Origin of the sequence: Methanospirillum stamsii (assembly GCF_003173335.1) — an archaeon.
GTDB classification, from domain to species: Archaea; Halobacteriota; Methanomicrobia; order Methanomicrobiales; family Methanospirillaceae; genus Methanospirillum; species Methanospirillum stamsii.
Genome location: NZ_QGMZ01000016.1, coordinates 57672 through 113693, shown reverse-complemented (window position 1 = coordinate 113693; position 56022 = coordinate 57672). Strand labels below are relative to the sequence as shown.

53 protein-coding genes (1 of these 53 cut by a window edge) are annotated in these 56022 nt (G+C 41.4%); 27 read left to right on the top strand and 26 right to left on the bottom strand.

Features of this window, described 5'->3' with window-relative positions:
• The first annotated feature begins 203 nt into the window (after nucleotides 1-203).
• Both DLD82_RS08795 and DLD82_RS08790 read left to right on the top strand, forming a co-directional pair.
• Entirely contained in the window at nucleotides 204-1649 is a 1446-nt protein-coding gene (locus DLD82_RS08795) for a methyl-accepting chemotaxis protein (protein WP_181391343.1), read from the top strand.
• Between the two features lie 90 nt (nucleotides 1650-1739).
• Nucleotides 1740-3485, top strand: coding sequence for a PAS domain S-box protein (locus tag DLD82_RS08790; protein ID WP_181391342.1), 1746 nt, complete (start codon nucleotides 1740-1742; stop codon nucleotides 3483-3485).
• Nucleotides 3486-3521: 36 nt separating this feature from the next.
• Here DLD82_RS08790 and DLD82_RS08785 read toward each other — a convergent pair whose 3' ends face one another.
• From DLD82_RS08785 to DLD82_RS08765, 5 genes are all read right to left on the bottom strand, one after another.
• A complete protein-coding gene (locus tag DLD82_RS08785; RefSeq protein WP_109940742.1) occupies nucleotides 3522-5408 on the bottom strand; it encodes a PAS domain S-box protein in 1887 nt (628 codons plus the stop codon).
• Between the two features lie 122 nt (nucleotides 5409-5530).
• On the bottom strand, nucleotides 5531-7930 hold the full coding sequence (locus tag DLD82_RS08780; protein WP_109940741.1) for a methyl-accepting chemotaxis protein: 2400 nt from the start codon (nucleotides 7928-7930) through the stop codon (nucleotides 5531-5533).
• Entirely contained in the window at nucleotides 7923-9581 is a 1659-nt protein-coding gene (locus DLD82_RS08775; protein ID WP_109940740.1) for a hybrid sensor histidine kinase/response regulator, read from the bottom strand. The genes DLD82_RS08780 and DLD82_RS08775 overlap by 8 nt, the downstream gene beginning before the upstream one ends.
• The gene (locus DLD82_RS08770) at nucleotides 9578-9811 is read right to left on the bottom strand and encodes a hypothetical protein (protein WP_109940739.1); all 234 of its coding nucleotides are present in this window, start codon (nucleotides 9809-9811) and stop codon (nucleotides 9578-9580) included. The genes DLD82_RS08775 and DLD82_RS08770 overlap by 4 nt, the downstream gene beginning before the upstream one ends.
• A 24-nt stretch (nucleotides 9812-9835) precedes the next feature.
• Nucleotides 9836-10651, bottom strand: coding sequence for a HAMP domain-containing protein (locus DLD82_RS08765; RefSeq protein WP_109940738.1), 816 nt, complete (start codon nucleotides 10649-10651; stop codon nucleotides 9836-9838).
• A 277-nt stretch (nucleotides 10652-10928) separates the two neighbouring features.
• On the opposite strand from DLD82_RS08765, the gene DLD82_RS08760 reads away from it, so the two are divergent.
• On the top strand, nucleotides 10929-11765 hold the full coding sequence (locus DLD82_RS08760) for a phosphate ABC transporter substrate-binding protein (protein ID WP_245920402.1): 837 nt from the start codon (nucleotides 10929-10931) through the stop codon (nucleotides 11763-11765).
• Between the two features lie 53 nt (nucleotides 11766-11818).
• Here the strand turns inward: DLD82_RS08760 and DLD82_RS08755 are convergent, their stop codons facing one another.
• Nucleotides 11819-12340, bottom strand: a complete 522-nt coding sequence (locus DLD82_RS08755) for an HNH endonuclease (protein ID WP_109940736.1) — start codon at nucleotides 12338-12340, stop codon at nucleotides 11819-11821.
• A gap of 144 nt (nucleotides 12341-12484) precedes the next feature.
• Between DLD82_RS08755 and DLD82_RS08750 the strand changes: the two genes are divergently transcribed.
• From DLD82_RS08750 to DLD82_RS08720, 7 genes are all read left to right on the top strand, one after another.
• Nucleotides 12485-13363, top strand: a complete 879-nt coding sequence (locus DLD82_RS08750; RefSeq protein WP_109940735.1) for an HD domain-containing protein — start codon at nucleotides 12485-12487, stop codon at nucleotides 13361-13363.
• 139 nt (nucleotides 13364-13502) lie between these two features.
• Nucleotides 13503-14297: a PP2C family protein-serine/threonine phosphatase gene (locus DLD82_RS08745; protein WP_109940734.1), complete on the top strand. Its 795-nt coding sequence runs from the start codon at nucleotides 13503-13505 to the stop codon at nucleotides 14295-14297.
• Nucleotides 14297-15907 carry a hypothetical protein gene (locus DLD82_RS08740; RefSeq protein ID WP_109940733.1) on the top strand — a complete coding sequence of 537 codons (1611 nt, stop codon included), beginning with the start codon at nucleotides 14297-14299 and terminating at the stop codon, nucleotides 15905-15907. The genes DLD82_RS08745 and DLD82_RS08740 overlap by 1 nt, the downstream gene beginning before the upstream one ends.
• Nucleotides 15908-16108: 201 nt before the next feature.
• Nucleotides 16109-18730, top strand: a complete 2622-nt coding sequence (locus DLD82_RS08735; RefSeq protein WP_109940732.1) for a serine/threonine-protein kinase — start codon at nucleotides 16109-16111, stop codon at nucleotides 18728-18730.
• A 133-nt stretch (nucleotides 18731-18863) separates the two neighbouring features.
• Nucleotides 18864-20657 (top strand): AAA family ATPase, encoded by a 1794-nt coding sequence (locus tag DLD82_RS08730; RefSeq protein WP_109940731.1) that lies wholly within the window; start codon nucleotides 18864-18866, stop codon nucleotides 20655-20657.
• Nucleotides 20627-21172: an FHA domain-containing protein gene (locus DLD82_RS08725; RefSeq protein ID WP_109940730.1), complete on the top strand. Its 546-nt coding sequence runs from the start codon at nucleotides 20627-20629 to the stop codon at nucleotides 21170-21172. Before DLD82_RS08730 ends, DLD82_RS08725 begins: the two co-directional genes overlap by 31 nt.
• Nucleotides 21173-21304: 132 nt before the next feature.
• Nucleotides 21305-21535: a HypC/HybG/HupF family hydrogenase formation chaperone gene (locus DLD82_RS08720; RefSeq protein WP_109940729.1), complete on the top strand. Its 231-nt coding sequence runs from the start codon at nucleotides 21305-21307 to the stop codon at nucleotides 21533-21535.
• A 29-nt stretch (nucleotides 21536-21564) separates the two neighbouring features.
• On the opposite strand, the gene DLD82_RS08715 is transcribed toward DLD82_RS08720, so the two are convergent.
• The 11 genes from DLD82_RS08715 to DLD82_RS08660 all read right to left on the bottom strand — a co-directional run bounded on the left by DLD82_RS08715 (nucleotide 21565) and on the right by DLD82_RS08660 (nucleotide 28785).
• Nucleotides 21565-22215: a MarC family protein gene (locus DLD82_RS08715; protein ID WP_109940728.1), complete on the bottom strand. Its 651-nt coding sequence runs from the start codon at nucleotides 22213-22215 to the stop codon at nucleotides 21565-21567.
• Between the two features lie 16 nt (nucleotides 22216-22231).
• Complete coding sequence (locus tag DLD82_RS08710; protein ID WP_109940727.1) at nucleotides 22232-22669, bottom strand: hypothetical protein; 438 nt, start codon at nucleotides 22667-22669, stop codon at nucleotides 22232-22234.
• 61 nt (nucleotides 22670-22730) lie between these two features.
• The gene (gene albA, locus DLD82_RS08705; protein WP_394339582.1) at nucleotides 22731-23015 is read right to left on the bottom strand and encodes a DNA-binding protein Alba; all 285 of its coding nucleotides are present in this window, start codon (nucleotides 23013-23015) and stop codon (nucleotides 22731-22733) included.
• Nucleotides 23016-23019: 4 nt separating this feature from the next.
• Complete coding sequence (gene asd / locus DLD82_RS08700; protein ID WP_109940726.1) at nucleotides 23020-24036, bottom strand: aspartate-semialdehyde dehydrogenase; 1017 nt, start codon at nucleotides 24034-24036, stop codon at nucleotides 23020-23022.
• A gap of 42 nt (nucleotides 24037-24078) precedes the next feature.
• Entirely contained in the window at nucleotides 24079-24252 is a 174-nt protein-coding gene (locus DLD82_RS08695; protein WP_109940725.1) for an indolepyruvate ferredoxin oxidoreductase subunit alpha, read from the bottom strand.
• A gap of 50 nt (nucleotides 24253-24302) precedes the next feature.
• Complete coding sequence (gene dapB, locus DLD82_RS08690; RefSeq protein WP_109940724.1) at nucleotides 24303-25067, bottom strand: 4-hydroxy-tetrahydrodipicolinate reductase; 765 nt, start codon at nucleotides 25065-25067, stop codon at nucleotides 24303-24305.
• A complete protein-coding gene (gene dapA / locus DLD82_RS08685) occupies nucleotides 25060-25935 on the bottom strand; it encodes a 4-hydroxy-tetrahydrodipicolinate synthase (RefSeq protein WP_109940723.1) in 876 nt (291 codons plus the stop codon). The genes dapB and dapA overlap by 8 nt, the downstream gene beginning before the upstream one ends.
• Nucleotides 25936-25940: 5 nt before the next feature.
• The gene (locus DLD82_RS08680; RefSeq protein ID WP_109940722.1) at nucleotides 25941-26135 is read right to left on the bottom strand and encodes a 30S ribosomal protein S17e; all 195 of its coding nucleotides are present in this window, start codon (nucleotides 26133-26135) and stop codon (nucleotides 25941-25943) included.
• A 12-nt stretch (nucleotides 26136-26147) separates the two neighbouring features.
• Nucleotides 26148-26702 carry a thiamine-phosphate synthase family protein gene (locus DLD82_RS08675; RefSeq protein ID WP_109940721.1) on the bottom strand — a complete coding sequence of 185 codons (555 nt, stop codon included), beginning with the start codon at nucleotides 26700-26702 and terminating at the stop codon, nucleotides 26148-26150.
• A gap of 180 nt (nucleotides 26703-26882) precedes the next feature.
• The gene (gene priL / locus DLD82_RS08665; protein WP_109940719.1) at nucleotides 26883-28037 is read right to left on the bottom strand and encodes a DNA primase regulatory subunit PriL; all 1155 of its coding nucleotides are present in this window, start codon (nucleotides 28035-28037) and stop codon (nucleotides 26883-26885) included.
• Nucleotides 28038-28041: 4 nt separating this feature from the next.
• Nucleotides 28042-28785: a DNA polymerase sliding clamp gene (locus tag DLD82_RS08660; protein ID WP_109940718.1), complete on the bottom strand. Its 744-nt coding sequence runs from the start codon at nucleotides 28783-28785 to the stop codon at nucleotides 28042-28044.
• Between the two features lie 93 nt (nucleotides 28786-28878).
• On the opposite strand from DLD82_RS08660, the gene DLD82_RS08655 reads away from it, so the two are divergent.
• The 4 genes from DLD82_RS08655 (at nucleotide 28879) to DLD82_RS08640 (ending at nucleotide 32096) form a co-directional block, all read left to right on the top strand.
• Nucleotides 28879-29502, top strand: a complete 624-nt coding sequence (locus tag DLD82_RS08655; protein WP_109940752.1) for an RlmE family RNA methyltransferase — start codon at nucleotides 28879-28881, stop codon at nucleotides 29500-29502.
• Nucleotides 29489-30367, top strand: coding sequence for a GTP 3',8-cyclase MoaA (gene moaA / locus DLD82_RS08650; protein ID WP_109940717.1), 879 nt, complete (start codon nucleotides 29489-29491; stop codon nucleotides 30365-30367). Before DLD82_RS08655 ends, moaA begins: the two co-directional genes overlap by 14 nt.
• A gap of 110 nt (nucleotides 30368-30477) precedes the next feature.
• Nucleotides 30478-30912: a hypothetical protein gene (locus DLD82_RS08645; protein WP_245920401.1), complete on the top strand. Its 435-nt coding sequence runs from the start codon at nucleotides 30478-30480 to the stop codon at nucleotides 30910-30912.
• A 14-nt stretch (nucleotides 30913-30926) separates the two neighbouring features.
• On the top strand, nucleotides 30927-32096 hold the full coding sequence (locus tag DLD82_RS08640; RefSeq protein WP_181391340.1) for a M20 family metallopeptidase: 1170 nt from the start codon (nucleotides 30927-30929) through the stop codon (nucleotides 32094-32096).
• A 4-nt stretch (nucleotides 32097-32100) separates the two neighbouring features.
• Here the strand turns inward: DLD82_RS08640 and DLD82_RS08635 are convergent, their stop codons facing one another.
• Entirely contained in the window at nucleotides 32101-32775 is a 675-nt protein-coding gene (locus DLD82_RS08635; protein ID WP_109940714.1) for a tetratricopeptide repeat protein, read from the bottom strand.
• Complete coding sequence (locus DLD82_RS08630) at nucleotides 32775-34190, bottom strand: hypothetical protein (RefSeq protein WP_109940713.1); 1416 nt, start codon at nucleotides 34188-34190, stop codon at nucleotides 32775-32777. The genes DLD82_RS08635 and DLD82_RS08630 overlap by 1 nt, the downstream gene beginning before the upstream one ends.
• 116 nt (nucleotides 34191-34306) lie before the next feature.
• On the opposite strand from DLD82_RS08630, the gene DLD82_RS08625 reads away from it, so the two are divergent.
• From DLD82_RS08625 to DLD82_RS08605, 5 genes are all read left to right on the top strand, one after another.
• Nucleotides 34307-38575 carry a PAS domain S-box protein gene (locus tag DLD82_RS08625; protein ID WP_146199739.1) on the top strand — a complete coding sequence of 1423 codons (4269 nt, stop codon included), beginning with the start codon at nucleotides 34307-34309 and terminating at the stop codon, nucleotides 38573-38575.
• Between the two features lie 110 nt (nucleotides 38576-38685).
• Nucleotides 38686-39327 carry a cobalt transporter CbiM gene (gene cbiM, locus DLD82_RS08620; RefSeq protein ID WP_109940711.1) on the top strand — a complete coding sequence of 214 codons (642 nt, stop codon included), beginning with the start codon at nucleotides 38686-38688 and terminating at the stop codon, nucleotides 39325-39327.
• Nucleotides 39324-39668, top strand: coding sequence for a PDGLE domain-containing protein (locus DLD82_RS08615; RefSeq protein WP_109940710.1), 345 nt, complete (start codon nucleotides 39324-39326; stop codon nucleotides 39666-39668). The genes cbiM and DLD82_RS08615 overlap by 4 nt, the downstream gene beginning before the upstream one ends.
• Nucleotides 39669-39822: 154 nt before the next feature.
• On the top strand, nucleotides 39823-40656 hold the full coding sequence (locus DLD82_RS08610) for an ATP-binding cassette domain-containing protein (protein ID WP_109940709.1): 834 nt from the start codon (nucleotides 39823-39825) through the stop codon (nucleotides 40654-40656).
• On the top strand, nucleotides 40653-41495 hold the full coding sequence (locus tag DLD82_RS08605; RefSeq protein ID WP_109940708.1) for an energy-coupling factor transporter transmembrane component T family protein: 843 nt from the start codon (nucleotides 40653-40655) through the stop codon (nucleotides 41493-41495). The genes DLD82_RS08610 and DLD82_RS08605 overlap by 4 nt, the downstream gene beginning before the upstream one ends.
• A 15-nt stretch (nucleotides 41496-41510) precedes the next feature.
• Here the strand turns inward: DLD82_RS08605 and DLD82_RS08600 are convergent, their stop codons facing one another.
• Together DLD82_RS08600 and DLD82_RS08595 are read right to left on the bottom strand one after the other, a co-directional pair.
• The gene (locus tag DLD82_RS08600; protein WP_109940707.1) at nucleotides 41511-42470 is read right to left on the bottom strand and encodes a DUF7544 domain-containing protein; all 960 of its coding nucleotides are present in this window, start codon (nucleotides 42468-42470) and stop codon (nucleotides 41511-41513) included.
• A gap of 3 nt (nucleotides 42471-42473) precedes the next feature.
• Entirely contained in the window at nucleotides 42474-43169 is a 696-nt protein-coding gene (locus DLD82_RS08595; RefSeq protein ID WP_109940706.1) for an endonuclease III domain-containing protein, read from the bottom strand.
• Nucleotides 43170-43278: 109 nt separating this feature from the next.
• On the opposite strand from DLD82_RS08595, the gene DLD82_RS08590 reads away from it, so the two are divergent.
• The gene (locus DLD82_RS08590) at nucleotides 43279-43929 is read left to right on the top strand and encodes a response regulator (RefSeq protein ID WP_109940705.1); all 651 of its coding nucleotides are present in this window, start codon (nucleotides 43279-43281) and stop codon (nucleotides 43927-43929) included.
• 5 nt (nucleotides 43930-43934) lie between these two features.
• On the opposite strand, the gene DLD82_RS08585 is transcribed toward DLD82_RS08590, so the two are convergent.
• Together DLD82_RS08585 and DLD82_RS08580 are read right to left on the bottom strand one after the other, a co-directional pair.
• Nucleotides 43935-45998: an acetate--CoA ligase family protein gene (locus DLD82_RS08585; RefSeq protein WP_109940704.1), complete on the bottom strand. Its 2064-nt coding sequence runs from the start codon at nucleotides 45996-45998 to the stop codon at nucleotides 43935-43937.
• Between the two features lie 52 nt (nucleotides 45999-46050).
• Complete coding sequence (locus DLD82_RS08580) at nucleotides 46051-46425, bottom strand: hypothetical protein (protein WP_109940703.1); 375 nt, start codon at nucleotides 46423-46425, stop codon at nucleotides 46051-46053.
• A 473-nt stretch (nucleotides 46426-46898) separates the two neighbouring features.
• Here DLD82_RS08580 and dinB point away from each other — a divergent pair, with 473 nt between their 5' ends.
• The 5 genes from dinB to DLD82_RS08555 all read left to right on the top strand — a co-directional run bounded on the left by dinB (nucleotide 46899) and on the right by DLD82_RS08555 (nucleotide 50700).
• Nucleotides 46899-47987 carry a DNA polymerase IV gene (gene dinB, locus DLD82_RS08575; protein WP_109940702.1) on the top strand — a complete coding sequence of 363 codons (1089 nt, stop codon included), beginning with the start codon at nucleotides 46899-46901 and terminating at the stop codon, nucleotides 47985-47987.
• A gap of 69 nt (nucleotides 47988-48056) precedes the next feature.
• Nucleotides 48057-48359, top strand: a complete 303-nt coding sequence (locus DLD82_RS08570; protein WP_109940701.1) for a hypothetical protein — start codon at nucleotides 48057-48059, stop codon at nucleotides 48357-48359.
• Nucleotides 48360-48418: 59 nt separating this feature from the next.
• On the top strand, nucleotides 48419-48661 hold the full coding sequence (locus DLD82_RS08565; RefSeq protein WP_109940700.1) for a hypothetical protein: 243 nt from the start codon (nucleotides 48419-48421) through the stop codon (nucleotides 48659-48661).
• 91 nt (nucleotides 48662-48752) lie between these two features.
• Complete coding sequence (locus tag DLD82_RS08560) at nucleotides 48753-49664, top strand: beta/alpha barrel domain-containing protein (RefSeq protein ID WP_109940751.1); 912 nt, start codon at nucleotides 48753-48755, stop codon at nucleotides 49662-49664.
• Nucleotides 49654-50700: a 6-phosphofructokinase gene (locus DLD82_RS08555; protein WP_181391339.1), complete on the top strand. Its 1047-nt coding sequence runs from the start codon at nucleotides 49654-49656 to the stop codon at nucleotides 50698-50700. The genes DLD82_RS08560 and DLD82_RS08555 overlap by 11 nt, the downstream gene beginning before the upstream one ends.
• Here the strand turns inward: DLD82_RS08555 and DLD82_RS08550 are convergent, their stop codons facing one another.
• Entirely contained in the window at nucleotides 50701-51582 is an 882-nt protein-coding gene (locus DLD82_RS08550; protein WP_109940699.1) for an ABC transporter ATP-binding protein, read from the bottom strand. It abuts the gene before it with no gap.
• A 144-nt stretch (nucleotides 51583-51726) separates the two neighbouring features.
• Here DLD82_RS08550 and DLD82_RS08545 point away from each other — a divergent pair, with 144 nt between their 5' ends.
• Nucleotides 51727-53478, top strand: coding sequence for an ABC transporter permease (locus DLD82_RS08545; protein WP_342764568.1), 1752 nt, complete (start codon nucleotides 51727-51729; stop codon nucleotides 53476-53478).
• A complete protein-coding gene (locus tag DLD82_RS08540) occupies nucleotides 53475-54542 on the top strand; it encodes an ABC transporter permease (protein ID WP_245920400.1) in 1068 nt (355 codons plus the stop codon). Before DLD82_RS08545 ends, DLD82_RS08540 begins: the two co-directional genes overlap by 4 nt.
• Before the next feature lie 11 nt (nucleotides 54543-54553).
• On the opposite strand, the gene DLD82_RS08535 is transcribed toward DLD82_RS08540, so the two are convergent.
• Nucleotides 54554-55126, bottom strand: a complete 573-nt coding sequence (locus DLD82_RS08535; protein ID WP_109940697.1) for a tetratricopeptide repeat protein — start codon at nucleotides 55124-55126, stop codon at nucleotides 54554-54556.
• A gap of 48 nt (nucleotides 55127-55174) precedes the next feature.
• A protein-coding gene (locus DLD82_RS08530; RefSeq protein ID WP_109940696.1) for an aminotransferase-like domain-containing protein crosses the window boundary here: on the bottom strand, nucleotides 55175-56022 show its 3' portion. It continues 343 nt past the right edge of the window; the window shows 848 of its 1191 coding nt (coding positions 344-1191); its start codon lies off the right edge, out of view; the stop codon is at nucleotides 55175-55177.

Below are 56022 nucleotides of genomic sequence, written 5' to 3'. Positions count from 1 at the left end.
TGAGTTGATTATTCCGTTGAGAATTTTAGGAAATCCTATTTAAAAGTAGTATTGAGGAAAAAATGGTTTTGTGGGGGATGGTGTCGTTATGTATTGGAAATTTAATCTAGCAATATGAAATGTTCTAGATTTTTACACTATTTTTTTCCAATGTGAACGCTAAAAATTTTAGATGAAAATTTTTTGAAACGATGAGAATAATTTTGATCCAGTTTTTCAATTTTCACCCGATTTTTGGACACTGTCCACAAGTTCAGCGTTTACTGGAATATCTTGACCAATCTGTTAAGGAAATTTCACAGGATATTGCATATTTATCTGAAGGTGTAACAGATTTCGAATCAAAAGCAATCTCTCCGGATGAATGGACAAAAGATGCATATGAGAATTTTAAAAAGATTCATGCATCAATCAATACTACCCGGTTTGCGATTAAAAAAATCATCGAAGATTCACAAAAATCTACACAGGCTGCACAAGATGGGAATTTATCTTACCGCTCTGATCCTCAGGCACACGAGGGAGAATTTCGCTCTATTATTAAGGGCCTTAATAATATCCTTGATCTCACACTTATTCCGATCAATGAAGCAATGCGGGTATCACATGAATATGCAAAATATAATTTTAAACCCCGGTTTAATCCTACACTACCTGTAAAAGGAGACTGGATACCTTTTAAAGATGCACTTGATGAGATCGGAGACCGGGTTTCAGATGCTATCTCTATTTTACATAAAAAAGTTCAGGATCTCTCAGTCAGTATTGAAGAAGCAAATTCCAGTGTAGAGGAGATCTCTTCAGGAACACAGGAAATTTCAACAATAATGGATCAGGTGAGTGAAAACAGTAAATCCAGTAATGTCTCGATAAGCCAGATCATCAATGCGATGGAGGACTTGATTCACACTGTTGGGGAAGTCTCGCAAAAAGCTGATTCTGTTGCCGGACTGTCTCAACAGGCTACCGCATCAGCTCAATTGGGTATGGAAAAAGTGAAAAATACAGAACATTCCATGAATGAGATTATCCTCTCCACAGAGCATGTCGATTCGATAATTAAAGGAATAAATGCCGAAATGAATGAAATAGGGAAAATTGTCCGGGCTATCTCTGATATTGCAAACCAGACCAATCTTCTCTCTTTAAATGCTGCAATTGAGGCTGCAAGAGCCGGAGAAGCCGGTAAGGGATTTGCCGTTGTAGCATCGGAAGTTAAATCACTTGCACAGGATTCCCGTAAATCTGCGGAAAACATTACTGAAATGATTAGTGTTTTACAACAGAAAACCAAATCTGCAGAAGAAGCAATGACAAGATCCATTTCGGTCGTTCGGGATGGGAATGTAACTCTTTCTGAAACGATTGCTGCATTTACTCATATTGCTGCCACAATAGATGATATCAATAAACATATCCTCGATGTTGCGTCAGCAACTGAAGAACAGGCAGCATCAGTTGAGGAAGTCACTGCCAGTATGCAGGAAGTATCTTTGTTATCGCATAAAACTTCCGAGGAATTAATTAGTACATCTGTTTCCATCAGGCAGACATCGACGGCTCTTGATCAGATTAACAAGGTCGTAAATAATGTTGTAGTGATAGGGGACGGAGTTAATCAGGAACTATCGTATTTTTCCGTTTTATGATTAATGGTCTGATTAAATTAACTTATTTTGAATGATTGATGGTCTATCTGAATCCGCATTAAACCTGAAAAAATGAGTTGTGAAAAAAATATGCAATCCCGTTATAAATTACCTGAAGTACCTTCTGCATCTTTTTATTTCTCTAAATCCAGGGAAAATGGAGTAATACGAAGCGAGGATTGCTTAAAAAAAAGAATTCTTTATATAGATGATGAAGACTCCCTGCTGGAAATAGGAAAATTATATCTTGAACGTTCAGGAAATTTTTTTGTCACTGTCTGTAATGATCCGATGGTTGCGTATGATATGATAAATACTAATTTTTTTGATGCTATTGTTTCCGATTACGAAATGCCTGGCATGAATGGCATTGAATTATTGATATTAATACGTAAATACGGACATTCAGTTCCGTTTATCATTTTTACCGGAAAGGGTCGTGAAGAAGTAGTTATTCAGGCTTTAAACGAGGGAGCCGATTTTTATATTCAAAAAGGTGGTGATAATAATTCCCAGTTTGCAGAACTGATTCATAAAATTACTGTATCTATTGAACGCAACCAGGCACTTTCAGCGAAAATGGAATCTGAACACAGATTATCTCATATCATTAGTGCTATTCCTGATGCCACTTTTGCAATTGATACAAATCATCGGGTTATTGCCTGGAATCGAAAAATGGAAGGTCTTACTGGGATATCTGAATATGATATGATTGGAAAAGGAGATTTTCTATATTCTCTCCCATTTACAAACACAGCAGAACCCGGAATTATTGATTTGATAATCCATGATTTTCCAGATGTTGAAAAGACCTGTGTAAAATTTATCAGAGAAAATTTGGTAATCACTGCTGAAAAATATGTCCTTGTTAATTCAGGAGAAAAAAAGGTAAGAATATGTGCTGCTCCTCTATATTCTTCGCAAAATTTCATCATCGGTGCAATAGCGACAATACAGGAAATTTCAGAGGGATGTGCTTGTTGCAATCAACTTGAAATGTATAAACAGATTGCACTTCTTTCTCCTGACTGGGAATATTGGGAAAACCCTTCACATGATATCTTATATTGTTCCCCGGCAAGTCTTCAACTCACCGGATATAAACCGGAACAGTTTATTTCATCTCCATCACTTGTTCAGGATATTATTCATCCTGATGATCTGGAATTGTATCTTGATCATATCAGGACAGTGGAGAATACATATTTTTTTCATCCATCATTTGAATTTCGGATTGTCATGAAATGTGGGAACATTCGCTGGATTGAACGAAATACCTCTTCAATTACCGGAATGAACAATCAGTTCATGGGAACACTGGTAAGTAACCGGGATATCACTCAAAGAAAAGAGATGGAAAAAAGGCTGAATTCCCAAAATATTGAGAATGATACTAAAATTGAAAGGATTCGAAAGATGGAAGACCGCATCCTTGAAAAAAATTCACTCCTCCTTACCACATTACGTGAACTCAGGGTTTGTGAACAAAAATTCCAGACTCTCCTTTATGAAAGTAATAAGGGCATTGTCATTTTTCAATCCGGTACCATCATCGAATGTAATAATGCATTCCTGAATATTTTTGGATACTTACCTGATGAAAAAAAGACAATAACATTAGATGCTCTGATTCCATATTTCGTCTTCAATCCGGACGTTGAAAGGACTTTTGACTATGAGAATTCTGGTAAAGGTGAAAATTCGTCCTTTGAATGCGATTATTTGAGAAAAAATGGCACATTTTTTTCAGCAAAGGTATGGATGAAGAGAATCCAATTTCCTGGAAGTAATCTTCTCATGATGCATATCGAAGAACTGAAATTTTCCCAATAAATTATCTACCTTGAGATGGAAAAAAAATCACGTTTATCAACAATTAACTATTTCCGGTGAAATGCGGAAGGCACCTGGGGGGATCTTCATCTCAAACCTGACCCCTTTCCCTGGTAATCCGGTTTCTGATATGATAATTCCGGTAAACTGAAGTATTTCCCTGATGAGAAATAATCCCAGACCTGTGTTTTTCCCGTGTCCTTTTTTAAAAATGAGTTCTTTTTCTGCTTCCACAACTCCGATTCCATCATCTTCATAAATAAGATAACATAAATCTGGGGACAATTCATATTTCAAATATATGTGGGTAACAATTTCTCCATGTCTTTTTGAATTTTCTATAAGATTATAGAGGACTTTCTCAAGTAATGGATCTGCATATAATTCAATTGGTTCTTGGGGTAGTGAAATATTGATCCCTGATATCAAAGATTGAATTATATCTTTTTTTATGATTTTATCAATCCGTTGCCATCTGGGTTGATGGATACCAAGATCCTGGTATTCTCTTGTAAATTCGATAAGGTTTGTAATATCTTCTCCGGATTTATGAATTATTGAAATTGTATCGCATATTGGATTATTTTTACATTCTTCAAGTAATAATTCACTATATCCGGTTATAGCCATCACTTTATTCATAATGTCATGTCTGGTTATACTATTAAGAAGACTTATCTGGTAATTTGCCCGGGAGAGCGATTTATATGCCCTGGTCAGACTATCAATGTCGTTCATAAGAAGGAGAATTGCCGGAGATCCATTAATTGATAATGATCTTGTCGTAAGAATCGCATACCGTTCATTGTTTCCCGGAAGGGATATTGTAGTTTCATATTTTTCACCGGGTTTTAATGATAATATCGCCTTAAATTGCGAATCTCCTATTTCAGATTGAAAAAAACCCATTTCCTGGATGGAATGTCCAATGACATTATATTTCTCTACCTTAAACCATTCCTCACATTGTCTGTTGATATCAAGAATAGTCCCTTCTGGTGTAAATATTAAAACCGGGTCTGGAACCTCCTGGAATATTGTAATAAATCTTTCTTCATTTTCTCGAATTGCACTCTCTGTTTCTTTTCTCCTGGTGATATCACGGATAATATACAGAATGGAGTCTGCTCTACCTTCTGAGTCATGTATTATCTCCGAGTGACTTTCAATATATATGGTTGAACCATCTCTTCTAATTGCCCGGTATTCATGGGTTCCGGTATTTTTTCCCTGTTTTAACTGGCGAAGGTCATGTTTGAACCTTCCGTGATCTGATGGATGGATATTATCAATAAATGGCATCCCATAGGGATAACGGTCATTATAATCATAACCAAACATTTTTGTTGCAGCCGGGGAGACCATAAATATTCTTCCAAGCATATCAACCATGGTAATATTATCAGGGGATGTCCTGATTACCGAACGGTATAATTCCTTATTTTTTTGTATAGTAATTTCCAATTCTTTCTGGTGATTAATATCGGCAAATGCAATATAAACAGCATTTTCCTCTTCCAGAGATATTAGGTTTGCAGATAATAATGCCCAAAAAAATCTTCCTTGCCTTGAAATCAATTTTGTCTCATAATCTATGACTTTTCCCTCTTTAATAATCAATTTTAATATCTCATTGAGTTCATCCGGGTTTTCAAAGAACTCGTGAAATTTTTTTGAAATTGCTTTGTTGGAGAGAATTCGCAGGATATCTGAGGCTCTGTCATTGATAGTAAAGATTAAAGCATCCGGGTAACTGATGATGACAACTGGAAATGGTGAAGAATCAAGTATCAGAGAATAGTTAGAAATCCCTTTTTTTATTTTCTGTTTTTGTGCGGAAAGAAAATCGATAATGACATGGGAACCAATGATTATACAAAAAAAGGTAATGAGGTAGAAAAACCACGGTGTGTCACCTGTCATTTTTTTGGATCACCTGTCTGGGTTTTGACATTGGTTTTTTAATACAATTCGGATTTATCAGTCCGAATAATTTTCTGAAATTTTTTTTCTGAAAATTTAAAATATGCGATTATTTTTTTCATTTATACGGTAAACCCACTGATTCCCAGGTGTATTTTTCCGGCATATTCTGCAACCCTCTCGATATGACCCGATATCTGTTCAATTGAGCGGCATGAGGAAGAACAAGCCTGTGCTGATGCATCTGCATCCCTGGCTGTTTCTGTCATCAGGGTTTCAATTGTCCTGGAACGGGTATGAAGATCAGCAATAATTTTTTCCTGTTCTTCGGTAACCATTCCGGTTTCTTTACTGATTGTTGCAATTCCTTCGATTTCACGAGCTGTCTTTTCAAAGAGGCTGACCATCTCACAAATTGCATAACTGCGTGATTCTATCTCTTTCTGGACTTCTGAAACTTTCTGTCTGACTTCAAAAAAAGCATCCTGTAATGCTTCGATTGTTTGTGAAATGCTCATTGTCGATGCTTTTGACTGGACTGCCAGAGATTTTACTTCTGATGCAACAACTGCAAAACCTTTTCCATAGGTTCCGGCATGGGCAGCTTCGATTGCTGCATTTATTGCAAGCAGATTTGTCTGGTTGGCAATATCTGTAACAACCTTGATAATTTTCTCGATGCTATTCAGTTCATCATGTATCCTGGTTATCCCTGAATCAACGGATCCGGCGGCTTCGGAAATCGCATCAATACCTTCCCTGCTTTGGGTGGCAAGCGTCACACCCTGTGATGACATTTCATGGGTCCTGGCAGAAGTATCCGCAACCTCTCTGACTTTTTTATTCATACCGGATAACGCCTGCATAGCCACATCTGCACTTTTTTCCATCTCAACAATCTCATCCTGAACAGCCTTTGCACGATCAGAAACTGATCCTGTGTATGTTGCTAACGTCTCTGACTGGCCTGAAACTGCCGCAATTTCCTGTTTTATTCCTTCTGTTTCGGTGCTTAGGATATCTGCGGCATTCCTGAGAACGGTAATACTCTCTGATATTTCTATCCCGATATTATCCAAAGAGGTCCGGATAGTGGAAAAATCACCGGTAACTTCAAGCCGTGTACTCATCTGCGCAGTAAAGTCACCAGAAGCATACCTGCTGCTCACCCGGTCAATCTCCCCTACTACTGCAGAACACCATATCCCAATAGCATCCATCGACTCTTTCATACTGGTAAAATCGCCCGGATATGCAATGGACTCATCCATCCGTGAAGAAAACCGGCAGGCTGCATATTCTGTCGCAACCCGTTTCATCTCGAGAAGAGGGGTATTCAGACGGACAAGCATCTGGTTCATCCCTGCAATAAGCGCCTGGTAATAACCTGATAATCCCGAGGTATCCCCTTTCATGGTGAGGTTACCTTCCATTACAGACATGGTGAATGATTCAACAGTTGCAATCATCAGTTGCAGGCTATCCAGAGCATGATTCAGATCCTGTATCATATTCTGAAACGGTCCTTCATTATTTGTCTGAATGGAAGAAGGAATCCATCCGGACTTCATCTGCGCAATAGCCTCCGAAAGGGCATTGAACTGCTCTCCCACCTGCTCCATCATGACATTCAGAGCATCCACTCCTGCTCTTTCAGACTCATCCACTGACTCTCTTTCGATCCTAAAGGAAAAATTCCCTTTCAGGATCTCGGATGATAAAGTTTCCAGGTGAGGAGATAATGGCGGTTTTGTCTCTGTAACTGCATTATGTGGTTGTAATGGGATTTCGATTATAGAGATATGAATAATCGCCCTTTTTAAAAGGACAACATCAGATAATCGGATGCTTATCAGCAATTGCTTACAATCAGTTGTATACTCAATGGTATGATATTCAGATCCATGAAGTTGTAATGTAAAAAAATCCTGTTCTAATCCGGTAAAGGGTTCCCAATTGACAATGTTTCCGGATTTTACAATCTCATCCGGAATAACTCCGAGTGCTCCTTTAGATAGTGATAGGATGTTACCGTTTTTTTCTGTAATTATCTCACAGGCCTGTGATAATGAATTCCTGATTTCATCATATGAGGGAAACATCTGATTATTATCCGGCTGGATAAAAAAAATGAGAAGAACTGGATGATTTTTATCTTCAGGAATCGTTGGGATAGCATTTAATTCATAAAAACCCTGACCTGAAGGAAATGATATTTCATTAATGCCCTTGGTTATCTTTCCGGTCAGTGCAGCGTCCCAGACTGATTCACCAGAGATAAGTGACATCGGGATATTTTTAATATGGATTCCTTTCAGTGCTTCAGGTTTAAAACCGGAAATTTTACTGAATTCCCCGTTCGTATGGGTGATAGCAAGAGTGTGGTCGCAAAGGATGACCGGGACGGGGAATGATTCCAGATAAGGATCCCAGGAATGGAATATGTACGAACCGGAAGAAATATTCTGGATCATAACTTCTGCATCCTGACCTTGGCAACAACCTGTTCCCGGTTTACTCATCTGATCTCACCTGTTTGGCAATTGTTGAATAACACTTTGCCATTAACTCTTCTCCTTTGTAAAACCGGTAACAATTTTTCGGTATCCTTATCTCAAACCTGGCTCCATTTCCATATGTGCCAGTCTCGCTGATACTCATCCGGGTAATTCCCAGAATCTCCCTCGTATAAAAAAGACCAAGGCCGGAATTCCTTCCAACACCACGCTCAAATATTACATCTTTTTTATTCTCCGGAATTCCCATTCCATCATCTTCAATAATTAATAGTCCTGAATCTATCTGTTCAGTAAACCTGACCTGTATTGTAGTGACACGGCACCCATGCATAAGGGCATTCTGGACAAGGTTAATGATAATCTTACCAAACATCGGATCGGTATAAACTTCAAGTGTTCCGGTGGAGTGAATAATGGATATATTTCCAAATCCATGGGTATAGGTAATATTTTCAATAATTTTGTGAATTGAAAGCCATTGGGGTTTTTGAATGCCAATTTTCTGATATACGTCGGAGAACATGAGATGGTCCTGGATATTATTGAGAGAGATCCCAAGTTCTTTCACATCCGAATAAATTTCTGGATATTTTTTGGCGAGTTCCAGGAGGTTTTCATAATGAAAAAACTCAACTGTAAGTTCGTTTCTGATATCATGCCTGGTGATAGTGTTTAATATATCAAGTTTTTTATTTGTCCCGATAAGAGATTCCATTGCGAGATGTTCTTCTTTGAGTAAAAAATGATGAAGAGTATACGCAATCTCATGGCCAACGTCAGAAAACATTGCCTGTTCATCAATGTCACCGGCGAGTTCTGGTTCTATGGTTACCGATACGATACCAAATAGGTTCCCATCATGCTCAAGTCGCATGGTAAGGGTATGAAATTCCAGATGTCCGGAATATAGCGGGCAGGTGATACAATTACTATCCGGAGCACAGATAACCGGTCCGGTTCTGGTCAGAAGGGCTTTTTTATAGCAGGATGTGCGGTTTCCTGCATGGAGAAATGAAAGGAAGCGGTTCATTTCTTCTTCCAGACCTGATTGAAATACACCTTTTACTTCACCATTTTGATCAAAGAGAACTATCCGCATATTCTGGTATCCGGGTTCTTTTGTTATCCGGGTGCAAATGGTGCTGCATGCGTTTTCAATGCTCTCAGTTCCATGTAAAGTATCAGATATTTCACGAAGAATCTGAAAAATTCTTGAAAGATGGCGAATTTTTTTCTGGTCACGGTACTGCCGGTGAGCCCTGATTACTTTATCAGTTAGTTCAGCAAACTGCGATTTGGGATCCCCTCCCTTCTGCAGATAGAAAGTGGCTCCGGAGTTACATGCAGATACGGCTACGCTCTCTCTCCCCCTTCCGGTAAAAAGGATAAAGGGGATGTCACTCCCGTGTTCTCTGATTGTTTTAAGAAATTCAACTCCGTTAATATCAGTCATTTCGTAATCTGATATTATAACATCAACTTGATGAATGGTGAGCAGTTCATAGGCCTCCTTCACTCCGGTGCATGAAATAATTGATATTTCACCCGATTTTTCAAGAAATTCCTTTGTTATTTCCAGAACGATGGGTTCATCATCAACATGCAGAACCCGAACCGGATATGATAGAGGAGATCTCTGCAAGTTTGCTGTCATGGCGAGAGCCTCCTGATTTTTTCTGCCAGTTCTTCAGCCAGATCCTGCTCAATAAACATTGCTGATGCCAGACCTACCCATCTGGAAAGTTCGTTACAGTGCTCGGGACCGATATCGGTAAATGAAAGTCCTCCAAGATGAAATTTGGTCTGCCGTTCAAGGAGGGTAATTGCTGCAGGCCCGAGATATTCCGTTGCTATCCCGAGCACTGCATCTGATGTATTACTCATAAAAAAGCCTCCATTTTAGGCTCATCACTCGGTCTGGTAGTCTTTATGCATCAGGATTTTCAGGCTGGTTATCATTCGTTTGAATGAGGAGGCAAGTTCTCCTATTTCGTCATTTCTGTGAATGGATATTGCAACATCAGTATCTCCTCTGCTTATACGATTTGCAGATTCGATAAGCATGTGAATGTCCCGGATCATGGTCCGTGAAAAGATAGCAATAATGAGACCTGCACAAAATATACCCAGGAACAGGATGATATACAGTGTCTGACCGACAAAGTTCATACGGCCCTGTACAACTCCTGCATCCATGTCAACTCCGACAATTCCGATAACTTCACCCTTCGCATTCTTTATTGGTGCATATCCGGAAAGAACAGATCCCCAGGGGCGGTTTACAAAATCATCCTCTGCCTGAGGGCCGGTATATGCTTCTCCCATCGCTTTTGTTGGGTTGGTTACCGGATTTCCGATCTTCACATCCCGTTTTCCGATGTTATACCCACTATCAATGACGTACTCCATTCCGTCACCGGTTTTCCTGACTGTGAAGATCTTCACGATTTCATGGTCTGCCTGGGCCATTACAGCGAGTTGCTCAGCATTCATCAGATATAGTATTTCTGCTTCCATTCCAGGCTTTAATTTTGCAATTTCATCTCCGTTCAGATCTGCTGCTGTTATGGATGCAAGTGCTAAAAGTTCCTGCTTTGTTGATTCCTGAATTTTTTCGGTAGAGGCACTAACGGTAAACAGGAATGTGAGTGCAGTTATTAAAAGAACCAGGATTACAAATCCTGCGGTGAGTTTTGTCATTATTGAATGCAACATATCTGCCATGATTCATCTCCATTGCCCAATACACAATACTACAAAGCATAAGCCTGGTAGATGCGGACAAATGTAAAGACTATTCAATTCTGGATTTCGATAATAATTCGGTCTATATTTTCAAGAGTTCAATGGGCAGAATATAGTTCTCAATAGGCTCTGTAAATGATACAAAATCTCCGATAACTCTGATATCTCTATATCTCTCATGAGTCATCATTGCTATCAATATTCTCTGACGAAAACCGGGATATTACAGAGACAGAAATAGATGTCGGGATTCATTATGTCTCAAATGAGTATTGCCCCGGCTCTCCGGGTTTTAGGAGTAATTCTCCTGATCTCTATGGTCTGTGCCAGCACAGTTCCAGTAATTGCAGAAGAGACCTTAAGTATCTCCGGTTCGACTACGGTCCTTCCGATTGCTTCAGCAGCAGCAGAAGCTTTCATGGATACACATCCTGATGTTGATGTTCAGGTTAGTGGTGGTGGATCCGGAGCAGGAATCAAGGCTATCGGAGAAGGTGTTGTAAGTCTTGCCATGGCTTCCCGTGGACTCAAAGATGAAGAGACTGCAGCATATCCGGAGCTTCAGACAATTGCCGTAGCAAAGGACGGCATTGCAGTTATTGTAAACCCGGAAAATCCGGTTAGTGCATTAACACTTTCTGAACTTAAGGACATCTACACAGGAACTTTTACCGGCTGGTCTGATGTTGGTGGAGATACCGGAAAGATTGAAATTGTCGGTCGTGACAGTGCATCAGGAACCAGAGAGTTTTTCTTTGAAAAAGTTCTTGAAAAAGAAGATTTTACCAAGTTTATGCTTGAGAAAAACTCAAATGGTGCAGTTCAGCAATATGTATCCCAGACCCCGGCAGCAATTGGATATGTCGGAATGGGTTTTGAAGATGGTGTAAAGGTTATCGAACTGAAAGGCACCGATGGAAAAACCCAGAAGCCATCTATTGAATCTGTAAAATCAGGTGCTTACCCGCTTTCACGTGAGTTATATTTCGTAACTGCAGGTGAACCGGAAGGTCTTGCTAAAGAATTCATTGACTTTGTCATGAGTTCTGAAGGTCAAAAAATAGTTGAAGAACAGGGTTTTGTAAGTTTATAATCCGTTTCTTGCATCCGATCCAAGGGGAGACTAACTCCCCTCTTTTGTTCTTGTCAGGTTTTACATTGTGGTGAATTTTCTATCCGAAAATTTTGTATGTCCCTTACAGGGACTATGTCTGTTTGTTCATTCCAGAGCCAGCCGGATGCCAGCAGGGCAGGTACGTACATGGGCTGGTATCGGATCCTGATACGATATCGCTTTTTAGTCTGTGTCTTTACAACTCTTTTTCCATGGGCACGCTGATGACAACCCTGGCATAATACGCGGAGATTTGTTGCAGTTGAATCTCCCCCTTCTGACAGGGGAATGATGTGATGTACTGATAGTTTCTCTGTAGAGCCACAGACCTGACATTGGTATTTATCCCGTTCAAGTATGAACCGGCGGATAACATTCCAGTACTGGGGTCTTTTTCCCCGGATGCCGGCATGCTCTTTTTCCACCCAGTGTTGGAAATTTTTTTTGCACTCTTCAGAACAAAATGAATCGAATTTACATTCAGAATCAAGTAAGGATTCACACCAGCGACATACACCGGTGATTTTCTTTATATTTTCTCCTGATTGATTCATCCAAACATAAAATCTTCTTTAGCATATATATTATTTTTGTTTTAAGTATCTTTTTAAAAATACTATATTGATATATTGTTTTAATGATTCAACTATATTCTATGTGATGAATTCCTATCATGAAACAGTGATGAGTAGTGATTAATGACTGAAGCAATTTTTTCCTCTGGAAAACAGGAAGAAGGACAATATAGAGTATATAATGAGACGAATCAGTTGCACCTGGAAAATTCCGGGCTAAAAAGATCTGACATACGGCTTTCTGCGTTTGATGAACTGAAAACTCTCATTACCCCATATCCCCGGACAGCAAGGGTTTTTAAAAATCTGATTAATACGACGCAGATCTCTGTTTTATGGGATATGGCCTCTTTTATCACAACAACCAGGCTCCATATGAATGACCATGGTAAAGTTCATGCCATGGTAACTGCTTCCTCATCATTAAAAATACTGGAATTGTTATATGCCTCTGATGTAATGCCGGATGTAATCCGGAACAATGCCGGTGACCGTGATGATGCAGCTCTTGTTGTGATGATGAGTGCTCTTTGTCATGATATTGGCAATGCAATACATCGTACTTCTCATCTCTCACATAGTATGTTACTTGCAGAGCCGGTTCTTGACATGATTCTTCCGACAATTTATCATGATCCTGTTCAGTCAATGCAGATTCGAACCTTTATCCTGTCAGCAATTCATTCTCACCATGGGGAACCAAATCCCCTGACGATTGAAGGGAGTATTGTAAGTATTGGTGATGCATCTGATATGACAAAAGGCCGGGCAAAACATTCAACAGATATCACTACTGCATCAATGCATGCAATATCAACACTTTCAATTGATGATGTTATCATTACGAGGGGAACCGCCCGTCCAGTGGAGATCCAGATTGTCATGTCCCAGCTCGCAGGAATGTTTCAGGTACATGAAACACTTATTCCAAAAATCAATGCCGGACTAATCGGAAAATATATTAGTGTCTACATTCCGCTCCAGGATCAATATATCTACTGATCCAACGGGTTTCTGAATCTTTCAGATACAACAGGAGATGAGGAGTTATTCTTTTTTGATAGCTGAATAATTTCTTTTTCTCATCGTTGTTTTGATAAGAGTGAGATATATCTCTTTCAAATGCGATGCTCATATAGGTATGATAAAAATCAAACAGAAGATTGAAGCATTTTATTTTTCGAACAAAGGGGGTATCAGAACAAATAATGAAGACGGGTTGATTATTCCCGGTACCCTGATATCAGATCTGTCCATGAAAATTCCCGAGTCATACCGGGGTGAAGTTACAAATGCCATATTTTGTGTTGCTGATGGCATAGGTGGAGAGCAAAAAGGGGAAGTTGCATCAGAGATTGTTCTGACATATTTTCGAGATCATTTCTCGGAGATTACTGACGAAGAGAGTTTTGCTAAGGTTGCATATGATGCAAAAGAACAACTGGAAGAGTATGCAAAAAAAAATCCTGAGTCTTCCAACCTTGGATGCACGATGGCTGGAATCGTGATAAAAAATGATCAGGCATTAATTTTTAACATTGGTGATTGCAGGGTGTACCGGATAAATGGGAGGTTTTTTGAGCGCATCACCAAGGACCATTCCGTTGTTCAGCACCTTTTAGAGGAGGGAGTAATCACCGAAGATGAAATGCGATCTCATCCCCGGAAAAACATCGTGACTTCCTCAGTATCTGGCGACGGGATTCCAAATTCAATAAAAGTATGGTTTAAATCATTCACGATCCGTGATCAGGATATGTTTTTTCTCTGTTCTGATGGGGTTTGGGAATGTTTTTCACAGGATGAACTGGAAATGATCTTTCAGAAATATACAGGTTATGCATTTTGTGAAAAAATCCTCGTTGCTGCTCTCGCAAGACAATCTTCTGATAATGTTACTGCAATACTGGTATCAACATCTGCTGTTTCATCATAATGAGTTCACTAATTGTCACTGACATTTCACTGGAAAACCGCGATACGGAAAGCCGGGAACAGGTTTCAGCATGGATCGTGAACCGGATAACTGAAGTGTTCATTGGTATAAAACGTAAGTTTGATACTCTCTCTCTAAAAACAGACAAAATATCCCGCCTCTATGCTGAACTGGAGGACATATACAATACAATCTCTTCAGGTCAGAATCCTGGTCTTACAAACAAAGAGTCCGGGAAAAAAATGATGGAATCATTTTTCAGGAAGACCGACCGGTTCAGAATTGCGCTTATTCAGCTCCTTCTTGAACAAAATGAATCAAGACTTTTTGAAGAGAATATTATGAATGAAGCCTTTCGGGTTTTGTCTGATTGTCTCTCAAAAGAGTTTTTAAAATCTGACAATCCCCGATACATCCATCTGAATTCTATGCTGCAGAACATGGGTGAGCAATTTCCCCTGGATCGTCTCAACCAAATGAGGTCTTTATTATCTGAAATTCTATCGCTTTTTTTTACCTGCGAGCATGATAAAAAAATCCTTCTAAAAAGAGTTCAAAATCTAACCCGCCTCATCTCATCCCTTCAAATGCAACCCATCTCTATTCAGGATCTTGAAACAATTCGTAGTTTTTCTGATAAATTATGCTCAATTCAGACAATTCCTGATCTCAATGAGCAGATGACTCAACTAGATCACATCAGGGATAAATTGTCTGCTCTGGCCCACAAAGTCTCCGGATTCGAACATTGTGACATGAGTGATCTAAAGAGAGAAAGTAATAATTTGTCAGAAGAAGAAGCGACCATAATAAAAAGGCAGGTTGAAAAAGTAATCAGTTCTACTGAAGCGGGATTTTACCATGATCGCATCCGTTTTTTTGATTATGATAATACTGAAAGCCAGGACTATGAACCAGTGAGAACTGACGTTACCATGGACCAACTGGCCCTTCAGAGAGAAAATCTGTTGCTTGAATATGGTCTTCTCAAAGAAAAAATTCCTGAAAAAACAGTAATTCGGGAACAACTTGAAGAGATGATACAGAACCTCTCATTAGAGCCGGATGCCGGTTCACTTCTGGACGCAGCTCTTCTTTTATATCATGAACCATTCCCTGAGCTTCGGGAAATGGTCATCATCAGAAAACAATATGATGCATATTTTATTGAAAAAGCGGAAAATTCGTTGTCTGACACCACCTGGGAAAATATCATCCGCATGTTACTTGAAAAGTTACAGGAAAAGGGATATTTTGTGCCAACCCGGAGATTGGTCTCCCTTCGTGATTTTTTTCGTCGCAGTGTCCTGGAAATAATGACTCCTGTTCATAATTATTCAATCCTGATATCCCTGAATCCTCTGGACGAGTTGGTATTCAGGCTGGTCAGAATTATTGATGATATGGACATTCAGGATCTTGATCGTGATGAGATAGTTAAAAAAGATGTTAATGCAGCAAAAATGTGGAGTGTGGACTATGATGAAATATCCCGGAATATGCAGGAAAACCATATTTCTTTCATCGAAAGACTTCGAAAAAGCCCGGATGAGGTACATGTGCAACAATTAACCCGTTTTGACCTGCTGACTGATGAACACATATCTTAATTGGTAATACTTCTAATATGGGTGTGTAATCTGGTCATTGTAATCTCTTTCACACTGGTAAAATCGTGGTGTAGCGTCATATCAATTTAAGAATTTCTGATGGTTTAACAAAAAAAGGGTTTTACCTGGAAGTTCAAAGATCAGTCTTTCGCTTACTGATGAATAATGAAACATGTATGTGTTTCATAAGAGGAATCGCCGATGGGCCCTCCTAAAGATTCGGATAGTCCTGGAAGAAGAGGAACAACATTACGGGACGGTGTAGTGCCTCACTCAATTCCTCGTGAAAAACCATTACAAAAAGCTCCCGATTCAAAACCCGCTGAATCTTTACGGTATTTCAGGTCTTATAGGATAATGAAACAATTCCCCGCAACCGGCGGGGAAGCAGATATCTGGCTAATTCAAAAAGAACGGCAATATTTTATTCTAAAACAGTATCGTCTGGGAATTGAACCCAAAATTGACGTGCTTGATCAGGTCAGTCACATCTCTCTCCGGAATCCAAAAAACCTGATTAAGATTATTGATTATGGTTTTGATGATGACTCGGAGCGATGGTTTGAAATTCTGGAATATGCAAGATATGGTTCTCTTCGTGAATTAGTTGATAAACAGTCAATTAATAATGCAACATTTAAAATTATAATCGAGGAGATAGCATTTGGTCTTGATGCTCTCCATAAAAATAATGTTCTGCATCTGGATCTAAAACCCTCCAACATACTGATTCGAGAAATACGTCCTCTTAATTTGATACTCACCGATTTTGGTATTTCCACCCTCCTTGACAGTGAATTATCCCGGCATATCACTTCTACCAAAGGGACGCCGATGTACTGGGCACCTGAACAGCTGGGTAATGTTGTTGGCAGGGAATCTGATTACTGGGCTCTCGGGGTAATTGCTCTTGAGATTACACAAAAAAAGCATCCTTTCGAAGGACTAAACCATAACCTCATTCTGTCTACCCTGGCATCCCGGGGGATAATTTTATCCGAACAAATAAATCCTGACCGCCTCATCCTTTTAAAAGGGCTGCTTACAAGAAATCCAAAGAAACGGTGGGGAAAACGCGAAGTATCATTGTGGCTCTCAGGTAAAAGAAATATTCCGGTATTTTATGAAGAAGAGCACATTAATCGGATGGGAATTACTAAACCCTATGAATTTCATGAGGAAAATTATGTCAGTCTGAATGATCTCATGTATGCATTTATTGGAGATCCGGTCTCCTGGGAAGATGCGAAACGTCATATTGGAAGGGGTTATCTACTGAGGTGGCTTGAATCTACAGAACAATATAATAAAGCAGTAACCATCTCGAAATATATCGAAGAATATCCTGACGAAGATGAACGATTACTATTCATCGCGGCAGAACTGAACCGGGATATTCCCTTTACACTTTTTGGAAAAGTTGTAGACATAACAAATATTGTCTGGTTTTTGGGACGTGCATTAAACCGGGAACAGGATGACCAGGAAGAAAAAATTCTCTCAATGCTGTTTTCCGGAGATCTTGAGGAAATATATGCCAAATTCATTGATATAACAAAACAGGAGATAAAAAGTGTTTTCTTCACGCGACTCTTTACCTGGATAAAGGAAAACCCCCGGGGAACGAATGAACGAAAAAGATTATTTCAGTACGCAAAAATTCTTCATGAACGGGAAATAGCAGGGATCCCCACCGAATGGAGTGCAAAGTCAGTAATCTCTGTTTTATCAATATATAATTATTTTATCCGGTTATCTGCCATGTCTGATGCAGAAGAATGCAAACGTGACATGGTTATTGCTGCAAAACATGCCCTTTCTGCACAGGTTGTTGAACCTGACCTTCTAGTCGCTCTTGCAAGTGGATTTGAAGAGTTGCAACAGCCTGCATCAGGTAAAACTCTTCTGAAAAAAGCATATGATCTGGATATCCGGGTTTTGACTCTTTTTTTTAATAAAAGAAAAGGAGTTTCAAGATTCAGATTTTATTCTGCGTTAACCCGGGAATATGAAAAAAATGTATTTTCCATCTCTTCTGATCCATGGAATGAAACAATCGGGTTCTGGAAGGAAAAATTTGTCCATTATTTTGGGAATGAGCAATATTTTCTCTGTCTTTCAATTTCTGAACGGATTATTGAGATGGATAAGGCAAGTCCACAAGGCTGGGCGATGCGGGGAGTAAGTCTTTTAAAACTGAAGCGTTCCCATGAAGGAGGTTTTTGTTTATCGCAGAAACTTGTGCAGAAAAGTCAGGACCCCCTGCTCTCCTGGCTCTTAGGCGAATATCTGGAAGAAACTGGAAATCTCCAGGAAGCAGAACAAAAATATAATGATGTGCCTTTTGTTCATATGGCGCAGCCACTAGTCCAGATCTCTCTTGCGCGGATTTATTACAAGCAAAAACGGTTTTGGGAAGCAATTGACATCTGTGATAAAGTGTTACTAGCTCATCCCGGATATGCAGTTTCTCTCTATTATAAAGGAGAGTCACTATATGCATTGGGGAAAATTTCAGAAGCACATGTATGTTATGATGAGGCTTGCAGGAAAAACCCCGACTATCTCCCCGGATGTATAAAATCTGCAAAAACACTTATGAAAATGGGAGATTACGATAAAGCAGACAGAGGTGTAGATTCTATTCTGGCAAAAGACGAAATGAATTATGATGCACTCCGGATGAGGGCATTTATTCTTTTGAAAAAGGGAAGAAAAACTGAAGCAATTTCATATATTAAAAAAATTTTGCAAATCAGGTCTGATGATGAGTGGGGACAGAAAATGTTCTCCCTTTATGGTTCGGCAGAAAAGCAGATTTGAGTAATCATCCTCTTAGTCGCATAATAACAAGTTACAAATCCATGGGAGGTAACATATCTCATTATAGTTCAAAGCCGATGTTAGTCCTGGTACCCGTTTCAATGGGCCCAGGTTTACAGCCCAGGAGAGTTATATGTACAATCTTCCCAGGTGGAGTTCAGAATTTATCCGGTTTCTTTCAGTAACGCCGCAATTTAATTTTACGGGTAATATTTTTGATGTATATCCCGTTGAAATAGATGGGGATATTACTACATTACGATTAAGGGACTATATCCGGACAATACTCGTGAAAGAAGGGTATAGTGTCATCCTGGGTCTTGATCCATTTGTTGGGTTTTCTCATCTCCATGGTGATCCGGATACAATTCATGCAATATTGGGTGATGTTCTCACGGTTGAAAGGACCGGACCTCCCTCACTTGAACGGACATTGGAGATATTAGAGAAAAGCGTTCATAACAGGACTGCGTATTCTGCAATAATTCTGAATCAGATTGTTGGGCATGATATCCGTTATAACAGCCCTGATGAATTTTTTTATTATCTCTTTTCCACCAGTCAGAATGCTGAACCCCGCCTTCTTGCAGGAAGTTCCTATCCCCGGTTTAATCTCCTCATTTGGATTCATGAATGTAGCGTTGCACTGCCATCATGGTATACTCGTGATAATTCCCGGATTAGGCAGATAGTTGTGCCAAAACCTGACCCTGAAACACGAAGAGCACTTCTGGAAACATTAACCCGAAATGTGACCCAGTTCGAAGATATGGATACGGCGAGCAGGAATAATTCACTCTCTCTTATTGTTAAACAGACACATAACATGCAGGCCAATGAAATCATTTCCCTGATTTCACTGGTACGAAGAGAGATTGTTCCGGTATCAGATCTCGCTGAGGCAGTAATTCAGTATTCCTCGGGAATTTCTGATAATTTCTGGAGATCCGTTGATCAAAAAACGATTGCCCGGGCAGAGGAATTCCTGTCAAATCAGGTCTATGGTCAGAAACTTGCAATTCGGAAGGTATGTGATATTATTAACCAGTCCTATCTTGGTCTTTCAAGGGTGCAATATTCACAAAATCTGAATCAGCCTAAAGGTTTTTTATTACTTGCCGGACATGAAGGAGTTGGAAAAACAACACTGGCAGTCGCGATAAAAACCCTTTTGGTAGGCTCTGATCATGACATGGTAACAATTAACATGAATGATTACCAGGATGACAATGCCCTTTTAAGACTTGATACCTTCACGGAAATAGATCATGGTAATTTTTTGGCAAAAATTTATAAAAATCCTTATTCGGTAATTTTGTTTGAAAATATTGAGTCTGCACACCCGAACGTTTTACAGTTTATAACTACTATTCTTCGCGATGGTGAGGTACATTCAAAGGAAGGAAAATGTGTCTCCTTTACTGGTTGCCTGATCATTTGTACCATTCGACTTCAGGGTTGTTGTCCGACCAATCTATATAATCAAAAAAGTGAAGAAACGGTCAAAGAATATCAGAATCGCGAGCGGGCGGCAGGAGAGATCATAGCGCAGTTTTTTGAAGAACAGAAAAACCTGGATTTCTCACAATTGATTCGTAGTAATCTCATAATTTTAAGAAGTATCCATCACGAAGCGGCAGTTTCTATCCTTAAATCAATGATTGACAGGATTATTGAAAATATTGCTGCAAGATATCATATTACCATTACTTTTAGTCCTGATGTGTCAGAACAGATCGAGTTATTTTGTTGTCAGGATGTAAAGAGAGGTGGAATTGGTATTGGAGAGCGTTTAGATAACATTCTTGTCAATCCTCTCTCGAAAATTATCATAGATGGTTCTTTTTCCCCAGGCGAAAAAGTAATATTAACTAAAATTTCAGATACTGAATCAGGATGGGAGGTTACCCTCTCGAGGGTGCAATAACCAGGATTACTATCATGGTGCTCCAAAAAATATGCGATACATGTGGGATGGCCAACCCTGCTACTGAAATGATCTGTATGAGGTGTTTTTCTGATATATCAGGAAAAAAACCTGTTGAACGGAAGACTATCAGACAGATTGAAATAAAAGGAATTGTAAAAAAACCCCCGGATAAACGGTTTGCGAAGATAGGTTTTGATGAAGGAAGGACTATCCGTGAGGTAACTCCGCTGACTCTTACCATGTCACCAGGTGTATCAATTACGGTTCATCATGGTGATACTGTTGGAAGAGATGCAGTAGGACGTACTATTCTTCAGCAACAGAATGGAGTTTCTAGACAGCATGCCACTTTTAAATATTTTAATGGTAAGTGGTTAGTCAGGGATGAGAATTCTACTAATGGAACCTATATACTCGGGAAAAAAATATCTCCGGATAAATGGTATGAAATTAAAGATGGAGATTCTATCTCATTTTCTTCAAATTGTACATTTACAATCCAGACTATGTAATATCCGGGTTATTGACGGTTCTCCTTTTTTGGTCTCACTCCAAAGGCATTGTCACACAGGTATTTAGGACTTCGAGATCAACTATCTGGTTATAACCGGATTATTTGATCCGGAATTTGAGGATGAACAGATATGTGCATTGCAATCCCCGCAGAAATTCTTGAAATACGCGATGATAATATTGCTCTGGTTGATTTTGGAAGTCTGAAACAGGAGATACGGGTGGATTTAGTTGATGTCAGCGTTGGTGACTTTGTTTTGGTCCATGTCGGTTTTGCGATACAGAAAGTAAACCGTGATGAAGCACTGGAAACCCGTGAATTGTTCAGGCAGTGCTATGCAGCAATGGAAGAAACTGCATAATTTTTTTTTATTGTAATTATTATATTGAGTTATGATGTCAGCATTGGAAAGGCCTGTGAGATACCATTAATGATAAACTGAACGGCAATTGCCATAAGCATAATACCCATCAGACGGTTTATCACGCGGTAAGCACGTTGATTGATCCTTTTTGATATCCGCTCTGATGAAATTAATACAAAATACGTGATAATAAGCGTTAGCAGAACGGAGCCCAGGATAATTCCCAGTTCAACCGGCTGATTGAAAACTGAGGTATTCTGTGAGAGGACAATGACTGTTGTAATAGTCCCTGGTCCGGAAATCATTGGAAATGCCAGTGGCATTGAGGAGATATCCTCTGCATCAATACTTTCATATTTTTCAGTCGCCGTCATTTTTGCGCGAGAAGTCCGGGCATACACCATTTCCATACCTATTCCAAAGAGGAGAACCCCTCCGGCAACGGTAAACGCACTAATGGTGATACCAAACAGCGCCAGAAGAGATGATCCAAAAAGAGTAAAGAAAAGGAGGACTGCACCAGCAATTCGGCAACCGTATGCAGCAACTTTTCTTTTATCCGCTGAATCCATGAATTCAGTGATAGAATTATAGACTAGGAGCGCTCCAAGGGGATTTACCACGATCAGAATAGATGACAAGGCAAAAAGGGAATAACTTATCAGATCTTCTGTCATTGGTATCCTTTAAAGACTAATAATACACAATTCCATTTTCCAGTTTACCGATATTTTCATGCCTCTCGCTTGAAAGGTTTGTATTAATAATAACCTCGGGGATTTCACATCCAAAGGTATGTGCAGGGAACCAGTACAATCCGTCGCCATATACCTGCTCAACATCATAGACTATCAGGTCTGCTGCAGAATAATTCATGGATGTAATTGTTGCATTGGAAAACGCTAACTTATTAAGCAATCTTGTCCGGATATCATTCTCACCAAACATAAATGCCAATAATCTGAATGCTTCTTCCAGGGAATACTCTGCATGAACATCAGCATAACCAGGCTTTAATGATATCGTGACTGAATTTATCGAAAGGTAACCCTCTTCTTCAGTCTCTGCAGCAAATGACTGGGACACAAGTATCAGGAGAAACCCGAAAAGTATCGCCAGACAAAGTTTCATTCTTAATGGGTTTATCAGGCCCGGTTTAAATTCTTTTGTCCTGACTGAAAAAAAGGGGAAATTATTTCCTTGATACCAGAGTTATCTCGATGGATGAAACATGAGTTTTACCACTTTCAGTATCTACCACTTCAGTGGAGGTCTGGACATTTTTTTTCTCAACACCTTGTAAAAAGCGGTTCAGTGCAATTTCTGTAGTATCAACAGCACGGGAGATAGCTCTACCTCTTGCTTTTACGGTGACTTCATGAGCACCGTTGGAAAACTGAGTCACCACGGCAAGAACATAGTTCATTACCGGTTTATTCCCTACAAATACTGTATTATCATCCTGAATTTCGCCCATAATTTCAGATGTAACCACGGTCACAGATCAACTCAGCATTAAGGATAGATGCTCCGGCAGCTCCTCTGATGGTATTATGGCCCATGGCAATGTACCTGATTCCAGGTCTCAACCTACCTACTGAAACTGTCATCCCTTTTCCTTTCATCCGGTCAAGTCTGGGTTGCGGACGATCCTGTTGTACCATGAAATCAACTGATTTCTCCGGGAGAGTTGGTAAATCCCCGATTGGGCATCGCCAGGACTGGAAAGCTTTTGCGACATTCTCTACGGGTTCCTTGATGTCAAGCCAGACTGCCATCGTGTGTCCGTCAATTACCGGAACCCTGTTACAACTGGCGCTGACTGAGAATGGAGCATTTACGATTTCACTCCCGTCAAAGGTTCCCATGATTTTGAGTGTCTCCCGTTCCATCTTTTCTTCTTCATTTCCGATGTAGGGAACAACATTATCAAAGATAGACATGGCTGGAATACCCTCAAATCCTGCTCCGGATATTGCCTGCATTGTCGCAACCCTGAGATCGGTAAAATGAAAATTACGAATTGGTGCGAGTGAAACAGTCAGCATGATGGTTGAGCAGTTCGGATTGGTGACAATGAATCCGTCATTTCCTGCATCCCGCTGAAGTTCTATCATGCGCAGATGATCTGCATTCACTTCAGGAACAACAAGAGGAACATCCTGGTCCATCCGGTGTGAACTTGCATTACTACAGACACCAATACCTGCTTTAGCGCAATCAGTTTCAATAGTTGTAGCGAGATCTGCCGGAAGAGCAGAAAATACGATGTCTGCATTTTTCAGACATTCAGTTTTGGTTTCTGCAACAATGATGTCGCCTGCTGATTCAGGTAATGGAACATCCAATCGCCAGTTTACTGCATCACGATACTTTTTCCCTGCACTCCGCCCGGATGCGGTCAGCACCGTTAGGTCAAAATACGGATGATCAGCAAGGAGCTGGACAAAACGCTGGCCTACAGCTCCGGTAGCGCCGAGGACTCCAACACTAACCATACCACGTATGTATATCTTAACCAGTAATTAAAAAGGAGGATTTTATTCCATGGTTATAGCTTCTGCCGGACAGACGTCCACACAGGAGCCACAATCTACACAGAGATCATTGTTTACTACTGCCTTGTCATTTTCCATGGTTATTGCAGCGGCAGGACACTCATCAACACAAGTTTCGCAACCTGTACATTTATTCTTATCAATAATTGCAGTCATTGATATCTACCCAGATTTTTGGTGAAAGGATAAAAATAGATTTCGAAAAATTATGCCAGGTTTAAAACATCTTTCATTCCATAGATGCCTGGTTTCTTATCCACAACCCACCTGGTTGATCTGATTGCACCTTCTGCAAAAACTGCACGATCGTAGGCACGATGAGAAAGCGTGACTGTTTCATAGTTACTTGCAAACATCACCGCATGGTCTCCTACGATATCCCCGCCCCGGATAACATGCACCCCGATTTCAGAACTTCTCTCCTTCATTCCCTCTCGTCCGTATATCTCTTCCCTGGGGCCAATTTCTTCCTGAAGGATCTGTAGGATAGTCTTTGCAGTTCCACTTGGCGCATCCTTTTTGTACCGGTGATGTGCCTCGGTAAGCTCTACATCATAGTCGCCAAGTTTTCGTGCAGCATCTCTGATAAGGGTCCAGAGGATGTTCATTCCAATTGAATAGTTTGAGGAGATAACAGCCGGAACCTGTGCTTTGATGATTGCATCATCAATTCCTTTTCGTTCAGCCGGATTAAGGCCTGTTGTCCCCAGAATTATTGCACATCCGGCTTTTGTTGCAATTGGAACATTTACTACTGTAGCTGCTGCTACCGTGAAATCAATCAGGACATCGGGTTTTACTGATGCAAGAAATCCTGCCAGATTATCAGAGGATACTACCGGGACTCCGAAGAATGTCCCCTCTTTAATGTCAACTCCTCCAACCAGTTGCATGTCCTGTTCTTTTGTTACGATGCCACCGATAGTGGTACCCATTCTGCCAAACGCACCACAAATTACGACTTTAATCATATTTTGATAAAACCTCTTTGAGTTTTGCTGTTGTTTGTTCTGATGCCTCATCCAATGGCAGGCGGAGTGGTCCGGCAGCCATACCTAAAAGTTCAGCAGCTTTTTTCACCGGGATAGGATTTGACTCGATAAACATGGCTCGGAACAGGGGAGAAATATTAAAGTGAATATCCCGTGCAGTTTCAAAATCTCCTTTATTGACTGCATCATAGAGCTGGATAAGTGGTTTTGGGAAAAGGTTCGCAACAACAGATATCACTCCTCCTCCGCCAAGGGCTAATATTGGAAGTGTCAGGTTGTCATCCCCGGAAATTACGGTAAAATCCTCGTCCCTCGTAAGTTCAATGATGGTGGAAATCTGGTTGACATCACCACTTGCCTCCTTAACACCGACAATATTTGGGTGGGTAGCAAGTTCTGCAATAATGTCAGGTGTCAGGTTTTGCCCCGTTCTGCCTGGAACGTTATATACCACAACCGGAATATCACAATCAGCAAGTGCAGTATAATGTTTAATAAGACCTGACCGGTTGGGTTTATTATAATACGGGCTGATTACCAGAACTCCGTCCGCGCCAACATCTTTTGCAGCTTTAGTAAATCGTAATGCTTCGGAGGTGTTGTTTGATCCTGTTCCGGCAAGAATAGGAACTTTTCCGTCGACTTCATCAATGGTGACTTCAATGACCTGTTCGTGCTCGGCAAAAGAAAGAGTTGCAGATTCACCTGTTGATCCACAGGGAACAACGCCATGAACCCCTGCGGCAACGAGGTGCGCTATGTTTGAACGAAGGCCGTCCAAGTCCAGATTCTTTCCAGAATTTCTTTGAAAAGGAGTGATCAGTGCGGGGAAAACACCCTCAAACATAAGGATTATTTTTTGAATTTCCCTGTATTTATCTTTCTTGTGATGAATCCTGCGACCCTGTTTCTAACCCGCTTGCTGGGGACATTGGTTGCACCTGCAACCGCTTTTTTATTCTCGTCAAAATCGTTCGAAAACTTCTCTTCATGGAACTCAAGGAGTTCTGTCCCGATTTTCTTGATATAAGTCGGTTTAATTCCCATGGTATATCTCTCTCAGTGAGTTGCATCAATAATGCGCTGTGATATCTTAAGAAGATTTGTTGTAATCCTTACTGGATTTTCTCCAAAATGATATGCTGCTGATGGGATATTCTCCCTGTTTTTAATGCATATAATGTCCGGAATGCCTGATTCCTCATCATTACAAAAAGCTACAGTCCAATCCATGGTGGAGACTCCCGGTGGGATTTTTTTACCATCGCACATACATGTTTCAAGAAGCATCTCTTCACAGATATCCACAAGTTTTTCAGAGAAGCAGATTTCACAAGCGCACCGTATATCCTGAGAAAAGCGCATTGCAGTAAGTATCATGGTTACAATCTGCCAGTCGCTACTAAAACTGACACTTAATTCATCCACTGCCCATTTTTTCGTATCCTTTGGAAGGAGACAACACATTACCTGAGAAGGGATGCGTGCTCCCGGAAGAGCATAGGCAATTTTCAAACCACAATCCGGAATAAGCAGAGGGCTAATTCTATCGTTTATATTATTTATTGCATGAATCAGTTCTTTTTGTGCCTTTTCTTTCGGATCTTCACTCATCTGCGCCCTCCCGGATAAATAGATGGAAAAATCCCGGAATCATTAACCTTTGTACCGACGGAATGTACTTGAATTATGAAACGATGGATGCTTGATGTTATTGTCGGAGTGGGAAGCCTTTTGATATTTCTTGCTCTTGTTCTTCTGCTACCGGCAGTTCTTCCCGGTGAAATCGGATATCTAGGTGCTCTTCTCATCTTTGTATTTGTTATCAGTGCTGGAGGGTATGCAATCCGGAGTGTTAGTGTCTGATTGGTCTCCCTCACTCTCCACCCTTTTTTTCATACTCTCATCCGGGTCTTTTACTTGTTTTTGGTATTTTTGTTTATTCAAATCCCGTTTTTTCAATTTGTAATATGAAAGCGGGTGGGTGACCCTGCTACAAATGCTATCCGGATGAACACAAATGCCGTGAGTCCGCATCGTTGCGCAGAGAGGTGATATGTATTCATTACTAGTTCCCCCTCTCCCGGAGATATGTTCAACCTGGTACAATGTTTTCCGAAGATCAAAGTTTGGAACACTCCCGTATAATTCAATAATCCGGGTATTGTCCATACCTATGTTATGCAGAAAGGCTGTTACTGCGAACCGTGCCATGTGGGTAAGGTGCCCATGACCTGTAAGCGCACCGAGTATTGCCTGCATGCAAGGAGGAAATGCTGACTCTTCAACCTGCCCGAATTCTTCGAGTACCTTCTTTTGCCATTCCGCTTTTATTCGTTCAATGGCAGGTTTGACCTGGTCACAAATCCTTGATGGAACCTTCAGCGGGAGGTTTCTACTCATTATGTATCTGAGCCGTTCCCTGACGATTTCATCATACTCTTCAGGTCTTATCCGGACCTTTCCTTTTTCAACAACCCGGTTAACTAGTCTCCACCGTTCTTCAGCCATCCTTGATGCAACCGGGATATAATCAATTACAGAAATATCCATGCCGGTCTCGGGAAGGCCTATTGATCGTCTGATAAATCGTTTTATCTCTGGTTCTTCATCCTGAAGAAAAGCAAAAACCACCCATGCCTGATACCTGACCAGCCTTTCAATCAGCATCCGGTCCTGGGCGCAGGAGACCATGATACGACTTACCGGATACGTTGCTATGATGGTCATGACTGCTTCCTTCTCTGGTGGTATTTCCGGAATGGATGGTGTTTCTTTTCCAGAGAAAGAAAGCGCATGCTCCAGCATAAGCATAGCTTCCCTGATAGCAACTCTGCCACCAGTTGATTCAAGGTAGTGTTCCAGTGAACTACTGATTGCCCCAATATATGTCTGGGATTCTTTTAAAAAAGGGTATTTAGCCAGATCTTTCAGGTCAAGTGTGACCATGCATTTAGTCGGCCTCAATCCTGGGCGCCAGCAGATATTCCACCTGCCCGTTTCCGCCGGCAATTTCAAATGAGAATTTTATCGGATGGTCTGCTCCTAAATCTATCGTGACTTTCTCGGCATGGCTCATCACTTTACCCATGTCCTTGAGATAATCAATAGAGAAGAGGGACTTGGCCTGCTGCCAGTTACATGCAATTACCTCTCCGGCAGAAAAAGATCGCTTAATATTGTCTGAGTCACCTTCGGCGTACAGGACAAATTCTTTATTATCGGGATCTATCGCAAACCATATCTTGTCTGATACAATGGCTGCTGATTTGATGACATTATTGAGTTCAGATCCGGAAATGGTTACTTGCCCGGGAAGTTGAATGCCTGGTGCATTCGGATCCTTTTTGATTGTGTTTGAATCAAGGAGCGTGATTGAATAGTGATATCCTTCAAAGGTTACCTCAATTTTATTAGCTCCATCCGGATGCTCAAGGCGAATATCACTTGCCTTGCCCATCATTGAATAGGTATTTTTTAGTTTGGCGATATCTAATCCAATTTCTCCGGTTGTGGCTTCATACTGGCTGAATGCCTCTTTTTTCAGAGACAAAATAATCATTGCCACATTCGCAGTATCCACTGCTCTGGCCCAGACTTCGGTTTCAGAAAAATGAAGTCTGCATTCGGTGACCAGAGCAGAGAGTGCATCAACCGTGTCCCTGAATATATCTGCAGTGATCGTTGCTTTCAGCATCTGCGCTCCCTATGCATTCAGGTTGTGATTTGACACAGATATATGTGCCGGGTTACCATATTACTGAGGGAAGGTATCAAGTCGATAATTTTTATGGGTTCACAATGGAGTAATGATAAAGCATATCGTCAGGCAAAAAAGTCTGGATATCGTTCGCGTGCAGCGTTAAAATTACAGGAAATTCTTCGGAAAAATCCGGTTATCCGTCAGGATGATAACATTCTGGACCTGGGAGCCGCTCCGGGCAGCTGGCTCCAGGTTCTTCGTGAGATGACAGATGGTGTACTGGTTGGGGTGGACATCAACCCTATTAATCCGATACCGGGAGTTACTACCCTTACCGGAGATTTTTCTGACCCGGTTGTTATTGCACGCATCAGAGAGCTCATGCCGGAGGTAAATGGCATTGTGTGTGATGCCTCTCCAAAGCTCTCGGGGACCCGGTCATATGACCAGGCAAGAGCGATAGACCTTAACCAGCAGGCGCTCAGGGTTGCACGGACGCTTCTTAAGCGTGGTGGAAACCTCATTATGAAATCCTTCCAGGGTGAGGATTTCAGCTGGTTGTACAACCAGGTAAAAAAGGATTTTTACTCGGTAAGAACGTACAAAGCGCAAACCACCCGGAAGGGAAGCACTGAAATGTACATCATCGCGAAAAATTTTATCGGTTATGAACCGGACCCTGAGGAGAATCTTTCAGATGGATCTGCATGATAACTATGGCAGACCGGTATCAAATATCCGGATTGCAGTAAACTCGGGATGCAATCTAAGGTGTGTCTATTGTCACCGTGAAGGTGAAACAAAACCTGACACCCCTTTACCTATTGAAGACATCAGGGCCATTCTTGATATCACGCAGGAACTTGGCATTAGATCAGTAAAGTTCACGGGTGGAGAACCACTTCTCCGGGAAGATATTGTGGATATAATCCGGGCAGTTCCACCTGGCATTGAATCATCATTGACTACAAACGGAACCCTGCTTGCAGGCTATGCGAATGAACTCCGGGAAGCAGGACTATCGCGGGTAAATATCAGTCTTGATTCACTAAATCCAGAAACCTATCGCTCAATCACGGGTGTTGGGGTGTTATCTGATGTCCTTGAGGGAATTGCTGCTGCCAGAGAAGCAGGACTTACTCCTATCAAGATCAATATGGTCCTTCTAAAGGGAGTGAATGAAGGAGAGGTGGATGACTTTATCCGGTTGGTTTCCGGGGATCGTCAGATGATTTTGCAGATCATTGAACTGATGGATCTTGGTGGTTGCCCTCTGCATGCTGATCTTTCAGATCTGGAAGATATGATTGCAGCAGAATCGCGAAAGGTTATCACCCGGAGGATGCATCATCGGAAAAAATACTGTTATGATGGTGCAGAGATTGAATTTGTCCGCCCGTTTCATAATTCTGAATTTTGTCGTTATTGTAATCGTCTGCGGGTAACATCTGATGGAAAATTAAAACCCTGTCTTCTCCGAGATGATAATCTTGTGGATATTCGGGGAAAACGAGGGGAAGAACTTCTTGAACTCTTTAGAATTGCAGCAAAAAAGAGACAACCCTACAATCAGTAATAATGCGGAAATGGTTTTGCCCGGAAAACCAATCACTGATCATGCTGGAAAATAATGAATACGTAAAAGTACTCGAGTACTTTTATGATAAATCATTAATTCTCGAAAACATGTCTGATTTTCATCCAGATCTCAGTTTCTGGTATTTCGATGCCATGGCGCACCTTGATTATACCATTTCACTTTTTGCATTTAATGCAGATTCCCCACGAAATATGCTTTCCCGGGAACACCTGAAATACCGTAAAGATCAGTCAATGGAAGAAAAGTATGCCTGTTTTAGCGGTTTTATGGACTGGCTCAGGGAAAATCATCCTGAACAGTATGAAATTTTTCCACTTTTCATTCAAAAGATTTACGATCCTTCTGACGAAGCTCAGTACCGCTCGTTCAGAATAGTTCTTGATCCGAATGAAAAAAAGGCCACTCCTAGCGCGGTTTTGCAAGTAATGGTGGATGAGATATTTGATAAAAAATACCTCGCATCCATCTATAATGGTTCAGAAATGGTCTGCCTGTATAAACAGTACCTGAATCTGCGATAATCAGGGTGAGTTTAGTGGATGTTGTTCGCCTTTGTTCAGAACTGGTAAAAATCAGATCTGAAAACCCTCCCGGATATACCGATGAGGTGATCTCCTATCTACAGGAAGTATGTACATCAATCGGGATAGATACGCAAATTCTTAAAAAGGGACGAAAATGGAATCTGCTCTCAAAAAAAGTGAACAACCGGTTTCTTCTCTGTGGGCATGTTGACGTTGTGCCAGCTCTTGATACATCCTGGACTCATCCGCCATTTTCAGGTATGATCTCTGAATCATCTGTTTTTGGTCGTGGTTCCACTGATATGAAGGGTGGATGTGCAGCTCTCTTATCTGCCCTTTCCCAGGTAAAAGATGGTGGACATGAACCACCTGTTGATGTTGCTTTTGTTTGTGATGAAGAAGGTAACGGTGATTTTGGAATGGAGTACCTGATTGCGAATGGGCATCTCCATCCCAAATATTGCCTGATAGCTGAACCTACTCCTCCCCTTTCTCCGGTTATCGGAGAGAAAGGGGTGGTCAGGCTCCACTTAACGTTTTCTGGTGATCCCGGTCATTCCTCTCTTCATCCGGTTATGGGTAGATCCGCAATTAGTGAAGCCCTGAAATCTCTCACTCTCTTTGAAGAAATCCATTCACTGACCTGGCCTGAGAACCCATTGGTTCATGAGGTTATTCAGAATACAACTGATTCTCTATCAACCCTTTTGTCAATTTCAAAAAATCAGGCTGCAACAATGCTAAGCAGGGTAAGTTACAATCCCGGAATTATTTCCGGGGGTGAACGTATCAATATCATCGCCCAGAATTGTGAGATGGACATTGATATGCGGATTCCCTGGGGTTGTGACCTTGATACACTTCTTCAAAAAGTACATTCGTCTCTGCAGAATTGTGTAGTGGATGTGATTGATAAGGTCGGCCCAACCCTGAGTAGTCCAGGTAAGCTTTGCAGACTGGTTTGTGATGGCATTGAATCAGTACATGGAAAAAAGGCACTTCCCGGAGTGACACAGGCAGCAAGTGATGCACGACATCTCCGGGAGATTGGAGCTGAAGTGGTGAATTATGGTCCTGGAGATCTGTCACTTCTTCATGCGGTAAATGAATCTGTTCCGGTCAGAATGCTTCATGACTGCAGGGATGTTTATGTGCATCTCTTGACACACATGGAACCATAATTTTTTAATTTCTTACCTTTTTCAGGGCTTTTAGTTGTTCCATTGCATGATGGTAATTCGGATCAATCTCAAGTGTTTTATTATACCATTCAATTGCTTTATCACGTTCTCCCTGTTCCTCATAGGTGTGCGCAATATTATATGATGCATCAGGGTATTCTGTGGTTATTTCAAGTATTTTTTCATAGTCTGCAATTGCTTCATCGTATCGTTTCAATGAAGCCAGGGCATTACCTCTGTTAAGTAGGGTTAGGAGATGATCCGGACAGTCATCCAGTATCAGATTATACTGGATTAATGCTTCTTCATACCGCTCCTGCGACTGCAAGGTATTTCCCAGGTTATATCTGGCTTCGAGAGATTCAGGTTCACGATGCAGAGCTTCCTGATACATCTCTTCAGCTTGTGCATATCTCCCCAGATTCTGAAGGGCAAGACCTTTATTATTCCAATATACTGCAGGAGCCGGGTCAGCAGCAAGAACACGTTCATAACATTCCAGTGACTGTTCATGTTCTCCCATCATTCCCAGAGCAACACCTTTCAGATTCCACAGGACTGGATTATCCGGGGCACTTTTAAATAATTTATCAAGATATTTTATGGCTTTTTCAGGTCTTCCACGCTGGATTTCCCGAATGACCATGGCAGCCGTATACGTTTGATTCCTGCTTATCATTATTTATTTTCCCTTATAAGCCACCACCGGGTATATATCAGGTATGCAATGGCGTTTATCAGAATCATCAGAACAACCAGAGCAATGACAATACTCACTGGTCCGGTAAGGTTCTTTTTAACCGATGAAAACAGATCTGGCATCTTTTGTGAGGAAGATTGTACCACTTCCATTGGTTCAGGTGTTTGTTCTGATGATTGTTCCAGAGCTGTGTAATTATCATTAATCATTGGATCTGAAACAATTTCCCAGGTCTGAAGCGGCTCTGGAGTTGAAACCTGTGTATTAATTGTTTGAACGACCTGTGGTTGTGCCGGAGGCATTGGGTTTGAAAAATCCAGCGGTATACTTTCCAGGGGTGGTTGCACATAAGCAGGAGCTGGGGCTTGTCCAGCAATTGGAGCCAATGATGGCGTGTGATTTCCTTGTCCGGGTGCAGGGGTTGCAATGCTCGATGCATTCTCAACAAACAAAGCGTATACTCCCGCTTCATATATTGTACCGGAAATTTCACCGGTAAACTGATTAGATCCTGTCTTCAGATCTTTCCAGGATGCTACCTGTGGGTTATATGCGAATATTTGTGGATTTTTAGATATGATGTCAGATATTCTTTCAAAGGGAATATGGAATGACAAAACTCCTTCCGGATTAAAATACGTTCGCTCCGGAGATATTTCATAAGCATATCCAGTGAATACCAACGAGGGATTTTGTTCAACCGGTGGCAAAGTGTCAATACTCCGTGATGTCAGGAATATCTCATCAAGGAACTGACCGGAAGGAGCAAACAGAAGTGTATCCTGATTGAACTTTACCGAAGCCATTCCATCATCAGAAACAAATGATTCCTCTGTTTCAAGTCCGTATCTGATGGAGGGAGTATTGCCTGCAGAGTTATCCTGAATCTGATTGGAACTCTCTCCTGGTTGTGAGGCAGGTGAAGAACTGGAAAAATTATCTGTTGGTTCGTTGTCTAAAAACTGAATAGTCTGTACCGGGACCGGAGTAAAGCCCGGACCTGTAACCTGAACTGACCCGGAGCCGGTTGAAATATCAAACTGTTCGGATGTTCCCTGTTCAAATAGAATGGATTCTGATGCTGGGCTTCCATCAATTTGAAATGTAATAAGCAGATCTCCTGTCTGGAGTTCTTCTTCGGAGACATTGACCTTAAGTCTTGGATCAAAAAGACCCGGCCCTCCATAAAAGCCAACAACTTCGGTTGTTATCTGTCCTCGCATGGTGTTCTGCAGAAATGCTGTGATTGTTGTTCCAACCGGTGCTGGTGTTCCATCAATCAGAACATTCCCATAATATTCTGCAGGAAGTGGAGGTACCGCATGTACTGGCAGAATACAGCAGATTATTATGATGGTTAAGGGCAGGAGCAGTCCTGCTGAAAAAGATCGCATACAGGTACTATGATTTGCACTATTAAAACATGAAGGAACAATTTTTTCATTAAAAAATTATTGTGCATGAGTTCACATTGAATAAGTTTTTATGCGTCCTCGTGGATTTCGTAGCAATGAACTTGTCAGCGGAGAGAATTACTGTTCTGGCAGTAGATGATGAAGAGGAAATCCTTGGATTATTCAGTCATTATTTCTCCGACGATGAATTATTTTCAATAGTAAAAGCAGATTCTGTTGGAGCGGCTCTTGAAATACTTGCAAGACAGGAGATCTCTGCAATCGTTTCTGATTACCTGATGCCTGGAACAAACGGGCTGGAATTTCTCTCGCTTCTCCGTGAACAGGGTAATAAAATACCGTTCATTCTTTTTACCGGAAAAGGATGTGAAGATGTTGTTATACAGGCACTCAATCTTGGGGCTGATTTTTATATTGTTAAAGGAGAACAGCCAGATCTTCAGTTTCAAATACTGAAAAAACAGATTAATGTATTAATTGAGAAAAACCGGGCAGATGAAGCATTAATTGCCAGTGAAAAATTAAACCGAAGGATGTTATCTCAGCTTAGGGCTACTCTTGAGGCCACTGAAGAAGGCATTCTGGTAGTGAGCAGAGACGGAAAAATTGCTGATTTTAATGAACATTTTTTAAAACTCTGGAATATTACACCTGCTGATATTCTTGATGCTCCGCTTAAAGAGTTCTATTCCCGAATTCCTGCAGAAATACCCAATACCCTTTTCCACTCCGAAAAAATTCTGCTTGAAGATTCTTATCTCGGACGTCGCTTTACCATTGACTGTAATGATGAAAGAGTAGTGGAAGTTTTTGTAAGATCCCAGAAATGTGATGATAAGGTAATCGGTGTCGTCTATAGTTTTCGGGATATAACTCCCCGTATTCGTGCTGAATTATTACTTGCAGAAAGTCGCGAAAGGTTTCGCATTTTATTTGAACACTCTCCCGTCAGTAATATGGCCATTAGTCCGGATGGCAGAATTACTGAAGTTAATCGTGCCTGGCTCTCAATGATGAAGCTATCACGTGAAGTAGTTATCGGGACTCCTTTTTTTGATATTGTGGATCCGGCAGCGAAAAGCGATTATCTTACCTATATTCAGGAAATTCTGAAAGTAAACGTAAAACACGATACTGAGCTGGTGTTGCGTGATGGGGAAGGTGCACAGGTTATTGTGCTGGCAGATGGTAGTGTTGTTAGGGATAAAGATGGAATTATAGTCCAGATTCACTGTGTTTTACGTGATATCACATTCCAGAGGAAGACCGAAAAACAGCTAAAATGGACTGAATCGTTACTTTTTGAGGTCATGAACCTGCTTCCATTTGGTATCTGTGTAACCGGTGGGAAAAATCTTGCATTAATTTTTCAGAATAAATTTTTTATGTCCTTCTGGGGCCCGGAAATTTCTACAGCGTTACATCTCAAAGATGGTACACCGACATTGAAAGATTATTTTGATGCAGTATGTGTCAACAACAGTTCATCAGATCCCGGATTTTATGATTTTTATACTAATCCGAATGTCTCATGCAATGAATTGGAGTTACCGGGAAAACGGGTTGTCAGGGTGCTTAACCGGTCATTATCCTTGAAAGATGGTGATGAACGAATCGTGTGGGCATTTGAGGATATCACGCGACTAAAAGATCAGGAAAATGAAATTCGCCGGTATGCAAGAAAAATCGAAGTGCTGAGTCGGATTATCTCGCTATCAGGAAGAGCAGAATCAATTCCTTCACTTGCCGATTTGACTTTGTCAGCACTTACTTCCATTTTGCAGTACACTGGTGGTGCATTTTATCTGCGTTCTGAGAAATCCGGAGCTTTCCGTATGATAGCCAATACCGGACTATCTGAATCGTTTATCAGCGAGACTATTGAATTTTCTATCCATGATTATATCTCAGATCATGATGAAAAAAAACCTCTCTTCATCCATACGTTGTCGTTCTTTTGTCCGGATTTCGCAAAAAGATGGGGAATTACCGGATTTGCGTATCTTCCTGTTATGTGTGATGATGTACTCATTGGTTCAATTCACTTAACCTGCAGTAAACCCCAGGTAATTCCCCTCGAAGATCAGGAAGTACTCCTTGGAATTGGAAGAGAAATAGGAAGTTCACTCAGAAGACTTGAGGATAAGAAAAAGCTGATTGAAGAAAGAAGAAACCAGAATAATCTGATAAATACCTTAAATGCAGCTGTAATGGTAATTGATGCGAATGATCATACCATTCTGACGGTAAATGAATATCTCGTTAAAAAAACCGGAAAGTTCAGGGATGACCTCATAGGAAAAGTGTTCTCTGATGATATTTCTCCTTTAATATCTTCAATTCCATATGATACGGTTGGAATTGATCCCGTCTCGATAAAGCATTCCTATTCAACAGATGGGGAAGACAAGGTTCTATTGGAGACACTGATTACTCCGGGAATTTGGAATGGTAAGAAGGCATTATTATGCATTTCTCATGATATAACATCAACGGTTGCCGCACTGGAACAGGCCAGGCTGACAGAAGAGCAGTTAAATGCGATTTTTGTCACGTCACCATTCGGGATTATTTTATTTGGGCCTGATGATCGGCTGAAAGAGATTAATCCGGTAGCTATCAGATTATTGGGTCTTTCTGCCCCATTAGTTCTTAACAGATACCGATATCTGGATGATCCAAATATTCCGGATGTCATTAAAGAAAAGATCAAGAACCGCGAACCTGTTTCTGCAGAATTAACCTATGATTTCTCTCGTATCCGGAAAGAAAATCTGTACCATACCTCCAATTTTGGTACAATTCGTATCCGGATTATTGTCACTCCGGTATCATTTTCAAATTCAGAAATGTATGATGGCTTTTACCTGCTCATCGAGGATATATCTGAAAGACATCAGATCGAACATGAAATTCACTCTGTAAGAAGGAAACTTGAACAGATTCTCGATGCAAGCAATGACGGGTTCTGGTTTTACCAGTGTAATGAAGAGGTAGTTTCTCTTTCCTCTCATCTCCGTGAAATTCTTGGACTATCTCCGGAGAAGGAGAGAATTCCAATATCTGATTGTATTTTGAATATTCACCCTGATGATCGCGAAATTGCGCTTTTATCCTTTCAGAAGTTAAAAGATAAAGAAATTTCACAGATGTCCATTGAGATTCGGATTCGAGATCCTGAGTATGGATGGAGATGGGTGTATGCCAGAGGGAATGTTTCCGAATGGGATAAAGAGGGTCATCCTCTTACTAATGTTGGTGCAATAACTGATATTTCCAGAAGAAAAGAGAGTGAACAAAGATTACTGGAGAGTGAACTTTTTAACCGGAGCCTCATTGCAAACCTTCCTGATTATCTGTTTATTTGTGATCCAAACGGAAAGATTCTCTATCGGAATGAGAGTGCGGGTCGTGCATTCAGGTCTTTTAGTAGTGACAGTATAGGCAAGAGTTTAACCGATTTTATAAATCCGGAAAACCGATTATCTTTTACTACTCAAATTGAAAAAAGGATAAATCAGGAAGAACTTTCCCCCTTTGAGATGTATTTTGAACAGGATGAGGAGCATCGCATATGTACGGTTGTTCAGGCTTTTGCAATCACTTTTGATAGTAAACCAGCTACCCTTGTGGTGCTTACTGATATTACTGAAAGAAAACAGAATGAAATTGAACTGGCCGGGTATGCCGATACCTTAAAGGGCACTATTGAGGCTCTTGCATCAGCGAACAGAAAACTTAACCTCCTTTCTAATGTAACAAGGCATGATATCCTTAATCAGATCCACATTGTAAGGAGTTACCTCTCTCTTCTCATGGAATCGTCATTGTCTGATGAAGATGAACGCCTCCTGGAAAAAATTGCGTATGCGATTGGTTTTATCCAGAGTCATATTGAATTTACGCGAAACTACCAGGAAATCGGGGTGCATACTCCTGCATGGCAGAGCCCGCAGGAAATCATTGCATCATTAAATAGTGCTGGGAAAAAAATTCATTCAGATCTGAATTCTCTGGAGATATATGCGGATCCGTTACTCTCGAAGGTTTTTGAGAACCTGTACGATAATGCAATCCGGCATGGGGGAAATGTTACAGAAATTTCTGTACATTGTGAGGAACAAAGTGATGAGAGTCTTCTCGTTGTTTGGGAGGATAATGGGTCCGGTATCACTGAAGATAAAAAGGAAAAAATATTTGACAGGGGTTTTGGGAATAATACTGGTCTGGGTCTATTTTTAATCCGGGAAATTCTTGCCCTGACTGGAATCTCAATTTATGAATTTGGAAAACCGGGAGTGGGAGCAAAGTTCTTAATTGTGGTTCCTTATGGAAAGTTTAGATTCTGTGATAATATTAATTGAAGTTCACAAAATTTTATATGAAGCATAAATTTTTTGATCATCTATTAAACAAAAACGGTAAAATAGTAACATCTTAATAATATTCGTACTAATCTTAGGCTGGTGTTATTATGCATATACCAGATGCTTTTATCCCTCTTCCACAAGCTGCAATATATTGGATTATTGCAATCATTTTCCTTGGTTTGGCAATAAAATGGGCACGTTCAGAGCTTAATGAAGACAAAATCCCCTTGATTGCAGTTCTTGCTGCCGGAATATTTGCCCTTCAGAGTTTCAATCTGCCAGTATCCATGGGTACCAGTGGTCATCTGGTTGGAGGTGCACTTGCAGCAATTGTTCTTGGCTCGCCTTTTGCTGCAGTTTTCATCCTGACTCTTGTACTGATTATTCAGGGTTTTATTTTTGGAGATGGCGGTATTACAACGATGGGGGCTAATATCCTAAATATGGGTGTAATAGGTGGTTTCGTTGGCTATTATTCATTCCAGGCCATTATTAGGATAATTAAAAACACCTATCTTTCAGCTGCCGTAGCTGCATGGCTTGCATGTTTTATTCCTGCCCTTGCATGTGCGGTAGAAATGGCAATAGCAGGCACTTTCCCCCTTGTCCCGGGACTTGTCGCAATGGGGCTTTATCATGCAATTATTGGTGTTATTGAAGGAATTGTTACTGCAGTGGTCATATACCTCCTTGCAATGGCGCGACCTGACCTGATAGATTCAGATACCGGAGTTGTTACTACATGATGAATAATAATGCCTTAATAGCAGTAGGAGTTATTATTGCGATTGCTATTGGGATAATTGCGGTATTCATGGCATCCGGCGATCCGGACGGGCTTGAAAGTTCAGCTCTCGTCGTTTCAGGACAAAAAGATCTCACCGGACTTTCACCGGAAGACGGTGATGCTGAAACAGTTGGAACCGGTTCATATGAATATACCTCTCCCATGCCTGATTATTCTCTCGGAGAAGAAATGGGTTCAACAGGGGGGATCATTGCAATCATCATTGGAATTATTATCACCCTGCTGGTTGTAATGGGAGCTTTATACGCTATCAGGTTTAGTAAAGGTTCCAGATCATAATCCGGATTTTTCAAATCATTTTTCATTAATCTCTAATATTTTTCATAAATGGGAGTTATTTCAGTATCATTTTATTGCAGATCATGTATCTCTAATACTGCAGAAATTTCTGGAATTTTTCATGTTATTTCAAAATCTGGATTGGAGCGGATAAATGCACATCCTTGAAACGCAACATCTTTGTCATACTTATAAAGGAAATATCGATGCTCTTCGTAACATTTCTTTTGTAGCACCTCGAAATATCAGAATTGCAATAATCGGTCCGAATGGGGCAGGAAAAAGTACACTCTTTAAGCATTTTAACGGAGTTCTGAAACCCACCAGCGGAAAAATCCTTGTCAGAGGAGAACAGATAACAAAGGAAAATATCCGGGAAGTAAGAAAAACCATAGGTCTTGTATTTCAGAATCCGGATGATCAGATCTTCTCACCGACGGTTGAACAGGACGTGGCTTTTGGTCCCATGAACATCGGGCTTGATGAAGAATCAGTACGACACCGGGTGAATGAAGCCTTGAAAATTGTAGGTCTTGAGGAATACCGGACCCGGGTTCCACACCATCTTTCCGGAGGAGAAAAGAAAAGGGTCGCCATTGCTGGAATAATTGCAATGGAACCGCAGGTTCTGGTACTGGATGAGCCAACTGCAGGCCTTGATCCCCAGGGTATTCGGGAAATTACCCGGTTTATCCGTAACTTTTCTGATACATACGGGATGACTGTAATTTTCTCAACTCATAGTCTTTCACTTGCTGCTGAACTCGCAGACTACATCTATGTAATGAATCGGGGTGAGTTTGTTGCTGAAGGAACCGTCTCTGAAATATTCTCGAAGCCTGATCTTCTTACCAGTGTCAGACTCGATGTTCCTGTACTTCCAAAACTCATCTCATCGCTTCAAAATCAGGGTGTAAATATCGAAATGGGATATACGTATGATCAGGCAGAAAAATCCTTCCTGAAAGCCTTTGGAAAAATGGCATGATTGAAGAACTGTTTGACCTCGAAGAAGTCTCTTCTCAAAAGAGTTTTATTCATTCCCTTGATGCAAGAGTAAAACTGATCTTTTGTTGTGCAGCCATCATTTCAATGGTATCGGTACCATATTCTCCTGCTGTGTATGATGTAGGGCTTGTTTTTTTTCTATTGTTTCTAATTCTCTGGTTTTTTTCCCGCATATCTCCGGTAATATATTTCCGCCGTCTTCTCATCGCCCTGCCTTTCGGATTTATGTTGTGTGGGTTTCAGATATTTTTTAAAAATCGTTATTATTCTGAATATCATACCCTTGTTGAGTTCCCTTTCGGGATACAGATTTTTTATGAATCTGTTCAGTTTGCCTCAATCCTTCTAATAAAATTCCTTGTCTGTTACTCTTTTATCGTCCTTCTTTCATCCACAACTACTCTTCAGGATCTTCTTGAAGCCGCCGGGAGGTTAAAAGTTCCACCTGAACTTATTCTTGCCCTTGCAATGATGATCCGCTATCTCTATGTATTCGGAATTATTTACCGGAAAGTCACCGATTCTTTAAGTACAAGATTGTTTGATCCCTTCAATCGTGCTCTGCCTTATAAATATCGTATTGTAAATATGGGGTATATGATGGGTTCTTTGTTTATCCGGTCACTTGAACAGGGTGAGCGGACATACGCCAGTATGCTGTGCCGGGGGTATGGGAGGGATAGTTATATTTTCATCCGGAAAAAACCCTTGGTGATTACAGATATTCTCTTTCTGGTAATAGGTCTGTCTTTTTTAATTATTATTCCGTTTTTCTGCTGGTATGATCCTTTTCAGGTCACCATAGTTTTTCCCTGGTAATGCAGGTAGGATGTTTTAATTTCTATCTGAAAAAACCTCTGGGAGCAGGGAATAGGTCTCCGAAAGGTTTTGGAGAAATATAAGGGCATAATATCGAAGGAACGTCACAACCGGAGTCATCACTATCAGAGTGATTCCTCCCATTACGACAACCGGGAAAATAAATTCTGTTGATGTTAAAGATCCGGCAGGCTGCAGTCCGGGAATTAGTACAAGTGAAGAAAACCCAAAAATTTCCAGGATACCCGCGATGAGGAATCCTATCACAACTCCGGTTACTATATTAATAAAGATCTTTATCAGGAGGTATACTCCGGTCTCATCCCATCTGCCTGAAAATTCCCTGATAATAATCTTCCAGCCTCCTATTATTCCACATTTGTGGACAATCATGACCGGAACGACAAAATCAGTTGTGATTATTGTCAGTATCCAGGCAGGTATTATCATGATGAGCAGTCCTGTAAGAGTATACACAAGGGCAACCAGGAATTGTACCGGATTATCCGGATTAGCAATTAAGACTGGTATTGCTATGAATAATATTGCAATTGCCCCACAAAAACCTATAATGAGGATTATCGCCAGATAAAATCCCAGGAGCCTGATCCCCATTCCAATTCTTTTCCGAAATGATGACAGCAATTTTTCTGTTCCGGTTGAGAGGTAGTCAACAAAAATAAACTGGAATATTGAACTGAATAGTGAATAGATTAGTAAGATAAGAAGAATCGCTGTGATGACCATGGATATATGGCTGGTTTCATCAGTCATTCCACCCTCTGTTGTTAAAGAGGAAAGATAGGGGATATCTGTGAATGAGATATCTGATGGAAAGGGGCCTGTCATCCATGCACCGATGAAAAAAGCAATTATAAAAAGACGAAAAATTCTGCCCGGATGCGGGGGCCAGAACCTGCTTTTTGTGTAGTTAAGAGCCGGTCCTATTGCCAGTATTGCCTGATACTCACCCATAAATTAAACTCTTGTGTTTTCCATTTTTGCATATTCGCATTCATGAAGGCCTGGATAGTTTTTGACCGGACAGATTGCGCACACGGGATTTTTCTTACATATGTGGTTTCCGAGAAAAACTATCTGAGCATGATAATCATTGTAAAGATAGACATCTGGTGATATTCGTCTCATAAAAAAATCCTGCATCTGTTCATAGGTAGATGTTTCTGGAAACCAACCCTGCCTGGCCCCGATTCGGCGAGTGTAAGCATCAACAACAAAAACTGGTTTTTCAAGAGCATAGAGAAGGATAGAGTCCACCGTTTCTGGTCCGAATCCTGAAAGAGCAAGGAGTTCTGATCGTACCTCTCCTGTAGGCATTTCTGCCATCCTGTTTATCGATCCATCATATTTTTTTAGAAAAAAATTAACAAACAAAAGGATTTTCTGAGTTTTCTGGTTATAATATCGGGAGGAGCGGATAAGAGGAGTTATTATATCAGATCCGGCACGGTACAATTTAGCTGGTTCCATCAGGTTTGCTTTTGTTAACGCACGAACTGCGTCATGTGCACCTTTCCAGGATACATTCTGGGCAAGTATTGTCCCGATAATTGTTTCAAACGGAGTATCAGATGGCCACCAGTTTTGTGAGCCATGAGCTTCGTTTAATGCTTTGTAAAATAGGAGAAGGTCTGTTCCGGTCCACTCTGACATTCTGAAAATCCCATCATTATTGGAATTTATCTAGAAAGGTTCTTTTGATCCAATCCGGTATTATTTAATGCAGTAGAATGCATATCAGTTTCATTAGACAGGTACATCCATGCCACCAAATGTCTTAATTGTAGATGATGAACCCGCCCTCAACGAATTATTTGTGATAGGGCTCAATAGATACGGGTTCAGAACTGAAGGCGTCCTGGGCGGGCAGGAGTGTCTGGAGCTTCTTGACACCCCTTATCGTCCTGACCTGATTCTTCTTGACATGATGATGGAACCCATGGATGGGTGGGAAACACTTAACCGGCTTAAAAGAATTGATGAGTTAAAAAATATTCCCGTCATCATGCAGACTGGGAAAAATCTGACCTATAAAGAAGCCGAGCAGTTTTCCTATTGTATAGAAGATTACATCATGAAGCCGATAACCCCAAAACGGTGTATTGATCACATCGTAAATGCATTGGATAAGGTTCGCTCAATTAATGATATTATCAATCAGGGACTTCGCGCTGGTTATCCTGAAGAGAAAATCCGGAGGCTGGCTCATTTATATCGCACAATAAATGTTGCAAAAAAACTTTTAATAATACTTGAAGAGCGATATGGGAGTCAGCATGTGACAAGTGACAGCGAAACCTATGGGCCTGATGATTACAACAAATTCCTTGAAAAAATTAATACTGAATATGAAAGGGTAGCAAAAGAAATTGACTTCAGGATTACCGGAATGGTTCCGGTCATTCCTGAGTGATTACGTTATTTTTTTATATCACATCCATCTACTACACATGAACTGATGATGGCTCCCACAGCCCTGAATGCATCCTGTAGATCCTGATAATTAGGAATATGTGCTTCTCCCAGCATGTCAATAGCCGATTTCATTGAGTCACCACCCAAAAGGCAGCCAACCACCATTGATCTGGTAAATCTGGAAAGTCGTATCATTTCATGGGCCAGGTTTTTGGGATCCATCGTCGCAACAGGGGAGGTAATTACAATTGCAATGTCCCAGAAGTTCTGATATTTTATCAGAACATCAAAAACCCGTGCAAAACGTGATGCATTGGAATCTCCCAGCAGATCTACCGGATTACTATGAGACCAGAGGTCTGGAAGAATCTTATTTAGTTCATCCAATACTATTTCAGGAAGGTTTATCATTTCAAGATTACATTTTTCTGCATAATCTGATGCCAAAACTCCAAAACCTCCTGCATTTGTCAGAATAATGGTTCGTTTTCCTCTTGGGTATCCTTCAGATACGACCAGCCGTGCGATATCAAACGCTTCATTGAGAGAAAGTGTGGGAATAATACCAACTTGTCTGAATGCAGCAACATATGTTTCAAAGCTACCTGCAAGTGAACCGGTATGTGAGGATGCTGCTTCCTGTCCACGAAGAGACGAACCTGATTTCAGAGCAATAATTGGTTTTCTTCCACGCATTGTCGCAGCGTATTCTAAGAACTCTCTCCCGTCGCGGATTTCTTCTACATATAATATGATTGCATAAGTCATCGGATCCTGGTCAAGTACCTGCAGATACTCCATAAAACCCATATCACTCTGGTTTCCAACACTTATCACTGAAGAAAATCCGATTCTTCGTGTTATTGACCAGTCCAGAACTGTAGTGATAATTGCACCACTTTGGGAAATAAATCCGATTTGACCAGATAAGGGTGACTGCACATCAAAAGTTGCATTCAGTTCGAGCGGGGGGATAATAATTCCAAGACAATTCGGGCCCACAATTCTGATGCCTGTCTCCCTTGCAACTCTGACAAGTTCATCCTCAATCAGTCTCCCCTTTTCACCATTTTCCCTGAATCCGGCAGTCAGAATAACTGCAACTTTCACTCCCTTTTTCCCTGCTTCCAGGATAATTTCTGGCACCTTCGGAGCCGGAATGGCAACTACTACCATTTCAACGGGTTCTGGTATGTCTGAAAGAGTTTTAAATACCGGAATCCCGAGAATGTCTTCAGCATGAGGATTTATGGGGTAGAGTTTCCCTTTAAAATTGAGCAGGTTACGAAAGACGGCATATCCTACTTTTCCAGGATTTGTAGATGCACCAACAACAGCAATTGAAGCAGGGTGCAAAATATCCGGAACCTTTGAGAGGATTAGTTCAGGTTTTTGTATGATCTGTTCTTCCGATTGTACATAAATGCGCGCATCCACCGCAAAAGCACCCTTTTCATAGAGGATAACCGGATTGATGTCAAATTCAATGATTCGATCATCATTAAAAAACATTTTTCCCGCAAATGAAAGGAGTGAGAACAGGGCCTCCTCATCCAGTGGTTTCCTCCCTCTAAATCCGGTAATAAGTTTGTATCCACTCATTTCCCGAATCATTTCCCGGTATTCTCCGTCAGATACCGGAAGAACCCGCATGGAGAAGTCATGGAGTAACTCTACGAGAATACCTCCCATCCCGACGGTGATTATCTTTCCAAAGGACGGGTCAATCTTTCCTCCAATCAGGAACTCTGTCCCCTGAGGGACTTCCTGCACTACCATATATCCGGAAATTTCAGCATCAGGAACTGCAGTTTTTACCCGGATGTCCATTTGCTCAAGCGCGGTTTTCAATGCATCCGAACAAGAGAGATTCAGGGCAACTCCCCCGGCATCTGATTTATGGATTACCTGGGGTGATACCACCTTCAGGACCACCGGATAACCCATGCGTTCCGCGGCGTTAATTGCTTCGTCATGAGAATTCGCAAAAATATAATTTGGAACTGATATCCCGTTTTTATTCAGGATCTGGTATCCTTCATATTCAGGAAGGAGTTTTTTCTCCATGATTCCTCCTGAAGGTGAATTTAGAATAAGTATAAGATAAGGATGATCCTGGTTAGAGATTTTTTAGCAGTGCCTGGAAAATTCCTTTCCTCAATTGTTCCTGGGAAACGGGTCCGGATGTCGGAATCTCTGCAAGTCCTGATAATGCATGGCCATTAATAAAAAACGCCGATGTATTGTTCGGAATATCTTCACCAAATGAATTATTAATATATACCAGTTCCACACCGGAAACCATGAGTTCACCGGATAGTTCGGTCATAATCTCATTAATCCCGTCTGCATCCTCCGGAGTCTGTCCCTTGTGTTTCCATTCAACTTTAATGGTTATCTTTTCAATTGCTTCACCACCACAACCCGGACAACCTCCGCATTTGTCTGGTGAACAGTTGGAATTATTATAACAATCCATAAATTTCTCTTCCATTCCGTGTTCCGATAATTATCAGTAGAGTCAATAATTGTGGGCGCTACAAGGACATGAGTATTTGTCTTTGCATTTCAGTCATAAAAAACCGAATAAAATTGATAAAAGGGTGGGGGGTTTATTCAGTTTATTGTTGTGCAGCTGTGTCCCCGGAGCATATGTCACGTGTGAGTCTGGCATGTGGGGGTTTGGGGGACAATGATTTTTTCAGGTTGGTATTGCTCCGGTTAGTTCCTGCACACTTACAAGGTCATGAGAGAAGTATATGAGGTTTCGGTAAACCGGGTGAAAGTAAAAAATCATAAAATGATCCTCTCCTAATAATTTTAATTTGGCGTTTGTTTTTATTTTTAATCATTAATGGGGCGAATTATCGATCATCTTCACTTTCGGAAAAGACTCATTTTCTGCATACGTTCATAAGATAGAAGATGTAAGATGGGTGACCATTATATTGCGGAAACTATCTGGCAATGACAGAGAAAATAATTCTTCATCTGGATATGGATTCATTTTATGCTTCTGTTGAAGTACGAGACAATCCTGACCTTAAGGGACTTCCAGTGGTCATCGGTGCTGATCCCCTGGAGGGAAAAGGGCGGGGAGTTGTCAGTACCTGTTCATATGAAGCAAGAACCTTTGGTATACATTCAGGTATGCCGATATCCCGTGCATTTGAGCTGTGTCCCCAGGCTGTCTTTTTAAAGCCCGACATGCGAAAGTATGCCCGGGCATCAGAATCGATAATGAGTCTGCTCCGGGAAATAGGCGGTGAAATAGAACAGGTCTCAATCGATGAAGCATACATGGACCTGTCTTCTTACCTGACATATGAAAATGCCTCTGGTCATGCCGCAGACATCAAGCAGGAGATCCTCTTGCAAGAAAAACTGACCTGTTCGGTTGGCATCGCTCCTTCGCGAACATATGCAAAGATCGCATCAGAATATCAAAAACCGAACGGGCTTACCGTCATCTCTCCATTTGATCTTCCTGGATTTTTATCTCCACTTCCTGTCCTGACCATACCCGGAGTCGGAAAAAAATCAGCCGGTGTCCTTGCCCGAGCTGGTATCTCTACCATAGGTGATATTGTAAGAACTGATATTCAGGTGTTACAGGAAATATTTGGAAGTCATGCCGTCCGTCTTCATGAAATTGCATCCGGAACTGATCGGGAAGGTCTTCGTGAGTCTGGTCCAAGAAAATCCATCAGCCGGGATCGCACATTCCTCGAAGATGCTATAGATACGACAGTGATCATGGAACATCTTAATCTGATGGTGCTCTCTCTTTCCCATGAACTTACAGAAAGGAGAATGTATTCGCGCACCATTGGTATCCGGATTCGGAACAGAAATTTTATTACCCGGACAAAATCGGTAAGTTTTATGCAACCTGTGCGTGATGCCCGTATTTTACAAAAAACTATTAATTCCCTGTTTGCAGAAATCTGGACTGGTGAACCAGTGCGTCTTATAGGTGTCAGATGCTCGGGACTTGTCCTGCTTGACCCGGTGCAAAAGACCCTTCTGGATTACCTTCCTGATAATGAGGCCTGACTTCTTTATTTATATATTACTAGCATTAAAAAACAAGGATTGATAAATTCACTAAATACACATACTACTATGGGAGCGTCAGGGGGTCATTTTGATAAAGGGAGATGGGTTGATGATAGGGAACCGGAATCTCCTTCTGAAGATGTGAATGATACTATTGAAACACGTCTTCGGTTCGCAGCAGGTCAGATAGGAAAAGGGATAGATGAATTATTTTCCGCAGGAAGCGATCTTTTCTCTACTCAGGAAGGCAGACTGGCACTAGGCCGGAAACTTGACGGCATATGCAGTGATATTGTGCAATCCTGTGAGGAAATTCGTCAGGAAAGTATAGAGTTTATTAATCAGGCACGAGATCGTATTATTAAATGAGGGAACGTTCCTGATGAGAATAAAGGCGCATCCTGCTCTTCGTACATTCGGTTGCAAATATGCCCAAATGGCTTGATGTCGGTACACAGATAATTAACCTGGACTACATTCAGAAGTTCCTCGTTGTAGAGGTAACGAAGGATAGAAAAGGGCAGGTTATTGTGGAAAAGGCTATACTCAGGGCACATCTGAAAGATGGCGAACAGGTGAATATTGCGGCATTTAAAAATAAACTGGATGCTGTAACCTGGATACGGACACGTCTCCGAAATAATGAAGAAAAGGTAATTCAGGTCCGTTAATCCCTATTTTCCGATCTTTCTTTTTTCCTGATATCTTTTTTTCTCAGCATTCAAAGTAATGTTTATCTGTCCAAAAAGTAAGAGAAATGGCATGAGCAAAACCTATGCAGTTCCCCTTGATGTCCCAAAAAGTGAGCAGGATACGTATATTCGCAATATAAAAACAATTACTCATGATTCTGGTCGTCTGATGCTTTTTGCCGGAGACCAGAAGGTTGAACATCTTAATGATGATTTTTATGGTGACGGGATACACGCGGACGACCATGACCCTGAGCACCTTTTCCGGATTGCATCAAAAGCAAAAATCGGATGTTTAGCTGTACAACTCGGCCTTGTTGCAAGATACGGTGCTGATTATCCCAAGGTTCCATATCTCATAAAAATTAATTCCAAAACCCATCTTGTACCTAAATCCCAGGCAGAACCATTTTCCAATCTGCTCCATACCATTGACCAGGTTGTTGCATTCAGAAAAAGCAGTAAGCTGAACATCCTGGGTATTGGTTACACCATCTACCTTGGATCCGAATATGAATCAGAGATGCTTCGTACTGCCGCACAGGTAATCTTTGAAGCCCACCGCAATGGTCTTGTTGCAGTTCTCTGGATTTACCCACGTGGAAAAGCGGTTGGAAATGAAAAAGATGCTCACCTCATTGCAGGTGCGGCAGGGGTAGCAGCCTGTCTTGGAGCAGATTTTGTGAAAGTGAATCCACCCAAAGGTGAAGGTGCCTCATCTGCAGAACTTATCAGGGAGGCTACCCTTGCAGCAGGAAGAACAAAAGTGGTTTGTGCAGGTGGTTCCAGTGTGGATGCGACAACATTCCTTACCCAGCTCTGGGAACAGATACACATTGGGGGATGCAGCGGGAATGCAACCGGAAGAAATATCCATCAGAAATCGCTGGATGAAGCGGTTCGGATGTGTAATGCCATCTACGCAATAACCGTGGATGGGGCTTCAGTAGAAGACGCACTTAAGGTTTACCATGGTGACTAAAGAGTGTTCCATTAAAACTATTGGCATTTTAACCGGAGGAGGAGACTGTCCCGGTCTGAATGCTGTGATCCGTGCAGTAGTGAAAACTGCTCACCTGTACGGATACTCAGTTGTCGGGATCAGAAATGGATGGAAAGGGATTGTTGAAGGGGATGTCGAACCGTTAACAGAATTTTCTGTCACCGGTATTCTTCCAAAAGGTGGGACCATTCTTGGAACCTCACGAACAAACCCGTTAAAGAGTGAAGAACAGACCCAGCAGATGCTGACGAACATTAAAAAGTTCGGTCTTGATGCAATTGTAGCAGTGGGTGGAGACGACACGCTCAGTGTTGCAACCCGTCTGCACCAGATGAAGATTCCGGTTGTGGGTATTCCAAAAACAATTGACAATGACTTATCCGGTACAGATTACACCTTCGGTTTTGATACGGCAGTATCCATCGTAACCGATGCCATTGACCGGCTTCACACAACTGCAGAATCTCATCACCGGATCATGGTTCTGGAAGTAATGGGGAGGCATGCTGGGTGGATTGCAACCATCGCCGGAATAGCCGGGGGTGCTGACCAGATCCTGATTCCGGAAGTGCCATTCGATATTGAGGATGTCTGCGAGGGACTTCGGACTCGTCGTGAGAGGGGCAAGAAGTTCTCTATCGTTGTCATTGCCGAAGGGGCAAAGCCAAAAGATATGATGGGTTTTGCTACCGCTTCTTCAAAAGTGGATGAGTTCGGACACGAACAACTTGGAGGAATCGGTCATCTCCTGGGCAGGGCAATAGAGGAGCGTATTGGATCAGAAACCAGGGTCACTGTTCTAGGACATGTTCAGCGTGGAGGAACTCCGACTGCTCATGACCGTGTACTGGCTACACGGTATGGAGTAAAAGCAGTGGAACAAATTCACGAAGGCAAGTATGGTGTCATGGTTGCACTTCATGGCGACAAAATTATCTCTATTCCACTCAGCGATGCAATCACTCAGAAAAAAGTTGATCCGGATCTCTACGAGATGGCAAAAATATTTTATTAATTATTTACCTATTTTTACCAGAATTTCCTCAAGGGAGGGGTATCTCGATTCAATTCTTTCGACAGTTCCTCCATTTGTTGTAATGGTGCCTGTCATTATATTGAGTTCTTCGATGGAATGCGCAACAGACATCCAGAGATTACCATTAAGCTCAGCGGCAATTTCAGGGGTCTGGTTTTCAGGATAAATATACCAGATCTCGTACCTGATGGATCCAAACTGTTCACGAAGCTCGGGCATGGTGCCATATACTATCACTTTTCCCCGCTTGAGGATCATCACATGGTCACAGATCTCCTCAACCTGTGCAAGGTTGTGCGCAGAAAGAATGATGGTTTTACCCTGCATTCTGAGTTGCTTCAGGTACTCAATAATAAACCGGGTGGTCATGGGATCAAGACCAGACCCTGGTTCATCATAGATAAGAATTGAAGGATCGTGAATGAGTGATCTTGCGATTGCAACCTTTCTTTTCATACCCTTAGACAGATTACCTATTCTTTTTTCTTCTGGTTGGAGGGATAACTGGGCAAGAAGGAGGTCTGCCCGTGCCCGGATGGTGGTTTTATCAAGGCCATATATCTCACCGAAAAAACTGAGATAATCGGGTACCAGCATGGTCTCATACAATCGTGATTCTTCCGGAAGATAGCCGATCTGGGATCGTACCTGCATCGGATCGCTGATGAGGTCAAGATTGCCAATCACTAATGAGCCTGAAGAAGGCAGGATAAGACCTGAGAGGATCTTCAGAAGTGTGGTTTTTCCTGCTCCGTTATGCCCGATAATCCCGAATATTTCTCCTTCCCTACAGGTAAATGAAACATCGGAGAGGGCATACATATCTCCATATTGTTTGGAAAGGGAGGATGCTTCTATCATACTGATGTATGCTCCTTGTTTCTGCTACATTAAAGATTTACGGTAAGGATTGATATACCATCCCGGCGAACTATCACGCTAATGGAGGCACTTTCTCAACTTCTAACCATAGCAAGATGGGAAATAAAACGTTTTTCGGGAACGATGACTCGTGATCTTCTTCCCGTTGCGATAGTACTTCTGATCCTCCTGGTAGCGGTAAGTGGATTTATCACGGAAAAAGGAATTCATCTCCAGGATGGTATGTACCGGATTGGTGTCGATAGTCCGGTTTATCTTGATATTATTGGTAATGATCCACGATATCTTGTCTATTCTCTCCCTTCTGATATTCAAAATATCAGGTCAATGGGTCTTGACCTTGCAATCAGGGACGGCTCTCTCCTCCGAACCAATGGTGATAAAGGAGCTGCAGCACAGAAAAGTTTTGAACGTGATTACCAGTCATATGTTGACCATCTCTACCGGCAGCAGGAAGATCTTTTTGCAGCGTATCCGGTCTGGATTGATAGTGAATATATCGTAAGCGAACTAGATTTTCTGGCAACCCAGGGAGGACAGCAGGTTGCGGCACCAAGACGGGCAACCGAGCTCCCTCCAGAACCTGATGAACCTGAAACAGATATTGCGCCTCCTTCAGGAATCCTGCCGGCAGATATGGACGAACTCCGGATCCAACTTGAACAGGAAGCGGCACGGGGAACCGATCAACTGGGACGTTATACTGATATTCTCAAGCAACAGGAAGCTCTCGGAGAACTGCGGATCCCGTCGATGCTCTCTCCACCTCTCCCATTTGATACAATCATCTTCATATTTGTCTTTATCTTTCCACTTTATTTTTCATCCCAGTTTTTCATGATGAGCATCATGAATGAGAGAACCCTTCGTCAGGGTGAGGCATTGATAGCATCGCCGGTCCATCCGGTTATCATCGTATTTGGCAAGATGATCCCCTATGCCGGGGGAATGCTTCTTATCGTTATTGCCATTCTTTTTACTGTTAAAGCAGACATAACTGCAATTCTTCCCCTGATCCCGGTGATTCTTTTCTTTTTATCATTTGCACTCTTTATCGGGATGGTATCCCGGAGCTACAAGGAACTCTCCTTCATCTCCATATTTTTCTCGACGATTGCAACATCATACCTGTTCTTTCCTAGTATTTTTGCAAATGTACATATTGTGAGCCTTCTCTCGCCGGTTACCCTGGTCGTTCACGTTATTGACGGTACCGGGTATACCCTCACCGATTATTTCTATTCTACAGCGCTATTTTACCTGACCAGTATCATTCTCTTTGCTATCTGCATCAAAAATTTCCATGAGGAACAGCTTTTTACTGAAAAAAGTCTGTTGGATACTCTTGCTATGTATCTGGGTGCTCTTGTATCAACCAGGTACTGGTTCCTGTCTTTGATTCTTATCACCATCATGACCATCCCGTTCGTTTTCATGGCACAGATGATGTATTTAGTGCTCTTTTTTAACCTTCCTATGCCGTTTTCATTAATTCTTATTATGGTCCTTGCAGCATTCACCGAGGAGATGGTAAAAGCAGCCGGGTTTGTGGCCCTGATATCTCATCGTCTTCCTGTTCTTACCTGGAAGGTTGTGGTATTCTCCTCTGTACTGATTGGGTTTGGGTTTTTACTTGGAGAGAAACTTCTGTTATTTGCTACCATTTCACAGATTGCAGATTCAATCTTCGGGGCTGCCCTGTTTCTCTCAATTGGTCTGCTCTGGATCCCGTTTCTTCTCCACACCGTGACGGTTTTATGCACTGGAACGGTTTTGAAGATATGGGGTAAGAATGCACTGCCTGTCGGAATTGCTATCGCTACAATTGTTCATACGGTATACAATCTGTATATGCTGAAGGGGTGGCTCTGGTGAATCTTTCTCTGGTATGGATTATTGCAAAAAAAGAACTCCGGAGCCTTGGTTCTGAAAAAACTATCATCCTGGCAATACTGCTTCAACTTTTTATTGCAATGTTTTCGTCATTTCTGATGGTGGGTCTTTCTGCAATGTATGATCCATCCATGTACGGAAGGATTACTGGTATTCAGTATGGGGTGGGATTTGTCGGGAACAACTCAGTCCTTTTTGACCTCTTCGAAAGAGACTCTTCGTTCAAGCCTTATAAGATGGATCCGGGATTAGCTCTTGGCGCTCTGAAAGAGAGAAAACTTGCTGCAGTTATATGGCCATCTGAAACTTCTCCTGATGCTGATGATCCGGTTACGGTAACCCTGTACACTATTAGTAACGATATTCAGTCAACTGTCATCGAGGTAAAAATTAAAGATATTCTCCTGGAATATGAAGACATCCTTCGTGATGTCAGAAAAGAGCGGCTTGATTATCATCCGATAAAAGTGACTCCTTCAAGGCCCGTGGCACAAAATTCATTTTATGAGTTTATTTATGGCCTTCTTATACCAATGCTCCTCTTTATGCCTGCTATCATATCGGCAGGTCTTGTTATTGATCTTATCACAGAAGAGCATCAGCAACAGACCCTTGATACTCTGCGGTCCACGCCTGCAACTCTTGAAGAGATTGTATGTGGAAAAATTCTTGCATGTATTGCCATTATCCCGGTTCAGGCAGGGTTATGGCTCATCTTACTTACGGTTAACGGGATTAGAATTGTATCACTGGTTGAGGTGCTTCTTCATGTTGTTTTCACCAGCGCTGCGCTGATATTCATTGCAGCAACAATCGCTGTTTACTACCGGGACAGGACCAAGGCACAATTTATATTTTCAACTTCAGTCATTATTGTCCTGCTGCTTCTCCTGGCATTCCCTTCAAACCCGGTAAATCTCATTGTGCTTCTTGCATCCGGAGGAGCACCGGCCTATCACTGGGCAGTTATGGGGGCCATGATAGCAGGTTGTCTCATCCTTTCGGTTATTGTCCGGAATATGGTAAAAAAAGTAGAGTATTCCTGATTTTTATTCTTTTACTCCAGAATTTCTTGTTTTGCAGATCCTAGTTTTGGTTCTAATTTTGCTGCGGTCTGAAGGGCAAGGTCTGCCCTGTCAGAAAGGCCCCCTGCCTTCATGATGATCCCTGCATTGAACCATACTTTGGGCATGGTTGGAAACATTGAGAGTGCCTTTTCAATGGCAATGAGAGCATCATCGTAATTGCCGGTTTTATAATAGAGCACGGAGAGATAATGCCAACGGATTGAAAAATCGTTATATTCCATGGGAATTTGAGTGAAATCATTAATCGCTCCGGTAACATCCCCGGTTTTATACCTGATAAAGCCTCTCCTGAATAGAAATTCCGGATTGTCCGGATATTGCCTGACAAGTACTTCAAAGTCAGTCATTGCATCTTCATATCTGCCTGCATCAAGGTGGCACATTCCCCGGTAATACAGGATATCAAAATCGCTTATGCCTCCCGTAATTGCACTCGTAAAAAAGACACAGGCTTCAGTCAGTTCACCATCCCGGTATTTTTTCAGACCTTCTATATATGCCTTTTTGGCTGGATCTTCTGCCTGGCTTTCCATGGTATACATGTTGCAGATTCCTCTATTTCAAATCATCAGAACATTGACATCAGAGCATCATTCGAAAACCTTTGACAGTCTCTCCATGCCAGTTTTAATTTGTTCTTCTGATGAAGCAGAAAAATTTAGTCTTATTGTGCGGCATCCTCCGTCGTCAGTATAAAACGGGATACCTGGCATTACTGCAACGCCTCTCTTTATCCCTTTATGAAACACTTCCATCGAATGCATGGAATCGGGCAGGGTGAGCATCATAAACATACCTCCCACTGGCCTTGTATGGTCTATTGTATCCGGAAGCAGATCTTTGACAAGGTCTGTCATGATTTTACATCTTTTTTCATATTCGGTTGCCATTTGCCTGCTGTTTTTATCAATATCATGAGTTTGTATATATTCGGTAAGTATCATCTGTGAGAAGAGATTTGAATGCAGATCTGCAGCTTGTTTTGCCCGGTTAAATGCGGTTAATACTTCTGGTGGCGCCCTTATCCAGCCGGTTCGAAGACCGGGAGCAATAATCTTGGAAAATGATCCACTCAGCATGGTCTTTTCCGGATTATATCTCATCACCGGTTGCCTGGGTTTTCCATCAAAAAAGAGTTCTCCAAATGCATCATCTTCGTAAAAAAGACATGAGGTATCTGACAATATTTCAGCAACTTCACGTCTGCGTTTATCTGACCAGGTCAGGCCTGACGGGTTTTGTGAATTAGGAATTCCATAAAAAAATACGGGATTATCCTCAAAAAGCCTCGTTTTAAGAATCTCAATGTCCGGACCCTCTTTATCAGGATTTATTCCGGAAAATCTTGGGCGGTAAAATGAAAATGCTTCAATTGCCCCCAGGTACCCTGGTCGTTCAATCAGGATTGTATCACCAGGATTCGTTAAAATTTTTGCAA

Bases quoted from the DNA above. Each gene is read 5' to 3' on its own strand.
- DLD82_RS08790 (WP_181391342.1), top strand. From the start codon at position 1,740: ATGCAATCCCGTTATAAATTACCTGAAGTACCTTCTGCATCTTTTTAT.
- DLD82_RS08785 (WP_109940742.1), bottom strand. From the start codon at position 5,408: ATGACAGGTGACACACCGTGGTTTTTCTACCTCATTACCTTTTTTTGT.
- DLD82_RS08780 (WP_109940741.1), bottom strand. From the start codon at position 7,930: ATGAGTAAACCGGGAACAGGTTGTTGCCAAGGTCAGGATGCAGAAGTT.
- DLD82_RS08775 (WP_109940740.1), bottom strand. From the start codon at position 9,581: ATGACAGCAAACTTGCAGAGATCTCCTCTATCATATCCGGTTCGGGTT.
- DLD82_RS08770 (WP_109940739.1), bottom strand. From the start codon at position 9,811: ATGAGTAATACATCAGATGCAGTGCTCGGGATAGCAACGGAATATCTC.
- DLD82_RS08765 (WP_109940738.1), bottom strand. From the start codon at position 10,651: ATGGCAGATATGTTGCATTCAATAATGACAAAACTCACCGCAGGATTT.
- DLD82_RS08760 (WP_245920402.1), top strand. From the start codon at position 10,929: ATGTCTCAAATGAGTATTGCCCCGGCTCTCCGGGTTTTAGGAGTAATT.
- DLD82_RS08755 (WP_109940736.1), bottom strand. From the start codon at position 12,340: ATGAATCAATCAGGAGAAAATATAAAGAAAATCACCGGTGTATGTCGC.
- DLD82_RS08750 (WP_109940735.1), top strand. From the start codon at position 12,485: ATGACTGAAGCAATTTTTTCCTCTGGAAAACAGGAAGAAGGACAATAT.
- DLD82_RS08745 (WP_109940734.1), top strand. From the start codon at position 13,503: ATGATAAAAATCAAACAGAAGATTGAAGCATTTTATTTTTCGAACAAA.
- DLD82_RS08740 (WP_109940733.1), top strand. From the start codon at position 14,297: ATGAGTTCACTAATTGTCACTGACATTTCACTGGAAAACCGCGATACG.
- DLD82_RS08735 (WP_109940732.1), top strand. From the start codon at position 16,109: ATGGGCCCTCCTAAAGATTCGGATAGTCCTGGAAGAAGAGGAACAACA.
- DLD82_RS08730 (WP_109940731.1), top strand. From the start codon at position 18,864: ATGTACAATCTTCCCAGGTGGAGTTCAGAATTTATCCGGTTTCTTTCA.
- DLD82_RS08725 (WP_109940730.1), top strand. From the start codon at position 20,627: ATGGGAGGTTACCCTCTCGAGGGTGCAATAACCAGGATTACTATCATG.
- DLD82_RS08720 (WP_109940729.1), top strand. From the start codon at position 21,305: ATGTGCATTGCAATCCCCGCAGAAATTCTTGAAATACGCGATGATAAT.
- DLD82_RS08715 (WP_109940728.1), bottom strand. From the start codon at position 22,215: ATGACAGAAGATCTGATAAGTTATTCCCTTTTTGCCTTGTCATCTATT.
- DLD82_RS08710 (WP_109940727.1), bottom strand. From the start codon at position 22,669: ATGAAACTTTGTCTGGCGATACTTTTCGGGTTTCTCCTGATACTTGTG.
- albA (WP_394339582.1), bottom strand. From the start codon at position 23,015: ATGGGCGAAATTCAGGATGATAATACAGTATTTGTAGGGAATAAACCG.
- asd (WP_109940726.1), bottom strand. From the start codon at position 24,036: ATGGTTAGTGTTGGAGTCCTCGGCGCTACCGGAGCTGTAGGCCAGCGT.
- DLD82_RS08695 (WP_109940725.1), bottom strand. From the start codon at position 24,252: ATGACTGCAATTATTGATAAGAATAAATGTACAGGTTGCGAAACTTGT.
- dapB (WP_109940724.1), bottom strand. From the start codon at position 25,067: ATGATTAAAGTCGTAATTTGTGGTGCGTTTGGCAGAATGGGTACCACT.
- dapA (WP_109940723.1), bottom strand. From the start codon at position 25,935: ATGTTTGAGGGTGTTTTCCCCGCACTGATCACTCCTTTTCAAAGAAAT.
- DLD82_RS08680 (WP_109940722.1), bottom strand. From the start codon at position 26,135: ATGGGAATTAAACCGACTTATATCAAGAAAATCGGGACAGAACTCCTT.
- DLD82_RS08675 (WP_109940721.1), bottom strand. From the start codon at position 26,702: ATGAGTGAAGATCCGAAAGAAAAGGCACAAAAAGAACTGATTCATGCA.
- priL (WP_109940719.1), bottom strand. From the start codon at position 28,037: ATGGTCACACTTGACCTGAAAGATCTGGCTAAATACCCTTTTTTAAAA.
- DLD82_RS08660 (WP_109940718.1), bottom strand. From the start codon at position 28,785: ATGCTGAAAGCAACGATCACTGCAGATATATTCAGGGACACGGTTGAT.
- DLD82_RS08655 (WP_109940752.1), top strand. From the start codon at position 28,879: ATGGGTTCACAATGGAGTAATGATAAAGCATATCGTCAGGCAAAAAAG.
- moaA (WP_109940717.1), top strand. From the start codon at position 29,489: ATGGATCTGCATGATAACTATGGCAGACCGGTATCAAATATCCGGATT.
- DLD82_RS08645 (WP_245920401.1), top strand. From the start codon at position 30,478: ATGTCTGATTTTCATCCAGATCTCAGTTTCTGGTATTTCGATGCCATG.
- DLD82_RS08635 (WP_109940714.1), bottom strand. From the start codon at position 32,775: ATGATAAGCAGGAATCAAACGTATACGGCTGCCATGGTCATTCGGGAA.
- DLD82_RS08630 (WP_109940713.1), bottom strand. From the start codon at position 34,190: ATGCGATCTTTTTCAGCAGGACTGCTCCTGCCCTTAACCATCATAATA.
- DLD82_RS08625 (WP_146199739.1), top strand. From the start codon at position 34,307: ATGAACTTGTCAGCGGAGAGAATTACTGTTCTGGCAGTAGATGATGAA.
- cbiM (WP_109940711.1), top strand. From the start codon at position 38,686: ATGCATATACCAGATGCTTTTATCCCTCTTCCACAAGCTGCAATATAT.
- DLD82_RS08615 (WP_109940710.1), top strand. From the start codon at position 39,324: ATGATGAATAATAATGCCTTAATAGCAGTAGGAGTTATTATTGCGATT.
- DLD82_RS08610 (WP_109940709.1), top strand. From the start codon at position 39,823: ATGCACATCCTTGAAACGCAACATCTTTGTCATACTTATAAAGGAAAT.
- DLD82_RS08605 (WP_109940708.1), top strand. From the start codon at position 40,653: ATGATTGAAGAACTGTTTGACCTCGAAGAAGTCTCTTCTCAAAAGAGT.
- DLD82_RS08600 (WP_109940707.1), bottom strand. From the start codon at position 42,470: ATGGGTGAGTATCAGGCAATACTGGCAATAGGACCGGCTCTTAACTAC.
- DLD82_RS08595 (WP_109940706.1), bottom strand. From the start codon at position 43,169: ATGTCAGAGTGGACCGGAACAGACCTTCTCCTATTTTACAAAGCATTA.
- DLD82_RS08590 (WP_109940705.1), top strand. From the start codon at position 43,279: ATGCCACCAAATGTCTTAATTGTAGATGATGAACCCGCCCTCAACGAA.
- DLD82_RS08585 (WP_109940704.1), bottom strand. From the start codon at position 45,998: ATGGAGAAAAAACTCCTTCCTGAATATGAAGGATACCAGATCCTGAAT.
- DLD82_RS08580 (WP_109940703.1), bottom strand. From the start codon at position 46,425: ATGGAAGAGAAATTTATGGATTGTTATAATAATTCCAACTGTTCACCA.
- dinB (WP_109940702.1), top strand. From the start codon at position 46,899: ATGACAGAGAAAATAATTCTTCATCTGGATATGGATTCATTTTATGCT.
- DLD82_RS08570 (WP_109940701.1), top strand. From the start codon at position 48,057: ATGGGAGCGTCAGGGGGTCATTTTGATAAAGGGAGATGGGTTGATGAT.
- DLD82_RS08565 (WP_109940700.1), top strand. From the start codon at position 48,419: ATGCCCAAATGGCTTGATGTCGGTACACAGATAATTAACCTGGACTAC.
- DLD82_RS08560 (WP_109940751.1), top strand. From the start codon at position 48,753: ATGAGCAAAACCTATGCAGTTCCCCTTGATGTCCCAAAAAGTGAGCAG.
- DLD82_RS08555 (WP_181391339.1), top strand. From the start codon at position 49,654: ATGGTGACTAAAGAGTGTTCCATTAAAACTATTGGCATTTTAACCGGA.
- DLD82_RS08550 (WP_109940699.1), bottom strand. From the start codon at position 51,582: ATGATAGAAGCATCCTCCCTTTCCAAACAATATGGAGATATGTATGCC.
- DLD82_RS08545 (WP_342764568.1), top strand. From the start codon at position 51,727: ATGACTCGTGATCTTCTTCCCGTTGCGATAGTACTTCTGATCCTCCTG.
- DLD82_RS08535 (WP_109940697.1), bottom strand. From the start codon at position 55,126: ATGTATACCATGGAAAGCCAGGCAGAAGATCCAGCCAAAAAGGCATAT.